The 57,671-nt window shown below is 41.6% G+C and carries 47 protein-coding genes and 1 tRNA gene (2 of these 48 cut by a window edge); 22 read left to right on the top strand and 26 right to left on the bottom strand.

The window, feature by feature from the left end; genetic code table 11:
• The 4 genes from AB669_RS03175 to AB669_RS03190 form a co-directional block, all read right to left on the bottom strand.
• A protein-coding gene (locus tag AB669_RS03175; RefSeq protein WP_047797858.1) for a ribonuclease Z crosses the window boundary here: on the bottom strand, nucleotides 1-865 show its 5' portion. 41 nt of this gene lie to the left of the window's left edge; 865 of the gene's 906 nt are visible here — the first part of the coding sequence; it begins with the start codon at nucleotides 863-865; its stop codon lies off the left edge, out of view.
• A gap of 68 nt (nucleotides 866-933) precedes the next feature.
• Nucleotides 934-1,311 (bottom strand): STAS domain-containing protein, encoded by a 378-nt coding sequence (locus AB669_RS03180; RefSeq protein ID WP_047797859.1) that lies wholly within the window; start codon nucleotides 1,309-1,311, stop codon nucleotides 934-936.
• A 35-nt stretch (nucleotides 1,312-1,346) separates the two neighbouring features.
• Nucleotides 1,347-2,291 (bottom strand): phosphoribosylaminoimidazolesuccinocarboxamide synthase, encoded by a 945-nt coding sequence (locus tag AB669_RS03185; protein ID WP_047797860.1) that lies wholly within the window; start codon nucleotides 2,289-2,291, stop codon nucleotides 1,347-1,349.
• A gap of 30 nt (nucleotides 2,292-2,321) precedes the next feature.
• Nucleotides 2,322-3,281 (bottom strand): PhoH family protein, encoded by a 960-nt coding sequence (locus AB669_RS03190; protein ID WP_047797861.1) that lies wholly within the window; start codon nucleotides 3,279-3,281, stop codon nucleotides 2,322-2,324.
• Nucleotides 3,282-3,384: 103 nt separating this feature from the next.
• Between AB669_RS03190 and AB669_RS03195 the strand changes: the two genes are divergently transcribed.
• Genes AB669_RS03195 through AB669_RS22290 form a run of 3 tightly spaced genes read left to right on the top strand, consistent with a single transcriptional unit; the run spans nucleotide 3,385 to nucleotide 4,848 of the window.
• A complete protein-coding gene (locus AB669_RS03195; protein ID WP_047797862.1) occupies nucleotides 3,385-4,164 on the top strand; it encodes an S-adenosyl-l-methionine hydroxide adenosyltransferase family protein in 780 nt (259 codons plus the stop codon).
• 32 nt (nucleotides 4,165-4,196) lie between these two features.
• Nucleotides 4,197-4,700 (top strand): hypothetical protein, encoded by a 504-nt coding sequence (locus AB669_RS03200; protein WP_047797863.1) that lies wholly within the window; start codon nucleotides 4,197-4,199, stop codon nucleotides 4,698-4,700.
• A 1-nt stretch (nucleotide 4,701) separates the two neighbouring features.
• The gene (locus AB669_RS22290; protein WP_197082321.1) at nucleotides 4,702-4,848 is read left to right on the top strand and encodes a hypothetical protein; all 147 of its coding nucleotides are present in this window, start codon (nucleotides 4,702-4,704) and stop codon (nucleotides 4,846-4,848) included.
• Between the two features lie 78 nt (nucleotides 4,849-4,926).
• Here AB669_RS22290 and AB669_RS03205 read toward each other — a convergent pair whose 3' ends face one another.
• From AB669_RS03205 to rpsO, 6 genes are all read right to left on the bottom strand, one after another.
• On the bottom strand, nucleotides 4,927-5,877 hold the full coding sequence (locus AB669_RS03205) for a D-2-hydroxyacid dehydrogenase (protein ID WP_197082323.1): 951 nt from the start codon (nucleotides 5,875-5,877) through the stop codon (nucleotides 4,927-4,929).
• Between the two features lie 67 nt (nucleotides 5,878-5,944).
• On the bottom strand, nucleotides 5,945-7,018 hold the full coding sequence (gene serC / locus AB669_RS03210) for a 3-phosphoserine/phosphohydroxythreonine transaminase (RefSeq protein ID WP_047797864.1): 1,074 nt from the start codon (nucleotides 7,016-7,018) through the stop codon (nucleotides 5,945-5,947).
• Nucleotides 7,019-7,275: 257 nt separating this feature from the next.
• Nucleotides 7,276-9,696, bottom strand: a complete 2,421-nt coding sequence (locus AB669_RS03215) for a carboxypeptidase-like regulatory domain-containing protein (protein WP_047797865.1) — start codon at nucleotides 9,694-9,696, stop codon at nucleotides 7,276-7,278.
• Nucleotides 9,697-9,779: 83 nt separating this feature from the next.
• Nucleotides 9,780-10,451, bottom strand: a complete 672-nt coding sequence (rpe, locus tag AB669_RS03220) for a ribulose-phosphate 3-epimerase (protein WP_047797866.1) — start codon at nucleotides 10,449-10,451, stop codon at nucleotides 9,780-9,782.
• Between the two features lie 188 nt (nucleotides 10,452-10,639).
• Nucleotides 10,640-12,775: a polyribonucleotide nucleotidyltransferase gene (gene pnp / locus AB669_RS03225; protein ID WP_047797867.1), complete on the bottom strand. Its 2,136-nt coding sequence runs from the start codon at nucleotides 12,773-12,775 to the stop codon at nucleotides 10,640-10,642.
• Nucleotides 12,776-12,950: 175 nt separating this feature from the next.
• Nucleotides 12,951-13,235: a 30S ribosomal protein S15 gene (gene rpsO, locus AB669_RS03230; RefSeq protein ID WP_047797868.1), complete on the bottom strand. Its 285-nt coding sequence runs from the start codon at nucleotides 13,233-13,235 to the stop codon at nucleotides 12,951-12,953.
• A gap of 159 nt (nucleotides 13,236-13,394) precedes the next feature.
• On the opposite strand from rpsO, the gene AB669_RS03235 reads away from it, so the two are divergent.
• Together AB669_RS03235 and AB669_RS03240 are read left to right on the top strand one after the other, a co-directional pair.
• Complete coding sequence (locus AB669_RS03235) at nucleotides 13,395-13,814, top strand: thioesterase family protein (RefSeq protein ID WP_047797869.1); 420 nt, start codon at nucleotides 13,395-13,397, stop codon at nucleotides 13,812-13,814.
• 27 nt (nucleotides 13,815-13,841) lie between these two features.
• Complete coding sequence (locus AB669_RS03240) at nucleotides 13,842-15,266, top strand: MATE family efflux transporter (RefSeq protein WP_047797870.1); 1,425 nt, start codon at nucleotides 13,842-13,844, stop codon at nucleotides 15,264-15,266.
• Between the two features lie 64 nt (nucleotides 15,267-15,330).
• On the opposite strand, the gene AB669_RS03245 is transcribed toward AB669_RS03240, so the two are convergent.
• Nucleotides 15,331-15,969: a DUF6266 family protein gene (locus tag AB669_RS03245; protein WP_047797871.1), complete on the bottom strand. Its 639-nt coding sequence runs from the start codon at nucleotides 15,967-15,969 to the stop codon at nucleotides 15,331-15,333.
• A 324-nt stretch (nucleotides 15,970-16,293) separates the two neighbouring features.
• Between AB669_RS03245 and arr the strand changes: the two genes are divergently transcribed.
• Nucleotides 16,294-16,704 carry an NAD(+)--rifampin ADP-ribosyltransferase gene (gene arr, locus AB669_RS03250; protein WP_369799729.1) on the top strand — a complete coding sequence of 137 codons (411 nt, stop codon included), beginning with the start codon at nucleotides 16,294-16,296 and terminating at the stop codon, nucleotides 16,702-16,704.
• A 106-nt stretch (nucleotides 16,705-16,810) separates the two neighbouring features.
• On the opposite strand, the gene AB669_RS03255 is transcribed toward arr, so the two are convergent.
• The 3 genes from AB669_RS03255 to AB669_RS03265 are packed head-to-tail and all read right to left on the bottom strand — an operon-like array spanning nucleotide 16,811 to nucleotide 22,606.
• Complete coding sequence (locus AB669_RS03255; protein ID WP_047797873.1) at nucleotides 16,811-17,872, bottom strand: LamG domain-containing protein; 1,062 nt, start codon at nucleotides 17,870-17,872, stop codon at nucleotides 16,811-16,813.
• Between the two features lie 5 nt (nucleotides 17,873-17,877).
• Nucleotides 17,878-19,335, bottom strand: coding sequence for a RagB/SusD family nutrient uptake outer membrane protein (locus tag AB669_RS03260; protein ID WP_047797874.1), 1,458 nt, complete (start codon nucleotides 19,333-19,335; stop codon nucleotides 17,878-17,880).
• 4 nt (nucleotides 19,336-19,339) lie between these two features.
• Nucleotides 19,340-22,606: a TonB-dependent receptor gene (locus AB669_RS03265; protein ID WP_053058226.1), complete on the bottom strand. Its 3,267-nt coding sequence runs from the start codon at nucleotides 22,604-22,606 to the stop codon at nucleotides 19,340-19,342.
• Between the two features lie 151 nt (nucleotides 22,607-22,757).
• On the opposite strand from AB669_RS03265, the gene uvrA reads away from it, so the two are divergent.
• The 3 genes from uvrA (at nucleotide 22,758) to AB669_RS03280 (ending at nucleotide 27,039) form a co-directional block, all read left to right on the top strand.
• A complete protein-coding gene (uvrA, locus tag AB669_RS03270) occupies nucleotides 22,758-25,274 on the top strand; it encodes an excinuclease ABC subunit UvrA (RefSeq protein ID WP_156166641.1) in 2,517 nt (838 codons plus the stop codon).
• A gap of 143 nt (nucleotides 25,275-25,417) precedes the next feature.
• A complete protein-coding gene (locus tag AB669_RS03275) occupies nucleotides 25,418-25,756 on the top strand; it encodes a hypothetical protein (protein WP_047797875.1) in 339 nt (112 codons plus the stop codon).
• Nucleotides 25,757-25,803: 47 nt separating this feature from the next.
• Nucleotides 25,804-27,039 carry a PQQ-dependent sugar dehydrogenase gene (locus AB669_RS03280; protein WP_047797876.1) on the top strand — a complete coding sequence of 412 codons (1,236 nt, stop codon included), beginning with the start codon at nucleotides 25,804-25,806 and terminating at the stop codon, nucleotides 27,037-27,039.
• Between the two features lie 75 nt (nucleotides 27,040-27,114).
• On the opposite strand, the gene AB669_RS03285 is transcribed toward AB669_RS03280, so the two are convergent.
• The 5 genes from AB669_RS03285 to AB669_RS03305 form a co-directional block, all read right to left on the bottom strand.
• Nucleotides 27,115-27,188, bottom strand: a tRNA-Arg gene (locus AB669_RS03285).
• 176 nt (nucleotides 27,189-27,364) lie between these two features.
• Entirely contained in the window at nucleotides 27,365-28,534 is a 1,170-nt protein-coding gene (gene uxuA / locus AB669_RS03290) for a mannonate dehydratase (protein WP_047797877.1), read from the bottom strand.
• Between the two features lie 29 nt (nucleotides 28,535-28,563).
• A complete protein-coding gene (locus tag AB669_RS03295) occupies nucleotides 28,564-29,388 on the bottom strand; it encodes an SDR family oxidoreductase (protein ID WP_047797878.1) in 825 nt (274 codons plus the stop codon).
• Nucleotides 29,389-29,407: 19 nt separating this feature from the next.
• Nucleotides 29,408-30,889: a glycoside hydrolase family 30 beta sandwich domain-containing protein gene (locus tag AB669_RS03300; RefSeq protein ID WP_369799728.1), complete on the bottom strand. Its 1,482-nt coding sequence runs from the start codon at nucleotides 30,887-30,889 to the stop codon at nucleotides 29,408-29,410.
• Between the two features lie 186 nt (nucleotides 30,890-31,075).
• A complete protein-coding gene (locus AB669_RS03305; RefSeq protein WP_047797880.1) occupies nucleotides 31,076-32,905 on the bottom strand; it encodes a glycoside hydrolase family 2 protein in 1,830 nt (609 codons plus the stop codon).
• A gap of 210 nt (nucleotides 32,906-33,115) precedes the next feature.
• Between AB669_RS03305 and AB669_RS03310 the strand changes: the two genes are divergently transcribed.
• Complete coding sequence (locus AB669_RS03310) at nucleotides 33,116-34,171, top strand: LacI family DNA-binding transcriptional regulator (RefSeq protein ID WP_156166642.1); 1,056 nt, start codon at nucleotides 33,116-33,118, stop codon at nucleotides 34,169-34,171.
• A gap of 24 nt (nucleotides 34,172-34,195) precedes the next feature.
• On the opposite strand, the gene AB669_RS03315 is transcribed toward AB669_RS03310, so the two are convergent.
• Nucleotides 34,196-35,416, bottom strand: a complete 1,221-nt coding sequence (locus tag AB669_RS03315) for an MFS transporter (protein ID WP_047797882.1) — start codon at nucleotides 35,414-35,416, stop codon at nucleotides 34,196-34,198.
• A gap of 170 nt (nucleotides 35,417-35,586) precedes the next feature.
• Between AB669_RS03315 and AB669_RS03320 the strand changes: the two genes are divergently transcribed.
• From AB669_RS03320 to aqpZ, 3 genes are all read left to right on the top strand, one after another.
• Entirely contained in the window at nucleotides 35,587-36,030 is a 444-nt protein-coding gene (locus AB669_RS03320; RefSeq protein WP_047797883.1) for a MarR family winged helix-turn-helix transcriptional regulator, read from the top strand.
• A 45-nt stretch (nucleotides 36,031-36,075) separates the two neighbouring features.
• The gene (locus AB669_RS03325) at nucleotides 36,076-36,912 is read left to right on the top strand and encodes an MBL fold metallo-hydrolase (RefSeq protein WP_047797884.1); all 837 of its coding nucleotides are present in this window, start codon (nucleotides 36,076-36,078) and stop codon (nucleotides 36,910-36,912) included.
• A 186-nt stretch (nucleotides 36,913-37,098) separates the two neighbouring features.
• The gene (aqpZ, locus tag AB669_RS03330) at nucleotides 37,099-37,809 is read left to right on the top strand and encodes an aquaporin Z (RefSeq protein ID WP_047797885.1); all 711 of its coding nucleotides are present in this window, start codon (nucleotides 37,099-37,101) and stop codon (nucleotides 37,807-37,809) included.
• 72 nt (nucleotides 37,810-37,881) lie between these two features.
• Here aqpZ and AB669_RS03335 read toward each other — a convergent pair whose 3' ends face one another.
• Nucleotides 37,882-38,397, bottom strand: coding sequence for a glutathione peroxidase (locus AB669_RS03335; RefSeq protein ID WP_047797886.1), 516 nt, complete (start codon nucleotides 38,395-38,397; stop codon nucleotides 37,882-37,884).
• A 140-nt stretch (nucleotides 38,398-38,537) separates the two neighbouring features.
• Here AB669_RS03335 and topA point away from each other — a divergent pair, with 140 nt between their 5' ends.
• Together topA and AB669_RS03345 are read left to right on the top strand one after the other, a co-directional pair.
• Complete coding sequence (gene topA / locus AB669_RS03340) at nucleotides 38,538-41,111, top strand: type I DNA topoisomerase (protein WP_047797887.1); 2,574 nt, start codon at nucleotides 38,538-38,540, stop codon at nucleotides 41,109-41,111.
• A 42-nt stretch (nucleotides 41,112-41,153) separates the two neighbouring features.
• On the top strand, nucleotides 41,154-41,558 hold the full coding sequence (locus AB669_RS03345) for a hypothetical protein (RefSeq protein ID WP_047797888.1): 405 nt from the start codon (nucleotides 41,154-41,156) through the stop codon (nucleotides 41,556-41,558).
• 9 nt (nucleotides 41,559-41,567) lie between these two features.
• Here AB669_RS03345 and AB669_RS03350 read toward each other — a convergent pair whose 3' ends face one another.
• The gene (locus AB669_RS03350; protein ID WP_047797889.1) at nucleotides 41,568-41,990 is read right to left on the bottom strand and encodes a nuclear transport factor 2 family protein; all 423 of its coding nucleotides are present in this window, start codon (nucleotides 41,988-41,990) and stop codon (nucleotides 41,568-41,570) included.
• A gap of 220 nt (nucleotides 41,991-42,210) precedes the next feature.
• On the opposite strand from AB669_RS03350, the gene AB669_RS03355 reads away from it, so the two are divergent.
• On the top strand, nucleotides 42,211-47,805 hold the full coding sequence (locus AB669_RS03355) for an alpha-2-macroglobulin (protein ID WP_047797890.1): 5,595 nt from the start codon (nucleotides 42,211-42,213) through the stop codon (nucleotides 47,803-47,805).
• A gap of 108 nt (nucleotides 47,806-47,913) precedes the next feature.
• Nucleotides 47,914-50,286 carry a penicillin-binding protein 1C gene (pbpC, locus tag AB669_RS03360; protein WP_047797891.1) on the top strand — a complete coding sequence of 791 codons (2,373 nt, stop codon included), beginning with the start codon at nucleotides 47,914-47,916 and terminating at the stop codon, nucleotides 50,284-50,286.
• Nucleotides 50,287-50,299: 13 nt separating this feature from the next.
• On the opposite strand, the gene AB669_RS03365 is transcribed toward pbpC, so the two are convergent.
• Nucleotides 50,300-50,992, bottom strand: coding sequence for a lysoplasmalogenase (locus AB669_RS03365; RefSeq protein ID WP_047797892.1), 693 nt, complete (start codon nucleotides 50,990-50,992; stop codon nucleotides 50,300-50,302).
• Between the two features lie 124 nt (nucleotides 50,993-51,116).
• On the opposite strand from AB669_RS03365, the gene AB669_RS03370 reads away from it, so the two are divergent.
• A complete protein-coding gene (locus tag AB669_RS03370) occupies nucleotides 51,117-51,467 on the top strand; it encodes a hypothetical protein (protein ID WP_047797893.1) in 351 nt (116 codons plus the stop codon).
• A gap of 326 nt (nucleotides 51,468-51,793) precedes the next feature.
• A complete protein-coding gene (locus AB669_RS03375) occupies nucleotides 51,794-52,429 on the top strand; it encodes a phosphatase PAP2 family protein (protein ID WP_047797894.1) in 636 nt (211 codons plus the stop codon).
• A 2-nt stretch (nucleotides 52,430-52,431) separates the two neighbouring features.
• On the opposite strand, the gene AB669_RS03380 is transcribed toward AB669_RS03375, so the two are convergent.
• On the bottom strand, nucleotides 52,432-53,040 hold the full coding sequence (locus AB669_RS03380) for a Crp/Fnr family transcriptional regulator (protein WP_047797895.1): 609 nt from the start codon (nucleotides 53,038-53,040) through the stop codon (nucleotides 52,432-52,434).
• Between the two features lie 175 nt (nucleotides 53,041-53,215).
• Between AB669_RS03380 and AB669_RS03385 the strand changes: the two genes are divergently transcribed.
• On the top strand, nucleotides 53,216-53,881 hold the full coding sequence (locus AB669_RS03385; RefSeq protein ID WP_053058258.1) for an HAD family phosphatase: 666 nt from the start codon (nucleotides 53,216-53,218) through the stop codon (nucleotides 53,879-53,881).
• Nucleotides 53,882-53,933: 52 nt separating this feature from the next.
• Here the strand turns inward: AB669_RS03385 and AB669_RS03390 are convergent, their stop codons facing one another.
• Entirely contained in the window at nucleotides 53,934-55,106 is a 1,173-nt protein-coding gene (locus tag AB669_RS03390) for an aldose epimerase family protein (protein ID WP_047797897.1), read from the bottom strand.
• A gap of 219 nt (nucleotides 55,107-55,325) precedes the next feature.
• Between AB669_RS03390 and mgrA the strand changes: the two genes are divergently transcribed.
• Together mgrA and AB669_RS03400 are read left to right on the top strand one after the other, a co-directional pair.
• Nucleotides 55,326-56,315, top strand: coding sequence for an L-glyceraldehyde 3-phosphate reductase (gene mgrA / locus AB669_RS03395; protein ID WP_047797898.1), 990 nt, complete (start codon nucleotides 55,326-55,328; stop codon nucleotides 56,313-56,315).
• A gap of 154 nt (nucleotides 56,316-56,469) precedes the next feature.
• Nucleotides 56,470-57,411: a cation diffusion facilitator family transporter gene (locus AB669_RS03400; protein WP_047797899.1), complete on the top strand. Its 942-nt coding sequence runs from the start codon at nucleotides 56,470-56,472 to the stop codon at nucleotides 57,409-57,411.
• 10 nt (nucleotides 57,412-57,421) lie between these two features.
• Here AB669_RS03400 and AB669_RS03405 read toward each other — a convergent pair whose 3' ends face one another.
• Nucleotides 57,422-57,671, bottom strand: the 3' portion of a protein-coding gene (locus AB669_RS03405) for a DUF3095 domain-containing protein (protein WP_047797900.1). 914 nt of this gene lie beyond the right edge of the window; only the last 250 of its 1,164 coding nucleotides appear in the window; its start codon lies off the right edge, out of view; its stop codon occupies nucleotides 57,422-57,424.

The following is a 57,671-nucleotide window of genomic DNA, read 5'->3' on the forward strand; positions in this document are numbered from 1 at the left end:
TTTCAAATACAGATTCAGTTTCTTCCAGCAGCATTTGTAATGTTTTGTACCGTGATGAAAAATGACCGATGAGTAGTTTCTTTACACCATTAATTTTAGCCACCTCTCCAGCTTGTAAGGCAGTTGTGTGATGGGTTTCTGTTGCCCTGTCTAACAGGTCATGCATAAACGTAGCTTCGTGATAAAGCGTATCGCATCCTTTTATCGTTTCAAAATAACGCACATCGTAAATCGTATCAGAGCAATAAGCATAGCTTCGTGGTGCTTCTGGAGGCGTAGTGTATTCCTCGCTTTTTAATATTTCACCATCAGGCAATTCCACATCGATTCCCTTTTTCAAAGCCGTGTAGTACGCCATCGGTATTTCATCAGTTTTTTCCTTAATCAACTTTCTCTGTCTCTGCTTCTGCTGAAAAAGAAAACCTGTTGTGGGAATACGGTGATTTAATATAATAGTCTTAACAACCAGATCCTGGTTTTCAAAAATTTGCCTTGGTTCATCAGCGTCAATAGGTACGAATTCTATGGGATACCTTAAAACAGTATCAGAATACCTGAACTGAATTTCCAAAATTTCTAACAAAGGTTTGGGTCCAAATATCTGCATTGGCTTCACCCTTCCGTTAAGGTGCAAACTTGAAAGCAAACCAATTAAACCGAAGTAATGGTCGCCATGTAAGTGACTGATGAAAATATAATCAATGCGAGCAGCTTTTAGGTTATATCTGGTAAGCTGTTGCTGTGTGCCCTCACCGCAATCAATCAAATAGTATTTTTCGTTACAATTTAAAAGCTGTGCAGAGGGGTTCCGGTTATAAACCGGTGTCGCCGAACTACTCCCAAGAATCGTAACTTCAAATTTCATATAGGTATGATGTAAAAAGCCTCGTAAATTCTAACATTACGAGGCCTTAATTTTATTTAACTCAATAACTATTTATCGCCTCTGAACTCTTTTTCCAATTCATCCATAAAGATGAAATCGGTTGCTTCTTCCAGTGTATTAACAAACGTTACAGAATGGAATATGTTTGACAATTCAATAATCGGTGCAATTTCATCGTTGATACCAGTTACAATAAAAAGTCCGTTAACAGATTTGCACAGCCTGTCTCCTACCAATAGGCAACTTAGATCCTGTGCATCATTGCATTCCTTTACATGACTTAAATCAACAATGATATTCTTGTATCCCTCTGCATTGAGTAAGTACAATTCAGATTTTAATCCCGGCGCATTGTCATTCGTAAACCTTGGTTCTTTGAGCTTCAAGGTAACATATTTATCATGTTTATCTACTGAAAATTTCATCTCTTCTAATCTTTATTGCACTAAAGTATAAAAATTTAAAGCGTTTCCAAAGCTTTTAAAACATTGCCTTCAATCCTGTTTGAAATGGCATCAGCATCAGCTTTTTCGAACTTCTCACCTACTATCTGTTCATAAAGTTCAATGTACCGTTCAGAAATCGAGGTCACAATTTCAGGAGTCATTTCTGGGATCAGTTGCCCTTCTTTACCCTGAAAACCATTTTCTATTAACCACTTTCTTACAAACTCTTTTGATAGCTGTTTTTGGGGCTCATCAGCAGCCTGGCGGGCTTCATAGCCTTCAGCATAAAAGTATCTTGATGAATCTGGCGTGTGGATTTCGTCGATCAGATAAATTACCCCATCCGCTTTTCCAAACTCGTATTTGGTGTCTACCAGTATCAATCCGCTTTTCGCTGCAATCTCAGTTCCACGTTGGTATAGTGCGTGAGTATATTGCTCTAATTTTTCATAATCTGTAAGTGAAACAATCCCCTTGGCTAAAATATCTTCTCTTGAGATATCTTCATCATGCCCGACAGCAGCTTTTGTAGTTGGCGTGATAATGGGCTGAGGCAGTTGATCATTTTCCTTCAATCCATCTGGTAAGCTGACACCGCAAACAGAACGTTTTCCAGCGCTGTATTCACGCCATGCATGTCCTGCCAGATATCCCCTGATAACCATCTCAACCTTAAAAGGCTCACATATACGTCCGATTGTTACCATCGGATCCGGTACAGATAAAACCCAGTTAGGAACAATGTCTTGTGTAGCAGCTAAAAATTTTGCAGCTATCTGGTTTAATACTTGCCCTTTAAAAGGAATGGCTTCAGGTAATACCACATCGAATGCAGAGATACGATCGGATACAACCATCACCATAAACTGGTCGGCGATAGTGTATACATCACGTACCTTACCTTTATAAAAACTGCTTTGATTCGGGAAATTGAAATTGGTTTCTTTTTGTGCTTTCATGAGGCAGTAAAAATAGGAAAAAAACCTTACTTACTGAATATCTCCATAAGCTTTCAGGATGTCTTTAACCAGTTTATGGCGTACCACATCTTCACCGCTCAGATAGATAATATCTATTCCTTTAATATCTTCCAGGATCCTTAAACCATTAAAAAGACCCGACATTTGTTTTTTAGGCAAATCTACCTGCGTAACATCGCCGGTTACAATAAATTTAGCTGTTGGACCCATACGGGTTAAAAACATTTTAAGCTGCATATCAGTAGCGTTCTGGGCTTCATCAAGGATCACAAAACAATTGTCTAATGTCCTTCCCCGCATAAACGCCAGGGGTGCAATCTCAATCGTTCTGTTCTCGATATAGAATTTCAGCTTTTCAGCCGGAATCATATCATCCAGCGCATCATACAGCGGGCGTAAATAAGGATCTATCTTTTCCTTTAAATCACCAGGTAAGAAACCCAGATTTTCCCCTGCTTCAACTGCCGGACGGGTTAAAATGATGCGTTTGATTTCTTTGTTTTTCAGAGCCCTTACCGCAAGTGCTACCGCCGTGTAGGTTTTGCCGGTGCCGGCAGGGCCAATTGCAAAAAGAATATCGTTTTTGGCAATGCTACTCACCATTCTGCGCTGGTTTGCAGTTCTCGCCTTTACCAGCAAGCCATTTGTGCCAAATACGATTACCTCTCCGCCCCCGCCAGTCGGCTGTTCCACATCTTTTTTTGCTACTCCATTTGCCTTCGCCCCTAAAATAGTTTCCACATCGTTATTGCTGAGCGAACTGTACTTTTCCAGGTGCGCCACCAGCTGATTAAACTTTTCTTCAAAGGACTTAAGTTCCTGCTCGTCACCAAGAACCTTAACATCACTTCCTCTCGCCACCAGTTTTAACTTGGCAAAAGCACCTTTAATCATTTCGTAATTCTCGTTATTAGCCCCCCAAAAATGAGCAGGATTTACGGTATCCAGAGTTAATTTTAATTCGTTCAAACTATAGTATTTTAAAAAGTTATCGGGCTATATTAATTAAAATTTGAATATTTGCACTCGCTTATGCCTCTACACAAGAATAAGCAATTATAATGAATTTTTAATGGGGATAATTACTTTAACAACAGATTTAGGATCAAAAGATTTTTATCAGAGTGCACTAAAAGGCAGTCTGCTGAGTCTTATGCCTAATGTTAATTTAGTTGACATTACACATGAAGTTCCCTCTTTCAATATTTCCTACGCCGCATTCGTTTTGAAGAATGCTTATCCCTACTTCCCGAAGCAGACGGTGCATTTAATAGGGATAGATTCAGTATATAGTGAAAATACAAAATACATTGCCATTAAACATCGCGATCACTTTTTTGTAGGGGCAGATAATGGCATATTCTCACTGCTTTTTGATGATGTACCTGAAGATGTTGTAGAGCTGAACATCATGCAAGACCTAAAATACCTTCACTTTCCCCTGGTTGATATTTTTGTGAAAGCAGCCACTCACCTGGCAAAGGGCGGAAAATTAAAAGACATTGGAATACCTGTAGCAGAGATTGAGCAGAAAATGCTTTTACATCCTGTAATTGAGAAAGATATCATCCGTGGAAGTGTCATCTACATTGATACATTTTGCAATGTGATTACGAATATCACTAAAGATCTGTTTACCAGAATACAAAAGAACCGCGACTTTACACTTTACTTCAGGAAAAGTGAAACCATCACGCAATTGAGCTGGCACTATAATGAGGTACAGGAAGGCGAAAAGCTTTGCTTATTTGGCATTAGTAACCATCTGGAAATTGCCATCAACAAAGGCAAGGCAAGTGGCTTGCTCGGGCTGCATCTTGGAGATATCGTGCGGGTGGAGTTTCACTCCTAAAACAACTTCTGCCCTTTTCGCGTTTACACTTCATGAATAAATACGTTTATTTTTTTCTTGGTTTATTGTTCACTTTTCAGGCGGCGGCTCAACAGGATACTTCAGCTTTTTCTGCACAGCGTAAAAAGGTGAATACAATGCTCGCCGAACGCAGCGCCAAATTTGGTCAATACGATGAAAGTTTAAATCAGCGCAGCGGAATATTTGGCTGGCAAACTAAAAAAGATATTAAAAATTCCAATGAAATATTGCGTCAGGTGGTTTTAACTGATAATAATATCTTCAAGGAACTAAAAGTCCTGATGGAATACAAAGATTTGCAGAACCAGCAAAAGGTTGAAGTGGCCGATCATTCACAGGAAAGGATCGAAAGTTACATGCGCAATATCAAAAAGCTGCAAGATGAGAATGAAGCACTCAGAACCAAGGCTAAAAGTGCTGGAACTAGTCCTGCAAATTATATCATCGTATTTCTGCTACTGGTCATGGCTGGTGGTTTTTATTTCTTCAACAGAAAGCTTAAAGCAACAAAGTAAAATGAAAAAGGAATTATTTAAAGCTTTGGCTAAGGTTAACAAATGGATATTGCCAAGTTTGTATAAAAAAGACCCGGCAAAATTAACCACATTCCAGAAAGCAATATTGGGCTATCGTTACTGGGTAACTACGAATGCCCTCGATTGAAAAAAGGCCAACTTCTCAGTTGGCCTTAAAATTAAATAATTGGAATTCAAGATCTTTCCCACCAAATGGCGCGGTAGGTTATTTCTTAAAGTGCTCAATAATTAAAGTTGCGAGTTCTGTACCAATGCGCTCCTGAGCTTCGTTAGTGGAAGCACCGATATGTGGTGTTAAAGAAATCTTCGGATGTGTTAAAATGGCAGCAAGCGGCGTTGGTTCATTGTCAAATACATCTAAACCGGCAAAGGAAACTTTACCAGAGTTTAAAGCTTCGATTAAGGCGGGTTCATCTATTGTTCCGCCACGTGAGCAGTTTACAATTCCAACTCCGTTTTTCATTTTACTAAACTCTTCAGCGCCTAAAATTGGCTTATCGGCAAAAGGAGTATGTAAACTGAAGAAATCACTACCTGTAATTACTTCTTCCAATGAAACCGTTTTTACCGGAATACTTACCGATTTTCCTCCCTGGAATTCCAAAGTAATTTCCGATTCAGAAGGATATAAATCGTAAGCTAAAACATTCATTCCCAAACCTAAAGCTACTTTGGCTGTTGCACGGCCAATACGACCGAAACCAATAATACCAATGGTTTTACCACTTAACTCAGTTCCTTTGGCATAAGATTTTTTCAGGTTATTGAATTGGGTTGCACCTTCAACAGGCATTTTTCTGTTAGCGTCCTGTAAAAATCTGATCCCTGTAAATAAATGCGAAAATACCAGCTCGGCAACTGACAAAGATGATGCTGCCGGTGTATTCACCACTGCAACCCCTTGACTACGTGCATACTCTACGTCGATATTATCCATACCAACACCACCACGGCCAATCAATTTAATGTTCGGAACGGCATCTATAAGCTCTTTTCTAACTTTCGTAGCACTACGAACCGTAATGGCATCATAGTTTTTCAATGCTTCGCTCAGTTGATCCTGAGGAATAGTTTCTGTATCCACCTGAAAACCCGCTTTTTCCAGTAATTCTTTACCGATGGGATCTATTCCATCGTTTGCTAATATCTTAATCATATTGATGATTCACTGACTAAATTGACTAAACCGGAAATTACCGGATCAATTATCTGTTAAACTTTTATTAATTCGCTTTTGCTTGTTTTTCTTCAAATGCCTGCATGGCGTCAATTAGGGCATGAACACTGGTAATTGGCAATGCATTATACATCGATGCACGAAAACCACCTACACTTCTGTGACCTTTGATTCCTATGATGCCCTGATCTTCAGCATATTTTAAAAATGGTTTTTCCAATTCAGGGTTTTCCATTACAAAGCAAATATTCATTCTTGAACGGTCTTCCACAGCACAAGTGCCTTTAAATAACGGATTGCGGTCAATCTCTCTGTATAATGCTTCTGCTTTAGCCTTATTTTCTTTTTCAATTTCGGCAACGCCGCCTTTTGATTTTAACCAGCGTAAATTTAAAAGTGCTGTATAAATTGAAAAAACGGGTGGGGTATTATACATCGAATCATTGTCAATATGAGACTGATAGTTCAACATTGAAGGAATTTTACGGTCAGTTTTTCCTAAAATCTCGTCTTTAATAATGACAATCGTCAATCCAGCAGGGCCAACGTTTTTTTGTGCACCGGCATAGATTAAATCAAATTTTGATACATCGATTACGCGGCTCATAATATCCGATGACATGTCGCTTACTACAGGAACATTGGTTACCGGAACTTCAAAAAGCTCAGTACCATAAATCGTATTGTTCGAAGTGTAATGGAAGTAGGCACTGTCTGCAGGGATTTCAAAATCTTTAGGGATGAAGGTATAGTTCGACTCTTTAGACGAAGCTACAACATTTACGTTACCAATAAATTTGGCTTCTTTTAAGGCCTTAGTTGCCCAAACACCAGAATCTAAATAACTGGCTGTTTGCCCATCACCCAGTAGGTTCATTGGAACCATTGCAAACTGTAAACTTGCACCGCCTTGTAAAAATAAAACGGAATAACCCGATGGCACATTTAGTAACTCCTTTACCAATTTATCCGCTTCAGCAACAACTGCCTCAAACTCTGTTGTTCTGTGCGAAATTTCTAAAATTGATAATCCATCGTTAAAATCTAAAACTGCCTGTGCAGCTTGTTTAAACACTTCTTGAGGTAAAATACAAGGGCCTGCGCCAAAATTATGCTTCATCTTATTATATAATGTTTTATGGCCGTAAATGTAAAATTTTTAAAGGAGTTCTGACTATAAAATCGTATCATAAAAAATTAAATTTTGTTAAAAAACAGTAAGATATTGATGTATTTATTACAGTTTTTGCAAATAAAACGTTTAACCTTTAACATGCTTTTTGGGGCTACAAAAAGAATAAAAACCTACGTTTTTTCTTTTTTTCAAAGATATGTGCAGCATCATCATCCGCTTTAATACAAATTATACAGGCTGGTCTACGGCTTTAGTTTGACAATAAGTTTTAGGTTAAATTGTCTGGCTGTAAGATAATTTGGTATCGCATATTGTACATTGTCAACATCTTTAAGCCATAAGTATGAAACTGTATTGTTGATATTCAGCATATTGAAAATCTCGAAAAACAATATAACTGAATTAAAATTTTTATCAAGGAATTTAGGTTTATGCATGGCAGCATCATCCAGAAAATCCTTTGAAAAACCAATATCTACCCTTTTATAAGAAGGAATATAAAATCTGTCCAGGTATCGTGCCGTTTGTGGTGGCCCGATGGGTAAGCGTGAACCGTACAGTGCATTCAGGTGTACTTTATAAGTTGGACTGTTTAAAAGCCTGTCCTGGAAAAATATGGAAAAATTGATCCGTTGATCCGTCGGCCGCTTTAAATAGCCTGGGTAAATCATTTTTCCATTGTCAACGTAGCTATCACCGATTATATCCTCGTTCGCATGCATCACCGACATTCTGAAGTATGACACCAGATCTTTGACAAACTCTCCGCCAATACTGAAATCGGCGCCGTAAGCAAATCCTTTCGAAACTTCATTGGCCAGATATTTGATTCGCAGGTTATCAATTTTGTATGGAATCAGCCGGTCAGAATATTTGAAATAAGCTTCTGAAGTAAATTTTAAACGGGTACCAAAGGCATCAAAAGCATAGTCATAACCTACTGATGTATTGTATGAACTTTGCGCTTTCTGGGTAATGTTCAACACGCCGGTAAAATCCCGAATGGTTCTGTAGGATGGTGGCTGCTTGTAAACACCAGCTGTAAAACGCAGGATCTTATTATTAGAATTAGGCCTGTATGCAATTAATAACCTGGGGCTGATTAACAGCTGCCTGCTTAATGAGCTATACGTTGCCCTCGCCCCTAGTTGAAGTTCTGCGTAATTTGAAAGGGAGTAACTATCCTGAATATAAGCACTGTAATTTTTGATGTCAATGTTATTTTCTACATTGATGACATTTTGCAAAACTATATTTTTTAATTGGTTCGGCAATATAAACCCCGCCGAATCGGTGTAGTTATATTCCTGTAACCTGTCATTGTATTTTGACTGGTCAAATTTTAAACCCCATGAAAATACATGATTATCGAAATTCTGATCAACTTTCACCTCAGATGCAAAGGTTTGCGTATTCAAACTATTCCTGCCGTAATTATAATAACTGCCAATTCCTTTATTTTTAGTCACAAGACCAAAGTTTTCGCCCCTGAAATCCTGATCTATCTCGTCAAAAATATAACTACCATCAATATCAAATCGTTCCCTTTCGACCGTATTGAAGTAGCTATTAATAAATTTCATTACCAGATTAGGCTTGGGAGAATAGGTTGCGGTCACAGCTGAACCCAATGTTTGGTAATCATCAATTTCCTGTCCAGTGTAATCAACATTTAACCTCAATGTATTGGCTAATGTTCCGAATTGTGTTTCCCGGCTTGTTGGAACAAGTTTAAATTGCCCCATGTTGATGTTGCCTAGAAAACTGACGTTAAATTTTGGTGAAAACTCATATTGATACATCAGCTGAACATCACCGAAATTCGGGTTGTAACTCCCCTTTTCATCTTGCTTGATTAGTACATTGGAGTTATTCTTATACCTGATGCCGGCAAGTAAAAAACTCTTTTTTGACACCCGTTTAGCAGTCAGTGATGTATTGAGGAGACTAGTGCTTAAAATCAGTTGATTGCTATCAGGTCGGTCGTATTTAATATCAAGCACTGACGACAGTTTATCCCCGTATCTGGCTTCGAAGCCTCCGGCAGAAAACTTTGCTTTACTTACCAGTTCAGCGTTGATGAAGCTCAATCCCTCCTGTTGACCGTTTCTAATTAGCACAGGTCTGTTGATCTCTACATCATTGATATATATTAAGTTTTCATCGAAATTACCTCCGCGCACACTATACTGTGCGCTGAGTTCATTATTAGTCGATACACCGGGTAAGGTTTTCAGCATCGTTTCGAAATTGCCAGATACCAGTGGCATCGCGGCAACATCAGAAATATTGATTGTGGTGGTATTGCTTAGCTGATTTTGCTTATCTGTAATGTTGACTTGTTCAAGCTCGTTGATATTGGCTGTTAAGATCACCTGGCGGGTAATTCTCGCTCCAGAATGCTCAGTAAATTTCAGGGTTTGCTGCTGATAACCGAGTAAAGAATATTTGATACTGAATGTTTTTGAATTGGAATAAATGGTGTAAACGCCAAATTCATCAGTTATTGTAGATTGGGCCTGACCTAAAACAATTACGGTAACTTGTGACAGGGGTAGTTTCTCCTCATTATAAACAATGCCAGATACCCGTACCAGAGGCTGGGCAAACAAAATGCTGCAACAGGCAATCAAAAGAAAAAGGGTTAGCCGGAGTCTGAGCATTTTTTAGTTCAATATCGGGAGGATGGTACCGCAAATCAAGGCTGCCGGGAGTTAGTGACCCAAACAGTTAATCAATATCGAGGTTAGACACTTAACCGGTTCAGCGCCTGTCTTTTCATCTTAGAAATGGTTTCCGCGGGATCTTCTGTTGCAAAAATGGCATTTCCTGCAACGAAGGCATTAGCACCCGCCGATACCAGTGCAGCGATATTTTGCAATCCTACACCACCGTCAACCTGAATAACCAGCTCATCATTTATTCCCCCCGAAAGCTGCTTCAGATCCTGCAATTTCTTATATGTGTTTTGTATAAATACCTGTCCGCCAAAGCCTGGGTTTACCGACATGATCAGGACTAAATCAAGGTCGCCAATAATGTCGCCTAGCAATGCAACCGGTGTATGCGGATTTAAGGCTACTCCGGTTTTACAGCCAGCGGCCTTAATCAATTGTATTGTTCTATGTAAATGGGTGCAGGCTTCATAATGAACCGTAATCCTGTCTGCACCTGCTTTTGCAAAATCCTGGATGTATTTTTCGGGCTCAATGATCATCAAATGAACATCAAGCGGTTTTAGCGCATGTTTTTTCACCGCTGCCATCACCGGAAATCCAAAAGATATATTTGGCACAAACACACCATCCATTACGTCGACATGAAACCAGTCGGCCTCACTTTCGTTGATCATTTCAATATCTCGCTGCAAATTGCCGAAATCAGCAGATAGTATGGATGGGGCAATAATCTTTTTCATTCAACTCGGTGGTTTTCGTCATTGCTTGGTGCCGCGCAACAACAAGTTAATTGTATATTTAGTAATATGGCAAGTTACAAAATCCTGATTAAACAAAATAACCATAAACAAAAAAAGCCCTTTCAGCTATATTCTGAAAGGGCTAATTTTTTTCTCCCGACTGCGGAATCCCGCCGCCTGAATTTTATTTATGCTTGCGGAGCAGCGGGTTTTTCTGGTCTTGGCAATAAAACTTTACGGGAAAGTTTCATTTTACCTTGCTTATCGATATCTAATAATTTAACTTCGATTTTATCACCTTCTTTCAATACACCATCCATCGTTTCTAAACGTTGCCATGAAATTTCAGAAATGTGTAACAAACCATCTTTACCTGGCATAATCTCAACAAATGCACCAAATGGCATAATTGATTTTACTTTACCCTGGTAAACTTCACCAATTTCTGGTTTCGCAACAATGGCACGAATTCTCGAAACTGCCGAATCAATTGCCGCTTTATTATCAGCGAAGATCTCAACATTTCCTTTACCATCAACCTCTTCAATAGAGATAGAAGCGCCGGTTTCACGTTGCATTTCCTGAATGATTTTACCGCCTGGGCCGATTACTGCACCAATAAATTCTTTATCAATAACTAAAGAAACAATACGTGGAGCATGTGGTTTGTAATCCTCATTTGGTTGGCTGATCGTTTTCTTCATCTCGTTTAAGATGTGTAAACGACCCTCTTTAGCTTGTAGTAATGCCTTGGTTAAAACTTCATACGATAAACCGTTGATTTTTAGATCCATTTGACAGGCAACGATACCATTTTCAGTACCTGTTACTTTAAAGTCCATGTCGCCTAAGTGATCTTCATCACCAAGGATATCAGAAAGGATTGCATATTTACCGGTTTTCTCATCAGTGATTAAACCCATTGCAATACCCGAAACCGGAGATTTGATTTTAATACCTGCATCCATTAGTGCTAATGTACCAGCACAAACAGTTGCCATAGATGATGATCCATTAGATTCTAAAATATCAGATACTACACGGATGGTATATGGATTTTCAGCACCCTGAGGCAATACTTTTTTCAATGAACGTTGTGCCAATGCACCGTGGCCAATTTCGCGGCGACCAGCACCTCTGTTTGGTCTAACCTCACCTGTTGAGAAACCCGGGAAGTTATAGTGCAATAAGAATTTTTGATAACCGTTGAAGAAAGCGCCATCAATCATTTGTTCATCATCTTTGCTACCCAAAGTAACTGATGTTAATGATTGCGTTTCACCACGTGTAAACACTGCTGAACCATGTGCCGCAGGCAAATAACCTACCTCACTCCAGATTGGGCGAATTTCAGTCGTTTTACGTCCATCCAAACGAATACCTTCGTCTAATAATAGATTTCTGATGGCATCATACTGTACATCATGATAATAATGTTTAGCCATTGCTTTAGTTAAATCAGCAGTGTCTTCAGGCATTGCCTCAAAAAACTCATTGATGATGGCCGTAAAACCAACTTTGCGTTCATCTTTATTTGAGCCCGACTTTGCTACAGCATATACTTTATCGTAAGTATCAGCGTAAACTTTAGCTTTTAAATCAGCATCGTGATCTTCGTGGCTATATTCGCGTTTTACAGTTTTGCCTGTAGCTTCTGTTAATTCAACCTGAATGGCGCATTGAACTTTAATTGCATCATGTGCAAATTTCAATGCCTCAACCATTTCATCTTCCTGAATTTCATCACACTCGCCTTCAACCATGCCGATATCGTTTGCTGAACCAGCAACCATAAATTCTAAAGTTGCACGCTCTAAATCGCTGGCGTATGGGTTGATTACCAACTTACCATCGATTTTAGCAACACGAACTTCAGAAATCGGACCGTTGAAAGGAATATCTGAAACAGATAATGCAGCTGATGCAGCTAAACCAGCTAAACAATCAGGCATGATATTTTTATCAGCAGAAATTAATGAAATCATCACCTGGGTATCAGAGTGATAATCGCTTGGAAACATCGGACGTAGAGCCCTGTCTACCAAACGTGAGATTAAAACCTCATAGTCCGATAATCTTGCTTCACGACGTAAAAAGCCTCCTGGAATACGGCCTGTAGCCGCATATTTTTCCTGATAATCAACTGATAAAGGTAAAAAGTCGGTACCTGGTTTTGCACCTACAGTAGATACAACTGTAGCCAATAACATGGTGTCACCCATTTTAACTACTACCGAACCATCGGCTTGTTTCGCCAGTTTACCAGTTTCAATTTCTACAATTCTGCCATCGCCCAAATCGAACGATTTTTTTATTACATTCATTTAAATAGAATTATGATGTGTTTTCCTCTTTCTACACACCGTTGTTTATATATGTTTTTGTTTTTGCTAACGAAGATAAGATTAAAAATTCCTATCTATAAAATTCCGGCAAAAATATTTTAAGGTAAATTAAAAAGCCATTCCCTAAAGAATGGCTCTTGCTGATAAAATTCGCTTATTTTTGTTTAATGATATCTCTCAACTGTAAAGTTTTGATGATAGCACGATAGCGCTCAATATCTTTTTTGTATAGGTAAGCCAAAATACCGCGGCGTTTACCTACTAATTTTTGAAGTGACAACTGTGTAGAGAAATCTTTACGATTTTTCTTTAAGTGTTCTGTTAAGTGCGCAATACGGTATGTAAATAACGCTACCTGACCTTCAGCAGAACCAGTGTTGGTTTCTACTTCGCCGTGTTGTTTAAAGATTTCGGCTTTCTTTTCTGGACTTAAATACATTTCTTGAATAATATTAAAGCAATAAAAAATTAATTAATTGTGGCGCAAAGATAAAGTATTTTTCTGTATTAACAAAGTAGAGTGAATTGTTTAATGGATGAGTTGTTTTAAGCGATTACAAATAGAACGAATACCTTACTTTTGCGCAAAACATTTACCTTGGAAAAGAATCAATTTAGCATTTTCGAAAGCGAGCTGCGCGTGCGGCCTGATGATATAGACATGTTTAACCATGTTCACAACAGTAAATATTTAGATTATGTACTGGCTGCCCGTTACGAACAAATGGAAAAGTTTTATGGCATGCCATGGGAACACTTCACCAACCAGGGTTTGGGCTGGGTGGTAAGCCGCGTAGATATTAGTTTCAAGCGTCCTCTGCTAATGAACGATTTAATGTTGATTAGAACAGGAATATTAACCATGCATGAAAAAGGTTGTTCAGTACAGTTTGAAATTATCAATAAAAAAACCGGAAAAGTGTCTTCTGATGGTATCTTTGATTATGTGCTCATCGATTTGAACACCGGTCGTGGAACCAGAGTCTCTGCAGAAATGATTCAGGCCTACAGTATCTAGTTATTATTATACTTTAATGCTAACAATATGTCACAGTCAATAAAGACACCGGGCAAATTATCTTCTTTTTTTAGTTTACTCTTACAGTCAGTAAAGGGTAATGAAGTCGATCTGACATCCATTAGCATCAAGCGTGCGATCATTTTACTCGCTATTCCAATGATGCTCGAAATGGCAATGGAATCTGTTTTCGCGCTCGTTGATTTATATTTTGTCGGGCACCTGGAAAACAGTAGTTATGCCATACAAACGGTTGGACTAACGGAATCAGTACTCACCATTATTTATTCCCTCGCCATTGGTTTAAGCATGGCAGCTACTGCTGTTGTAGCCAGGAGAATTGGGGAGAAAAATCCTGATGCAGCTGCAAAGGCAGGTATGCAAACCATTGTTATTGCCGTGGTGATCAATATCATCATCAGCATATTAGGTTTAATTTACGCTGGTGATATTTTGCGCCTGATGGGTGCCTCCAGCGAAACCGCTCAGCATGGCGCCCCTTTCGTACGCATTATGATGGGCGGAAGCATCATCATTGTATTATTGTTTCTGATCAACGGAATATTTCGCGGTGCAGGCAATGCGGCCATCGCCATGAGAAGTTTGTGGATCGCTAATATCGCCAACATCATCCTCTGCCCTGTTTTAATTAATGGTTTAGGGCCCATTCCGGCCTTTGGATTAACAGGCGCCGCAATTGCCACTACTATTGGACGTGGGCTTGGAGTCATATACCAGGCATGTCAGCTATTCAATGGAAAAAATACCCTTAAAATACATGTCAGCCATTTTATTCCTGATTTTAGCCAGATCAGAGCCATTGTTAAAATTGCCGCACCTGCTATCTTTCAGTTTGTCATAGCGAGTTGCAGTTGGGTCTTTCTGGCAGAACTAGTAGCCACGACAGGTGGCGATGAAGGTTCGGCAGGATACCAGACAGCCCTGCGTTTAATGATGTTTTTTATGCTGCCCGCCTGGGGGCTGAGTAATGCAGCTGCTACGCTGGTGGGCCAGAATCTGGGTGCAGGCCATATAGAGCGTGCTGAACAATCGGTTTATCAGACACTAAAATATATTATCGTTTTCATGGCGACCGTAAGTGTGGTATTTTTGACCTGCGGGCATCTATTTGCTTCGTTTTTTACATCCGATTTGGCCGTAATTGCGATTGCAGGAAAGGCGCTAAAGATTTTGAGTATCGGTTTTGTAATCTATGGTGCAGCTATGGTATTTAGCAGTGCGTTCAATGGCGCAGGTGATACCTGGACGCCAACCAAGATTAATATATTTGCTTTCTGGTTGTTTCAGATTCCACTGGCTTATTTCTTAGCGAAGTATCTCGAACTTGGACCCACTGGTGTTTTTATTGCAATTCCCACAGCTGAGGCAGGTATAGCCCTTGCAGCCTTTATCTTGTTCAAAAAAGGCAAATGGAAGAAAACCATGGTATAAACAGCTTACCGCAAAGGCACTCCTGACAGCTAAGTCTTTCGGGTGCCTCTGCGGTTTGGAATAACTAATATAGAATTTCTCCCATATATTTGCTGGTCGAAACTGATTCACGGTTATCGGCAATAAATGCCACCCAGATGTGGAATTTTTTTCCTTTTAGTGCAGTCGCAATTTCCAGTTGTTCTGATCCCGCTTTGCGCTTTGTGCCACTGTACAATACAGCAGCTTTACGTTTTTCTAAGCAATATGCCAGGACCATCACCTGATCACGGTTCCGGATTAGTGAATTTTCCAGTTGATTTATCCACCGGACCTCAATTCCCTGTTCATTAGCTGTTACAGAAATTTCCTCAGGCATTTCGAGCTTCCCGTAAGTGAGGACAATCTTGCTGTAGTCGAGCTGGTCATCGGCATTGAATGCATGCTGCATATTGTATGACTTTGCTGCGTTATGCGCAGATAGATTTCTACTCCGCGCCTCAAGATTAAAACCAGTTCGGATAAAATCCTGTACAGGAGACATAAATTCCTGCAAATCCCTGAACTTCTTTCTACATTTGTTCTGCTTAACAGAACCCTTTTTGTTTTTTGTGCTGGGCGTTGGTAATGCCCTGATCACCCATTTCCCGTTTTGGGGGTACCCAACTACGTTTCCAACCTTTCCGCGGAAACCTCCATTAATGCCGTCATTCAAAACTGCCATAATACATAAATTTAAAAAATTAATAATAATATCATGGGATGATCATACTAATATAAGTAACGGTTTTCAATTAGTTAACATTTAATTCGAAATTATTTCGCTGCCTGGTCGGAGTTCAGTCGGGTACAATTGTCACAAGCCCGACCAATGTCCGACCAAAGCCCGACTAAACCGTGACGCAGGTATTAGCAGTGGCAGGAAAATATACCCTAAAATGAGCTCACAAAACATGATTTTTTTGATACTTTAGCCCTCAGTGAATACGGGAATTTACGCTAATCCGTTATTCTGATGGAAGAAAACATAAAACCTAAAACCAGTACCATGGCTCACAGTCCTTTTAAACAAACCTATTTTCACGGAACAAAAGCAGTTTTAAAAATCGGTGAATACATTACAACAGGCATCAGTTCTAATTACGGACAAAATAAAAATGCAAAGTTTATTTACCTGAGTGCAACACTTGATGCGGCCGTTTGGGGGGCGGAACTTGCTTTGGGGGATGGAAGAGAGCGGATTTATCTCGTGGAGCCCACCGGGCCCATCGAAGATGATCCTAATCTTACAGATAAAAAGTTCCCGGGTAACCCAAGTCTCTCCTATCGTTCCAAAGATCCTTTTAAAGTTGTGGGTGAAATTACAATCTGGGCAGGCCATCCGGAAGATCAGGTAAATACCATGAAGATGCACTTGGCAAAACTAAAGGATGATGGTATCGAAGCCATTGAAGATTGATGACACAATATTTTAATCCTGGTGCATTAGCCTGTTGCATTTCTGATATAATAAAAAAGCTGCCCCCGCATGGAGACAGCTTTTCAATGAAGGAACCAGATTTAAATTAGTCCGGTTTTTCGTTGTTATAGATCCGAAGTACCTCATCCGCACTGAGCGCTTTGTTGTAATACCTGATGTCGTCCATTGAACCCCGGAAATAAGCAGCACTGGAATAATAGAACGGACTCGATGTATCTGTGAAGTTGAGTATGCTTTTCGGAAGGATCTGGCCAATTGCCATATTTACCGGGCTCGTTAGTCGAAATGCTGTACCTGAAGCACTTTCTGTTCTGGTTTGAACACCATCTACATAGAAAGTAATTGCGCCATTTCCAGCTGTAACCACTGCATGGTGCCAGGCGCCAACGGTCATCTTCCCGGGGTTACTATCCCGGTCGTAAGTTGCCGAGGTGGTTTTCAATGTCATAAACAGAAAATTATCCGATTGCAGCTGAAATTTAAATCCGTTCCATTTATTTAATGAAACCATGTAATTATCTGCATTGGCTTCTTTTACATTGACCCATAAACTTATGGTGAGCTGGTCGGGGTTTAACGAAGCGGTATAGGGTATTTCAATATATGCGCCATTATCAAACGCATAGGCATTCGCCTCACGTCCAAAACGATCGGCGGTAGCAACAGGAAGTCGCCCCCCGTCACTATGATTCGCCGCGTTTCCTATAATTCCTGTCATCAGCGTTCCATGATGACCATTTGGAGTAGCATCCTGAGCATTACCACTAAAAAGCCATTTGGCAATAAGGTTCGATGCTGCCACTTCCTCAATTCTCCTTGCGCTGAAAGCGGTGGCCACTCTTCTTAAATTTGCTAATGCGTTATTTACTTCCTGTTGAGTAAAGGCTCCTGCGTTTACATTAACAGCCAGATCGAGTGCAGATTTCAGCTCGGCACGGGCCTGCTTTGGGTATTGACCGATATCGTGTCCTTCAACACTACTATTGTACACCCGTGACAGCGAGTCAGCCAGTTGAGTGAGCCCTGATTTATTAGAAGCATAATCAGGTACTTCCACATCGTCTTTACAAGATGAAATGAGAAAGAGCAGCGAACATAAGGTCAAACAATACCTGGTATATCTGTGAATATTAGCGTTCATTTTCATTGTGATTAAAGTTTTCCGTTAGCATTTAGTTCTGTTTGGGGGATAGGAAAGAACCTGTTCGTGCTATAGTTGAAATTTGGTGCACCAGGTTTGAGTGCAGATTCAGCAAAGGCCTGTCCATAACGCATCACATCAAAGAATCTGTGAAATTCCAGCGCCAGCTCCGAACGTCGTTCCCTGCGGATGATATCTCTTAACTGTAATTGGTTTACAACCGTGACCGGTGCGAGTAAACCAGCGGGTGCTGTTCCGGAAAAGTTTTTACGTGCCCGTTCCCGGATACGGTTCAATGGTATTAATGCTGCCGTAGACTGGCCCGACTCATTTAAGGCTTCGGCTTTGATGAGTAATATATCTGCAAACCGGATAGCCTCGTAATTCAGGTTACCATCATTTTTCGTGGTCACCGGTACTTCACTTATCGGCTGGATATGTTTTTTTGAAAGGTAACCTGTGGTAGACCACGATGCATCAAAAGTATTATCGTAATAAGGTTTGCCCGCCCTGGCCAGTGTTAAATCGAGCCTGGGATCATTGGGTTCAAAATTATCTACCAGACTTTGCGTTGGGAAAAAGGTTCCTGCACCGTTAAGTGTCCTCGGTGCAAACCAGTAATTTAATGAGTTACCTTGTGATGGTTGTGCGCCACGACTATGCCATACCGAGAAAATCGCTTCATTATTCGTTTTTGCACCTGAATTAAAGTTATCTGCAAAATTGTCTGTAAGCGAATAGCCCAGTGCTTCTACCTGTTCGCTGAATTGAATAGCCTGGGGATATTTATTCTGAAAAAGGGATACCTTGGCCAGCAGTGCCAGGGCGGCTCCTTTAGTTGCCCTACCCTGATCAGTAGCCGATTCCCATTTTGAAGGCAGCCCGGCAGCAGCCTCAGTGAGGTCCTTTTCAATCTGGGTGTATACCTGCGCCTGTGGTGTAGCGGCGAGTGCTGCATCTTCAAGTGTTGCTACTTTCAACCGCAAGGGAATATTGCCGTAAAAATTCGTCAGCACGAAGTAGTAATAGCCACGCAGAAACTTTGCCTGCGCCACAATTTGTGTTTTAACCGCTTCCGATACGTTAGTGTTATCGGCAGTGAGCCCACCGGTAACGACATTACAGCGGTTAATGCCATCGTAATATCGTGCCCAAAGAGATTGTACAGCGGCATTTCCCGGCAGAATATTATAAAGATCAATGGCAGTATAGTCGGCCTGTTCTCCTGCATTTCCACCAATAATGGCATCATCAGTTGCCACGTCGCCCAAAACCCACACCGGATTAGAAGCGGCGTCGGTAAAAGTTAGCGGAATATAGGCGGCATTAACTGCAGTTCTTGCGGTTGCATCATTGCTAAAAAGATCCGAGTCCAAGTAGTAACCCAGTGCTGGCTGATCCAGAAATTTCTTGCATCCCAGGGTTGAACACGTTAATGCGATAAGGGATATTATATATAGTTTTTTCATCAGATTAGAAATTAAGATTAAGACCAAGCGTATAAATTCTTGCCGAAGGGTAAGTTCCCCAGTCAATCCCTACTGCGCGTACACCATCTCCCTGGCCATTACTGCTGGTATAAATTTCAGGATCCAGACCCGTGTATTTCGTAAATGTCAATAGGTTTTGACCGCTGGCATAAACCCGCATGGAAGCGATTTTTAAGGCCGACAATACCTTGGGGCTTAAGGTATAACCTATCTGTAAATTTTTGAGTCTCAGGTAAGAGCCATCTTCCAGAAATCTGGTTGAAGGTCTTTTGTTGTTTGTGGAAGAAGCCGAGCTCCAGGTAAGGCGTGGAAACTCATTGGTACTGCCCGCACCGTTCCAGCTTCCCGTAGCAATGCGCTCAGTGATGTTGAAGGCGCGGTAAAAGCCTTCAATATCGGTAGCCACCTGATTATACAGTTTATTGCCGTAAGCGCCTTGAAAAAATACACTCAGATCAAATTGTTTGAATTTCAGATTGCCTGTAAAACCATAGGTTAATTTCGGAATCGGACTGCCTGCAAATTCTCTGTCTTTCTCATCGATAAGCCCGTCGCCATTCGAATCTTTATATTTTACATCTCCAGGTTGAATTCCGGCGCCCTGATAGGCATGGGTGAAAATATCCAGATCATTCTGGAAAATACCTTCCATAGGAAGCAGGTAAAAAGCGCCTATGGGCTGTCCAACAGTAGTCAATGTAGCATAATACTCATTGTCAATCCTGCCTCCTACAATTGGCGAACCAGCTAACGAAAGTACCTTATTATTTAAAGTAGCAACATTTCCTGATACATCAAAACTCCAGTTCTCTGCAATTTTTCCACGGTAGGAAACCTGTAGTTCAATGCCCTGATTACGGACTTTTCCGGCATTGACATATGGGCTGCCACCTCCGCCAGCACTTGGTGGCAGTGGATTGGCAAAAAGAATATCAGAATTATCCCGGATGAAATAGTCGGCATTCAGCTGAAGTGCATTGTCGAAAAATGCCACATCCAAACCAAAATTGCTTTGTGTGCTGGTTTCCCAGGTAATGTTGCTGTTTCCTCTCGATGTGAGAGAATTTCCGATTACAGGTGTGCCACCAAACGGATAGAAGCCTACAAAAGAATTTAATGAGGTATAGGCATAATTACTGATTTCCTGGTTTCCGGTCTGCCCGATGCTTGCCCGCAGTTTCAGCATCGATAGTGGTTTAAAATTCTTTAAAAAAGATTCCTGATCTAACCTCCAGCCAATTGAGCCGGCATAGAAGTTACCATACCGGTTTGCAGGATTCAGGCGCGAAGACCCATCGCGGCGAACAGTGAAGCTAGCAAGATACTTTTCAGCGTATTGATAATCGGCTCGTCCAAACAAAGAGAATAATGCCCATCGGGATTCGTTCTCACCATTCTGCTGTATGCCAATTCCATTATCCAGGTATTGGAAGTCTGCAGATTGATTTGGAAAAATTGACCTTGAAGCAGAGAGGCCGTTGGTGCGGCTTTTGATACTTTCCGATCCGGCCAGGAAGTTAAATGTATGGTTGTCGCCCAGTTTAAGGTTATAAGTCAGGGTATTGGTCCAGTTATAATCCAGTTGATTAGCATTTGAGCGGGCTAAACTACCAGGTGAGTTCTGTGCGCGATCTCCCCAGATTTTAAAAAACTGCTTAAAGTCGGTGATGACCAGCGTACCACCGAGGGTAGTACGGAACTTCAAACCTTCAAGAATTTTGGCTTCCAGAAAAACGTTACCAAGCATGCTATAAGCATTATTGTTTCTGTCAAAGTTATCTGCATATCCTACAGGATTTAATCCATCACCAAAAAAAGCCGGGTTGTCAGGAAGATCCACATAATCTCCGTTCGGTTTAAACACCGGAGTAGCCGGCGTGCGGAAAAGAGCATAACGCATGACGCTGGCGCCCTGGTTTCCGCTTCCGAAACCATCGCCTGAGGCTCCTACCTGCCGGGTGCGTGCATAAGAAAGGTTAAGGTTTAGGCCTGTAGAAAATATTTTCGATAGTGTACTGTTTACGGCAGTCCTCAGGTTAAACCGATCATAAGCACTGTTATTGATCAAACCATCCTGTTTGTAATAGTTAGCGGCCACCAGATAGTTACCTGTTTCATTTCCGCCATCTACAGAGAGGTTAGTATTGTTGATCAATGCGGGTTTAAGAACCTCCTTTTGCCAGTTTACGTCCGGAAGACCGGCAATCAAAGTAGCCGGTATCTGCGTTCTGCCGTCTGCCATAGCAGCGGTGTTAAATGCTGCAACGTACTGTTCGGTATTGGCCATTTTAATCAAATCGCCATGTACCTGTACACCTGTATATTGCGACAGGTTGAAATGTGATTTTCCTGATTTTCCCTTTTTAGTAGTGACCACTACTACGCCATTAGATGCCCGGGCACCGTAGATTGAGGCCGAAGAAGCATCCTTTAGGATACTGATACTTTCAATATCCGTTGGTGAAATCTGGTTAATGCCTGATGTGCTTGGCACGCCATCGATCACGTACAGCGGATTGTTATTGTTGATTGTTCCGATACCTCTGATACGCACAGCAATACCTTCACCAGGTGCGCCTGTGCCTTGTGTCACCGAAACCCCGGCCGCTTTTCCCTGAAGTACCTGATCAACACCTCCAACCGGCATATTGTCGATATCCGACGATCTGATTTGCGATACGGCTCCCGTAAGGTCTTTCTTTTGCTGGGTAGAATAACCCGTAATCACTACATCGTCTAACTTCTGGCTGGATGGAACAAGGGTTATTGAAAGCTCACGCTGGCTTCCGGGTGTAACTGTTTTAGTGATATATCCGATAAACAATACCTGAATGCTGCTGTTTTTAGCTGGCAGATTGATGGTAAACTTTCCATTTTCATCAGTAGTTGTTTTAACAGGTTTTCCTACAACCTGTACAACAGCGCCTGGAACAGGAAGATTTTTTTCATCGCGTACAGTACCTTTCACTACGATAGCCGTCGTATCTGATGATTTGGATGAGGAAGTGTTGGTTAGGTTGTTACCTGTACTGGCCGGAGCGGCTGATCTTACAGAGAGAGGATTGGGAGGCGTTTTTACTGGAGTTTTTGGTATGGATTGCGTCTTCGGGACCGTATCTGGTGGATTTACTGGTCGGGAAGTACTGTCCGTTCGGCGCCGGACTGTATCTGTTTTGATTTGAGCCTGCGCACCTGCGGCTAGAGAAAACAAGGCCAGAAAGAAAATTTGCCTTTGTATAGGTAGCTTCATAGAATAAATAAAGTGTTAATGATTCTTGATAGTAGCTACTATACAAACAAAGCTCATATAATGTTTGACCATAATTATATTTTCAAAGAAGAAATTATCTCTGCTGTTTTTAAAACAATATAACGGTTTGGATCTTTGTAATATTGAATACATGATGGCAGATAAAAATAATAACAATATGATCAGGATCCGCGGCGCACGGGAGCACAACCTGAAAGATGTTTCGCTTGATATACCACGCGACAAACTGGTAGTATTTACCGGTGTATCCGGATCAGGTAAGTCATCACTGGCCTTTGGGACCTTGTATGCAGAAGCACAACGACGGTATCTGGAATCAGTCTCTCCTTATGCACGCCGCCTCTTCAATCAAATGAATGTACCCGAGGTGGATTCGATAGATGGACTCCCGCCCGCAGTGGCCCTCCAGCAACAGCGCGGAGGCGCCAGCACCAGGTCTTCTGTTGGCAGTGTTACCACCCTTTCAAACCTGCTCCGCATGTTATACTCCAGGGCAGGAGATTATCCTGAAGATCAGGAAATCATTTATGCAGAGGGTTTTTCGCCCAACACACCAGAGGGCGCATGTCCCGAATGCCATGGACTTGGAAGCGTATTTGAAGTGACAGAGAAAACAATGGTACCTGATGCTTGCCTTAGTATCAGGGCACATGCAATTGCCTCTTGGCCAAAAGCCTGGCAGGGACAGAACCAACGCGACATATTGGTTTCAATGGGCTACAATGTAGATATTCCGTGGAAAGATTTGCCACAAAAAGACCGCGACTGGATCCTCTTTACAGAAGAAACGCCAACGGTACCGGTATATCCGGGTTATACGCCGGAGGAGACAGCAAAGGCAATCAGGCAGAAAAGGACACCAGATTATATGGGTACTTTTATAGGTGCAAAACCGTACGTGCTCAAAACCTTTTCGTCAAGTCAGTCTGAACTGATGAAAAAAAGGGTCAGTGAATTCATGATCAGCACACCCTGTCCGGTATGCGAAGGCAAACGCCTGCAGCGCGCCGCGCTATCGGTTAAGTTTGATAAAAAAGATATCGCAGAAATGTCACGTCTCTCCCTTTCGTCACTATCTGCTATTGTTGGAAAACATGCCCGCAATAATGGAAAAAGGGAAAAACAAGTGGTTAAGCAAAGAATTTGCGCCGACATCCTTTCGCGCATCAGCGTGATGCTGGAGCTGGGACTTGGCTATCTCACATTAGAAAGGACCACTCCTACCCTTTCACCTGGAGAACTTCAACGGCTCCGCCTGGCCACACAGGTTCATTCAAATCTTTTTGGTGTCGTTTATGTACTTGACGAACCTTCCGCAGGATTACATCCGGCAGATACCCGGGCGCTGCTTAACATCCTGGACAAACTAAAGGCAGCAGGGAACAGCATTTTTGTCGTAGAACATGAAATTGAAGTCATCCGCCATGCAGACTGGATTGTTGATGTGGGGCCTTCTGCAGGTGCACACGGAGGCCAGATTTTATATAATGGTTTGCCGGGCGGCCTAAAGAATATCGCAGACTCACTCACCTCCAGATATCTCTTCAGTGCAGCTGGAAAGAATCGTTCAGCTAACCGCCAGACAACAGGAAAGCTGAGCATTGGTGGAGCCACCAGGCATAACCTCAAAAATATCAGCGTTGAGTTTCCACTCGGCTTATTGACTTGCGTAACCGGTATTTCAGGATCGGGCAAAAGCAGTCTGGTGAGCCATATTCTGGTAGAACTCGTCGCCAAAGGACTGGGACAAGATTTTCAAGTGTTACCTGTAAACCCGGCCGATGATTATCACGCAGAAGTTAGTGCACCGGTTCAAGGCAAAATCATATCGGGATTGAATAACATTTCCCGTTTGGTTGTTGTAGACCAAAAGCCTATAGGGCGTACCCCCCGTTCAAACCTGGCCACATACACCGGTCTTTTTGACCATGTGCGAAAACGCTTCGCGGAAACACCGCTGGCCAGAAAGCGAAAATACGATGCAGGTCGTTTTTCTTTCAATGTAGCTAAAGGCCGTTGCCCCAGATGTCAGGGAGAAGGCTTCGTAATGGTTGAATTGCTATTTTTGCCAAGTGTTTATACACCTTGTCCGGTATGTGACGGAACACGTTATAACAACGCTACGCTCGAGGTGACTTTTAAAGACAAAACCATCGCCCAGATTCTGGAACTAACTGTAGACCAGGCACGAAACCTTTTTGATGAAGATCCACAGATTTACCGTTCACTCGATATTCTTCGGGAAGTTGGATTGGGATACCTGCGCCTGGGACAATCTGCCACTGAACTTTCTGGTGGAGAAGCACAGCGAATCAAGCTCGCTACTGAATTGCAAAAAATTCAGAAAGGGTCTTCGCTATACGTACTTGATGAGCCAACAACCGGCCTCCACCCTGCTGATGTTGAAAGATTGATGATACAACTCAATAAATTAGCAGATGCCGGAAATACAGTAATTATTGTAGAGCATGATATGCAGGTAATTGCCCAGAGTGATTGGGTAATTGATATCGGGCCTGGCGCCGGAGATGAAGGAGGTAAAATTGTATATGCAGGAACAACCGAAGGACTTAGACGTTGTACAGAAAGTAAAACAGCTCCTTTTCTGGCGCATTACATTGCAGAGGTTACAGCAGATCGAAGTTAGACTTGGTAGCAAGTTTCATTATTATCTGCTTATTGTTTTTCCATGATGGATTATTTTGTAAACCACTAAACACGGCGATCAGTGCCATTGAAAGAAGAATTCTTTTATTGGAAACTATTTTGATGGCTGCCGGTTAATTAAATATGGAAAATGAAATACTAGCAATTCAGTACTTAGAAAATAAAGAAAAAGCACTTGCAGAACGTGCAGAGATAGACCTGGAACTGAAGCCAGCGTTAGCAGAGGCAGATCAGGATAAAAGTGCAGCGGGTAAACAAGCAACTGAAGCGCTGAAAACCACGATTGATCTTAAAGAGTCAGCTTTTCAGCAAACCGTTGAAGGAATGACACTAATTTTTAGTGAATTCTTTCCTGTTTTACAAACCCTTGGTGCAACAAAAGATAACCCCTACCATATTTTCTATCACGAAAAAGATTACGGTTTTTATATCGATGATAACAAGAATATTCATTACACGTAGCAGCTTTAATTGAACTAAGATTAATCAGAAACCTAAAAATCACTACCATGAAAAACAAGCTTAACCTGATTACCATCGCCAGTTTCTTTCTGCTGGCAGCAGCATGCTCCAAAGGAAGCATTGAGGAAACAGACCCTGAAATTGACCCGGTTATTGGTCTTGGCGTTGAAACCAATGCACCCAATACCAGCTACGCTCCCGCATTTGCTGGACAAACGAGAATGACAGCGGTACGTACCAGTACAGCCATACAAGGCACCGCAATATCAACAGCGCTTAGCGCTCCCTGGGGCATCACAACCCTTCCTGACGGGAGATTCTTAATTACTCAAAAAGCTGGCACCATGCGCATCGCCACCACAACCGGAACGTTGAGTGCACCGATAACCGGTCTTCCCGCTGTAAATGCAAACGGACAGGGCGGACTGCTCGGCCTCTGTATCGATCCGCAGTTTTCAAGCAATCGAATGGTTTATTGGGTATTTTCAGAAAATGTGGCGGGTGGTACACAAACTTCAGTAGCGAAGGGTCGGTTGGCACAAAATGAACTGATCATTGAGAATGCTACAATAATTTACCGTGCAGGACCGGCATATAACGGCACATTGCATTATGGTGGCAGAATTCTTTTCGACAAAACCGGCAATCTCATCGTGAGTGCGGGTGAACGATCAGACCTGGCCACAAGACCACTGGCACAATCAGTAACTGCAGGCCTGGGCAAGGTGATACGAATCAATACCAACGGTCAGGCTGCCGCTGGGAACCCAACTTTCACCACTTCAGGTGCACTACCAGAACTCTATAGTATGGGACACCGGAATCCTCAGGGATTAGCGCTGCATCCCGTTACCGGAGATATCTGGCAAAGCGAACATGGGCCACGTGGTGGCGATGAACTCAACAGACTACAGGGCGGCAAAAACTACGGCTGGCCAACTATTACGTACGGTATCGAATATAGCGGCGCGGCAATAGGATCTGCTATCCAGCAGCAGAATGGACTGGAACAACCTGTTTATTACTGGGATCCGGTAATTTCCCCAAGTGGTATGACTTTTTATAGTGGCAACCGTATACCTGAATGGCAAAACAATCTGTTTATGTGTTCGCTGAGCGCAACGCATATTGCCCGGCTGGTGATCACTAATAATAAGGTAGTGGGTGAAGAAAGGCTCCTGGCCAGTGAAGGACAGCGATTCCGCGACATTACGCAAGGTATAGATAATGCACTTTATGCCGTCACTGATGGAGGAAGGTTATATCGTATTGATAAACAGTAAACCTGCTTACAACCCTACAGAAAACATAATCTCAAAAAAAAATCCTCTTTAAAATTAATTAAAGAGGATTTTTTGTACCCCGGAAGGGATTCGAACCCCTGACCCACGGTTTAGAAAACCGTTGCTCTATCCAACTGAGCTACCGAGGCTCATTTTTTAATGAGCTGCAAATATAGAAGTTCTATTTAATAAGAGAAAATATATTTCAAAAATATCGCCCATTCTGCGCTACAGCGGAATAAGTAATTCAATACTAATGAATTAATTTTTCACTATTATTATCTAAATGATGAAATCATACTTCTGCAAATCAAAAACAATGATTTTAGTAATTTCCGGTTACCCCTATTTCCAAGCCTCTTAGCTCTGCCAGGCCTCTTAAACGGCCAATTGCCGAATAACCCGGATTGGTTTGTTTGGCCAGGTCATCCAACATCTGATGCCCGTGATCTGGTCGGAATGGAATAGGCTGTGCACGTAGCGCATTCTCTTCCGAAACGGCTTTCATAATTTCATACATGTTAACGTCGCCACCGAGGTGATCGGCTTCATAAAAACTGCCATCTTCATCCTTGGTCACATTACGCAGGTGAAGAAAATACACCCGCTCCTTTACCGCCTGAAAAATTTCAAGGGCATCGTTTTTCATACCTGCACCTAGTGAACCTGTGCAGAAACATACACCGTTAAAAGGCTGGTCTACACCAGATATAATGTCTTTGAAATCCTGAAGGGTACTGGCAATCCGGGGTAAGCCTAAAATAGGATAAGGTGGATCATCAGGGTGGATAGTCATCCTGATCCCTTCTTCGGTACATACATCGGCTATGGAAGAAAGGAAAAAATTTAAGTTTTCTTTCAATCCGGCGGTACCTATTGCAGCGTATTCATTAATGCTGGCCCTTAAAGTCTCCAGTTCAATCTCTTTCTCATTCGGAATGCCCATCAGTACGTTTACCCGCAAATCATTTAGTGCGTTTTCATCCAGTGTAGCATATTTATCTTGTGCGCGTTGCAAAATAGAAGGCGAATAATCTGAAGCTGCATGGTCGCGTTTTAAAATGTAAAGGTCAAAAATCGCCAGGTCGATCCAATTGAAATATAAAGCTTTAGAGCCATCGGTCATCTCCAGATCGAGTTGCGTACGTGTCCAGTCCAGCACAGGCATAAAATTGTAGCAAACGGTTTTAATCCCGCATGCAGACAAGTTTCTTAACGAAGTCCTGTAGTTTTCGAGGTAGTGCTCCGCATCGGCCCTGCGTGTTTTAATGGCTTCATGAACCGGAACACTCTCAACTACCGACCAGTTGAGGCCTGCGGCTTCAATAATAGCTTTCCGTTCCTGAATATCTTCCAGAGGCCAGATTTCGCCATGGGGAATATGGTGTAGTGCAGATACGATCCCGGTTGCACCGGCCTGCTTAACATCCTGTAAACTAACCGGATCATTCGGACCATACCAACGCCAGGTTTGCTCTAGTTTTTTATATTTCATAAAAATTTGTGATATATTTAAATTTGGTTTTATACACCTGAAAACGCACAAAATCCACCGTCTACTGTAATGCTCTCGCCACTTACAAATTTCGAAGCATCACTTAAAAGGTACACCAAAGCCCCTATTAATTCATCGGGAGAACCGAATCGTTTAAAGGGCGTTTTGGTAATAATGGCCTGTCCCCTGCTTGTGAGTGATTCATCAGTGTTGGTAAGCAACGCCCTGTTTTGATTAGTGATAAAAAAACCAGGAACAATGGCATTCATCCTGACCTTATCGCCATACCTGTTGGCCAGCTCCACCGCCATCCATTTGGTATAACTGTCAATTGCTGTTTTAGCAAGCGAATAACCCAGTACACGGGTTACCGCTTGTGAAGCTGAAACCGATGAGATGTTTACAATACTACCGCCATGTTTGGCAATTTCCTTCCCGAAAATCTGTGTAGGCACTATCGTTCCAAACAAATTCAAGTCGAAAGCCTGTTTCAAAGCATTAATATTTAAATTGAAAACATCGCTGCCAGGTTGAACAACTGCTTCAGGAATATTTCCACCTGCACCATTCACCAGCGCATCGATGCGGCCATAGGTTTTCATGATTTCAGTATGCGCATCGTTCAGGTTCTCCTCATTGAGTACATCTGCAATGATATAAATGGCTTTTCCCCCTGCTTCAGTAACGTCTTTTACACGCTGCCTGGCCGCATCTTCGTTTCTGCCAATGACTACAATTGTGGCTTGAGCTGCACACAACCCATTAATAAAAGCCTCCCCCAAAACACCGGTTGCGCCAGTAACCACTACAACCTTGTTTTTTAATGAAAAAAGACTTTCGACTTGATTTACCATTTTTTTAGTTTTTATTCGGTTAGTTTACCACTAATGTGGCAATGGAATGAGGTAAGCTTGTTGCTTCGGCCGCCTCACCTTTAATCCATAAATTGTATTTTAATTTTTCGTCTGATTGGTTCATCACCACAACTACAAGTTTACCATCGGTATTTAAGAAAGCTGTGGAAATCAGTTTATCACGACTTGATGCTGTACCTACTCTTTTAGCTCCCGGACGGATAAACTTTGAGAAGTGTCCGATATAATAGTAGGCATTTGTATAAATGATTTTATCTTTTTTGGTATCGGCATGTACTGGTGCAAAACAAAAGTTCCCTACATGATTCGGACCGCCTTTTTCGTCCAGAAGGATATTCCAGTCGGTCCATGCGCCTGTACCGGCGTTAAAATCGTTGATCATAGAATAGCCATAACGCTCGCCCAAAGTCCAGTCATCCAGTTTTTTTACATCATACTGTTCTTTACATCCTTCAGTAAAAATCAGGGCTTTATCCGGATAAGCCTCATGTGTTTGTTTTACATTTCCAAACTGCATGCCACTACCTGTCCAGGTTTCGTACCAGTGATACCCAATCCCCCAAACATATTTAGCTGCTTCCTTGTCATTTAAGATGATACTTGCCCGCTGGAAAATCTGATCCCGGTTATGGTCCCACGCAATAAGTTTCTTGCCAGCAAGTCCGGATTTCTGTAAAGTTGGGCCCAGGAAGTTTTTAATAAAGTCCCGTTCTTCTTCGGCCGTGTACACGCACGATTCCCAGATTTGTTTGGCCATAGGCTCGTTTTGAACAGATAAACCCCAAACCGGAATGCCCATAGCCTCATAGGTTTTAATGAATTTAACATAATGGTTGGCCCATGCCTGACGGTATGCAGGCAATAAGTGACCCCCTCCGATTACGCTATTATTGTCTTTCATCCATGCAGGTGGCGACCATGGACTTACATATAAAGTTAATTTACCGCCGGCGGCAGCTGTAGCCTGTTTAATCAATGGAATTTTAAACTGTTCATCATGTGCCACACTGAAAGTTTTCAGTTCCTTGTCGTTATCCTGAATATAGGCATAAGTCCCGCTGGAAAAGTCGCAGCTTGCGATATTAGTTCTGGCCAGGCTGTAACCAATCCCTTTATCAGTACTATAGTAGGCCGTTAGTAATTCCTGCTGATTTGCTTTGGACAGTTTAGCAAAGGTTTCAGCAGAAGCATCGGTGAGTGCGCCACCAATACCTACGAAGGTTTGATATTTGATCGTTGGATCAACAAAGATACAAGGCTCGGTTTCAAATGGTTGTTTATGCTCCGTAAAGTCTAACGTTTCTGTTTTACTCATCCGGTAATCAGACTTGTCTGCAGTTACATAAACGGTTACTTTTTTGTTTACTGTTGAATAGCTTCCGGTGCTTTTCACAGCTGGTTTTGTTGCTTTCCTGGTTTGGGCACCAGCCGTAAAGGCGGTGGCCAGCATTAACAGGATGCTCAGTTTCTCTTTCATCATGATCGTATACTTATGTTAAATGCCAGTGAAGACATCGATATATTTGTAACGCCGAATTTCCGAATAAAAACGTCATTACTTACATCATTTAACATCATTCTAAGGTATATTTTTTCTGTAGCACCCTGATTTGGGTTTAACCGTTTATTTATTAGGCAAATAACACCATCTGTTGATTTAATTTCCCTATTTATATTTCGTCTGCATTTGCCCGTAAAAATCTTTTAGTATGTAATAGGCCTTCTTTTTCTTACCGGTTTCACTAATTAGTCCTTTGCGGTTCCAGAAATTCTGGTAAATGGGATGCTGCCGTCTTGGAGACCTGAAATCGGTTAAAATCCAGGGCGTCATGCCGCGTAATGCACCTATTTTAGATAAGAGTGTAATCTGGTTCCTGTACAATGCTTCCTGATATTCTTCGCTCCAACGGGTATTTTCATCCGCGTGAAAGCCGCCAAGGGCATCGCCACCGAACTCTGTAACCACCACTGGTTTGTTATATTTGATATTGAACGTGTATTTGGTAATTTCTGATGGATTACCCCCCCAATACCAGCCCGCATATTCATTAAAACTAACCAGGTCGATTTTTTCGCCCAGCGGATCGTTCAGTAACATTGCATTTCCATCGCGGTGTACTTCCAAAGCAGCTGCAACCAAGCGGGTATCGTCAAGCGTGCGGGCAGTTTCTACCAGATTCGTCATGAAGCTTAACCGAGCATCACTCAGTGGTGTTTCGTTACCTACCGACCACACTATAACACTGGCTCGGTTTTTATCACGCACGATTAAATCAGTAAGCTGCTGTTTGGCGTTGGCATAAGTTGCGGGGTTAGTCCAGCTGATGGTCCAGTACACCGGTACTTCTGCCCAAACGAGCAGGCCCATTTCATCAGCTAAACGAATCATTTCCTCATTATGCGGGTAATGCGCCAGGCGGACATAGTTACAGTTCATGTCTTTTGCCCATTGCAACATCATGCGCATATCACCTTCCCCACGCAAACGACCGGCTACAAGTGGGTTTTCATCATGAATAGAAATGCCACGAAGAAAAACTGATTTGCCGTTCAGAAGAATGCTGTCGCCATCTACTTGTATGGTTCTAAAGCCAATCTTATCATCAATGTTTTCTTTATCAGTTTTGATATTTACCGCATAAAGCTTTGGTGTTTCGGGCGACCATAAACTTAAATTGTTCCAGGTGAAATCATCGGCTATCTTACCTTCAGCATCCGTTTTGTATTTTTTTTCGAGCTTTAATTCCGGGATAGATAGTGTAATTTCCTGATTTGGGGTGGCATCATTCAGTTTTAGTGTAAAACTCAATAAGTTATTATTTCCTTTAACGAGTTGTAATTTATAATCACTAATAAAGTGCTCCGGAAATTCCGCAAGGAAAACGTCGCGGGTGATGCCGCCATAATTCCACCAGTCGGTATTTACGGTCGGAATTTCATCGGCCTTCCGGGTATTGTCAACTTTAACAACAATAGAGTTCTCGCCCACTTTCAATGTGCTGGTTACGTCGAACTGGAATGGAGTAAAACCGCCCTTATGTATTCCTACCTTCTTCCCATTTACGTATACATGCGCTTCGTAGTTCACTGCTGCGAAATAGATAAAGTATTTTTTGCCTTTTTCAGGCCTGGCGTCAAATTTCCTTCTGAACCAGATATTACCTTCATAAAGTTCCAGTTTTTCCAGTTGTGAGTTCCAGTCTCCCGGGACGTTCATTTGAGGTGAACGATCGAAATCGTATTCAATGAGTTCTGATTTATCTTTTTGAACACGGTCATCGAAGAAGCCGCCTGTGCCACTTTTGGATTTATCAAATGGTTCATGTCTGTAGTCATAATAGCCATTTTCGTAAGGATCGATGATATAGTTCCATTTTCCGTTCAGACTTTGGACCTTCCGGGCCTGAATATTTTGTATAGATGTAACCTGAGCGTAACTAACTGAAGAAAAAAGCGATAAGCAGATTAAAAGTAGTCTATAGGTTAATTTTAGCATAACTTATTTTTAATTTGTTAATTAATTGATTGTTCCAAAACTAACAATTAAATAACTGACGATGTTTCCATCAGGGGCAAAATTTGGTTTTAGATGAGTTTTTCCGCCAAAGGCATAGCGAATTTATAAAAGGGAAACCGATAACAACGGTATAAAATGCACCCCGGCATGCACAGCAGATAGAAACAACGTTTCAAACGTTTGAAATAATTGCGTTTTTTTCTTAACTATGCATGGAGATTGGAAATGATGATGCAAAATACGCCTGTTACGCTTAAATTTCTTGCCGGGAAGTTAAAGATGTCGGTATCTACAGTTTCGAAGGCGCTTAACAACTACCCTACAATTAACGAGTACACCAAGAAGCGTGTACAGGAAATGGCCAGGGAACTGAACTTTACTCCAAATAAATCAGCCATCAATTTGAAGGAAAAACGTTCCAGGATTATCGGGATCATTCTGCCAAATTTATCGGATCATTTTTTTACCCGGAGTATTGATGGCGTGGAGCAATTTGCCACAGCGAACGGATATAATGTGATTATCAGTCAGTCTCACGATGATTTGCAAAAGGAAATTCTATCGGCAGATATGCTCTTAAGAAGCCGGGTAGATGGATTGATAGTGGCTATATCCAAACATACACAGGAATTTGATCATCTTGATCAGTTTGAAAAAATGGGTGTGCCGGTAGTATACTATACCCGTAATCCAAGCTTCAATTTAAATTGCCATAAAGTACTCGGAAATACTTTTCAAGGGTGCTATCAGGCTACGCAGTTCCTGATTGAACGGGGGCACCGAAAAATAGCCTACCTCGGCGGGCCAAAGATGATTAATTTTACGCACGACCGTTTTAATGGCTATATCAATGCACTAAAGGATAATCAGATTCCCTTTTCCGCTGACCTGGTTGCTTATACTGATTTTGATCAGAAGAATACCATTACTGCGATAAAACACCTCTTTTCTGGCGAAGATAATATACCGACAGCTTTGGTTGCTTTCAAAGAGCCAATCCTGTTCGATGCAATCAAATACCTGAAATCAATAGACTACCCCGGATTTGCTAAAATAGAATGTGTTGGGTTTGGAAACAATGCATTTATTACCTATCTGGATAATCCGCCGGTGGCCTCCATAGAAGAAAATCCTGAATCGGTGGGTGAAAATGCTATAAAACTGCTCTTACAACTCATCAATAAGGAAATCGACTTGCAGGATTACAGGAAAATAATGGTTGACTGCAGGCTCGTATTGCATTAATGCGTATGGGGTTCGGCCTTACATCTAAAATGCCATAGCATTGGTTTTCGCAATGTGTTTTTCATGATATATAAAGGCAGATACAATCAGTAAGCCCGCAAAACCTTCAAAGGCGACAACAGTTTGCGTACCAAACTGGTGTGCAAAATAGCCCATTAGTAAACTTCCAATCGGCAAAACCCCCTGGTATGCCATGATATAGTAACTCAGGGTACGCCCCCTCATCAAATCATCAGCATGTGTTTGCAAATAGGTATTGATGGAAGAAGTTTGGGCCATTAAACCCAGCGCTGCCAATCCCGTACAAACCAGTGCCAATATTAACGAAGGGGAAACAGCAAGTGCGATCACGGCTACCGCCAGCACAGTACCCGATAATATGACGATTTTTTGCAGGTTCTGACCTGGTTTTAATGTAGCCATGTAAATGGCTCCAAAGAACGCACCAAATCCAGCTGCACTTTCAAACCACCCAAATGTAGTGGCATTACCATTAAAAATATCTTTGGCAAACACGGGAAGTAAAGTCGTAAATGGAATAACGAGTAAGCTCGATGCAGCCATCATCAAAATCATTGAAGCCAGGTCAGGTGACGCTTTTAAATAATCATATCCCTTTTTCAGATCAATCCAAATATTTTCTTTTGATTTGGCTTGTTCGGCGAGATTTAGTTTCATCATTACCATACAACCCAGCACAGCAATAAAACTAAGAAAATTGATTAAAAAACAAATGTCTTCACCGAGTGTACTTAATATCACACCCGCAAGAGCGGGTCCGATGAGCCTGGCGGCATTGAACATAGAGGAGTTAAGTGCAATCGCATTCGGCAAATCCTGTTTGTCATCAATTAAATTTACCATTAGTGATTGACGTGCCGTAACATCAAATGCATTTACCAAACCCTGGACAAGTGAGAGGGCTGCGATCCAGAACATATCATAAACCTTAAACCAGATCATGGCGGCAAGTGCACCAGCCTGTAGCATCAGGATAACCTGTGTAATGACCAGGATTTTGTATTTGTTATGCCTGTCTACATAACTACCGGCGTAAGGTGCCAGTATTAAGGATGGGATTAAACTAAGGAAGGTTATGAGGCCCAGTAAAAAAGCGGAGCCTGTTAGCCTGTATACCAGCCAGCTGATGGCTACACGTTGCATCCATGTACCTACGAGTGAGATGGCTTGCCCTGTAAAAAATAATCTATAATTGTAATGCCTTAGTGAACGAAAAATACTCATGATTAATATAGTAAAGTAACTTTACAAAAGTACCAATTATTCCCGTAATTCTATAAACTGAATACGCGATTTTTATCATATTAAGATCATTTAAGTAATGTTCTGATCCTTTCTGCTATTCAGTATTTAATAAATAAGCATTATATTTGTAAAGTTTATTTACCATTATTATGCCAACTCAAACACAAGAAATTGCTGCAAAATTAAGGAGCACCGTTACCCGGCTTACGCGCCAGTTAAGAAAACAGAATGTAAGTTCCGAGTTTAGTAATGCGGAATTGCTCACGATGTCGCTATTAGAGCAACATGGAAAAATGCTGTCTACGGAGCTGGCGGATCTGGAACGTGTTTCAAAGCAGGCAATATCTCAGATTATTAATCGCTTGTACGAAGCTAAATGTGTTGAACGTTTCCCCAGTGAGGAAGATAAGCGAAAGGTTTTTATTGCCCTGACAAAACTTGGAGAAAAGCATATTATTGCCAGTAGAAAGATTAAAGAGGAATGGCTGGTGCAAACCATGGAAAAAATATTCTCTTCAGAGGAGATTAATCTGATACAGGCATTCCTTCCATTACTTTCCCGTTTGGTAGAGCATAATGGGACAAGGGTGTAGTTTTACTTTCTCTTTACGTGAATTAGACGTAACTTGCGGCACGGCATGGGACTATATTTTACTTCAATAAATTCGGGTAGTAATGGCAATTGCTATTATGTGGGCAATCAGGATGAAGCGGTGCTGATTGATGTGGGTTTGACTTGCAAGGAAGTGGAAAAAAGGATGATGAGGCTGGGTTTGTCAATCCATAAAGTGAAAGCAGTTTTCATTTCACATGAGCATAGCGATCACATCAAAGGCCTGAGTGTTTTTGCCAAAAAGTACAATCTTCCGGTATACATCAGTACCCCAACCTTAAAAAGCAGCAAACTATTATTGAACGAGGGTGTCACCTACCCTATTGGCCATACCCAAAGTTTTAATATTGGAAACCTCAAAGTACTGGCGTTTTCCAAATTTCATGATGCCGCAGATCCGTATAGTTTCACTGTTGAGTATAATGGTATTCGTGTAGGGGTATTTACCGACATCGGTGCCGTTTGCGACAGGCTCATTAATCAGTTCAGAACTTGTCATGCCGCATTTCTGGAGTCCAATTATTGCACTCAGATGCTTGCCAACGGCAATTATCCCTATTTTCTAAAAAGGAGAATCACCAGTGGTCATGGCCACCTGAGCAACACGCAGGCACTAGAGCTTTTTCAAAATCATAAGCCTGAGTTTATGAGCCATCTTTTGTTAAGTCATTTATCAAAAGATAATAATGACCCGTTATTGGTAGAAGAACTTTTCAAAAAGGTAGCAGGCAATACGCTGATAAAAGTTGCTTCGCGTTACGAAGAGACAGAACTATATTATGTAGGTCAGGAAACTTCAGGCTTTAAAACTTACGAGTTTAACCCTTACAGTCACCAGGCAAATCAGTTAAACCTGTTTTAAAAATAGCCCTAAATCACTATTGTGATTGATATGGAAATTTCTCATTTTTGAATTGTTAAGCAAAATCAACGGGAACGATTTAGATTAACAATTTGAAAGGGATTAATTTTTATTAATCTCTTTTTTTATTTACATTCGATTCAAATCTCCCCCTATTGTTTTTTTAATCTAAAAAAATAATAAACAATGGAGACAAACAAATTCTCAAAGTTTAGTGCTGAGTTTCTTGGCACGCTGGTCCTGGTTTTAATGGGTTGCGGCAGCGCAGTTATTGCAGGCGCTAACGGTACTACCGGCGTAGGGCTATTAGGTATTTCATTTGCTTTTGGTTTATCTGTAGTTGCAATGGCTTATGCCATCGGGCACATTTCGGGCTGCCACATTAATCCGGCAATTTCCATAGGTATGGTGGTAGCAGGGAGAATGAAACCCACGGAAGCTGCTTATTATATTCTAGCGCAGGTTTTGGGCGGCATAGCCGGAGCCGCTTTGCTCTATCTGATCGCCGCAAACCAAAATGGTTTCGAGATGAAAGAATGGGCATTGGGTTCTAATGGCTGGGGAACAGGATATCTCGGTGGCTACAATACAACGGCCGCATTTATTGGGGAAGCTACCTTTACTTTTATTTTCCTGCTGGTTATTTTCGGTGCTACCTCAACCAAAAACATCAATGGCGGATTTGCAGGTTTAGCAATCGGCCTGAGTCTCGTATTGATCCATATTGTTGGAATTAAGATTACCGGCGTTTCGGTAAATCCAGCCCGGAGCATTGGTCCTGCGCTACTGTCAGGTGGATTAGCACTTAAACAAGTGTGGCTATTTGCGGTAGCGCCTGTTATCGGGGCAATATTAAGCGCTGTGGTTTGGAAAACAGTATTGGAGAAGCATAATTAGGACATTCGGCACGGGACTTAAGACGGAAGATGTGAGACGGTTGTACACCTCACATCTTCTGTCTCATAGCTATTACAGGTTTTTAATAATCGCCTCGTCTGTCGGTTTTGTTTTCGAACGGAAACGGTGAACCAATTCCCCTTTTTCGTTGATCAGGAATTTTTCAAAGTTCCATTTGATATCACCTTGTTCCTCGGTATTGGTTTGAGTTGTCAGGTATTTGAATAACGGACTGATGTCGTCACCTTTAACACTGCTTTTTTCTGCCAGCATGAAAGAAACGTTGTATTTTCCCGTACAAAATTCTTTAATCTCTGCATTGGTTGAAAATTCTTGTCCACCAAAGTTCCCGGCAGGAAATCCGATTAAAACTACTTTCTTGCCGTATTGTTTCTGTAGTTTCTCCAGGTCTTCATATTGAGGGGTAAATCCACATTTAGAAGCGGTGTTGACAATCAGAATTTTTTTACCTTTAAATTTCGATAATTTAATTTCTTTGCCATCAATAGTCTTGAAGCTGAAATCGTAAACATTTTTCGGCGGGTTTGGTACCAAAAAGTTTAATAGGATAAGGATAGTGTTGATCATTTCTTTGTTTTATTTTATATACGAAGATAAGCAGAAATAGGATTTAGAAAGGTAATGTAGCTATAAATAATTGAACAAAATCGTGTTTAGGTTTGGATTTATCGCTTTATTATAGCTTTATTTGCACAAAAACGTATTTCATGGCCAAAAACTTATTAATCGTAGAGTCACCCGCAAAAGCTAAAACTATAGAAGGCTACTTAGGCAAAGATTTCCTGGTGAAGTCGAGCTATGGCCACATTCGGGATTTAGCCAAAGGCGATATGGCAATCGATATTGAGAATGATTTTGCGCAGAAATACGAGGTTCCTGCTGATAAGAAAGCACTGGTAGCCGAATTAAAGAAACTTGCAAAGGATGCCGAAATGGTATGGCTCGCATCCGATGAGGACCGTGAGGGCGAGGCTATTTCATGGCACCTGTTTGAAACTTTAGGCCTTAAAGTGGAGAAAACCAAACGGATCGTTTTTCATGAGATTACCAAACCTGCAATATTAAAAGCCATTGACAGTCCCAGAACAATCGACTACAACCTGGTTAATGCCCAACAGGCACGCCGGGTTCTCGATCGCCTGGTAGGCTTTGAACTTTCTCCTGTTTTATGGAAGAAGGTAAAGCCATCCCTTTCAGCCGGTCGTGTACAATCGGTAGCGGTTCGATTGATTGTGGACAGAGAGAGAGAGGTTCAACAATTCAATGCGGCTGCAGCTTTCAAAATTACTGCGCAGTTTGCTACCGGTAAAGGAAAGGAAATTGTAAAGGCAGAACTTCCCCAGCGTTTTGAAAACGAAGCGGAGGCAGAGCAGTTTCTTCAGGATTGCGCATCAGCGAAGTTTGATATTACCAGTTTAGAAACTAAACCAGCAAAGCGCAATCCGGCAGCGCCCTTTACCACATCAACATTGCAACAGGAGGCTTCCAGAAAGTTGGGCTTCTCAGTAGCGAGAACCATGCAGGTTGCGCAAAGGTTATACGAAGCCGGTAAAATAACCTATATGAGAACGGATTCGGTGAACTTATCCGAGACCGCCATCAATGCGGCAGCTGCCGAAATTAAATCAGCTTACGGAGAGAAATACCATCAGCACAGGGTTTACAAAACCAAATCAGCAGGTGCCCAGGAGGCTCACGAAGCTATTCGTCCAACCTATTTTGACCGGCACTCAGTGGATGGCGATATTTCCGAAAAGCGTTTGTATGATTTAATATGGAAACGTTCCATTGCATCGCAAATGAGCGAAGCCCTGTTTGAAAAAACAACGGCACATATTACGGCTTCTACCAGAAAGGAACACCTTGTAGCCGAAGGTGAAGTGTTAAAATTTGATGGCTTTTTAAAAGTTTATCTCGAGTCTACTGATGAAGAAGAGGGTGAAGAAAAAGAAGGGGGTTCTATCCTCCCTCCTTTGGCTAAAGGACAAGAATTATTTTTAAAGGAAATGCAGGCAACGGAACGTTTTTCACGTCCGCCTGCAAGATATACAGAAGCCAGTTTGGTTAAGAAATTAGAAGAACTGGGTATAGGCAGACCATCAACATATGCACCAACCATTTCCACTGTTCAAAACCGCGGTTATGTGGTGAAGGAGGATCGGGATGGTAAGCAGAGAAAATTTTCTTCGATTATACTGGCAGACGGACAGTTAAAAAAAGAAACCAGGTCCGAAATTACCGGCGCGGAAAAGTCCAAACTCTTCCCTACCGATATCGGTGAGGTGGTTAATGATTTTCTTGTTGAACACTTTAAAGGAATCGTTGATTTCAACTTTACCGCAAAAGTAGAGAAGGAATTTGACGAAATAGCACAAGGTTTACAGGAATGGACCAAAATGCTGCATTCTTTTTACAACCCTTTTCATTCTGAAGTGGAAACCACTCTGGAAAATGCTGAGCGCGCTACAGGCGAACGGTTGCTTGGTTTAGACCCTGCAAGCGGCAAAAATGTATACACCAAGGTAGGTAAATTTGGTCCGTTGGTTCAAATTGGCGAGCTAGATGAAGAAGAAAAGCCACGTTATGCAAGCTTAATGCGTAGCCAGTCGGTCGCTACCATAACGCTTGAAGATGCCTTAGAGCTGTTTAAACTTCCATTTTCGCTACCTGATTTCGAAGGAAAAGAAGTATTGGTGGGTGTTGGCCGCTTTGGCCCATATGTGAAATGGGGTGAAGCATTTATCTCCCTTCCAAAAAACGAAGAACCACTTTCAGTTAACTACGAAAGAGCGGTACAGATCATTCAGCAGAAAATGGATGCAGATGCGCCCATTGCCTATTATGAAGGCTTAGAGGTTACAAAAGGTAAAGGTCGCTTTGGTCCTTTTATTAAGTGGAATGATTTGTTCATCAACATACCTGCGAAAGGATACGACTTTGACAACTTAACACAGGCAGACATTGACACCTTAATTGGCAAGAAAGTCGAAAAAGAAGCAAACCGTTATATTAAAACATGGGACGCTGAAAAGATCTCAATTGAAAACGGCCGTTGGGGACCATTTATCCGTTTTGGCAAACTCATGCTGAAATTAAGAAACAATGAGGCTACAAAACAAAAATACACAGCTGAGGAACTGGTTGATATCGACCTGGAAGTAGTTAAAAGGATGATTGTAGAGCAGGTACCAAACGCTTTCGAAACGAAAAAGAAAGCGGCAGCTAAAAAAGCTCCGGCTAAAAAGGCTCCAGCCAAAAAAGCAGTTACGAAGAAAAAATAGTCAGTCAGTAAATTAGTCATCCATTCACTCAATAATTATCAGTTGAAAGCAGATTTACCACAAAATACAGTTGAAGATATTGCAATGGCTGTGGTGCTCATGGGCGAAACGCCGGAAGTGAAAAGCTGGACTGTTTATCTCGTTAACCTGAAAAACGAGCCGATTACAAATGTGTTAATCAGCTCAAAAGGGTATGGTGAGAAAGACGGAAAGCAAGTGAAGACTTCTGTCCTTCGTCATTTCATAGGCGACATGGCAGCAAATGACTTTAAAGGTGTTGAAGCCATTGACCCTGAAGTTTTTGGACTTACCAACGAATACTGGCTGAGTTACTATATCGGTTCAACAATCTATGACAAGAAATTCATCTTTCTTCCTGAAAGTATTATTGATGCCAACATGATCAAAATCCCCCTGGTAAACCGGCCTGGAGTAATGATTAAATAAATGAATGGACTAAAGCACCTTAACCGCCTGTCTGCCCAATAACTTCCACCCTGCTTTCTCTTTACTCCAGATCAGTAAAATATATAGCTTTACATTTCCAGGTACGTTTTTATCATTTGTCTTGGCCGTAAGCGTATGTCTTACCAGTGCGGTATTGTTTTGAACGACAACCCTTTGATCAGTCAGGCTGATATCTAAAAAGTCTGATTCTCCTGATAGCAGCGAATGTAAAAACTCTTCTTTGGTCTGTACTTTGCCGCTGGAATGTCCATAGCTTAAATTCTTCAATACGAGTTTATCTAATGCTGAACTATCGGGACTGATCATCAGTTTTGTAAGTAAGTTAACGGCATTTTCCACGCTTTCTTTTTGGGCAAAGGCCGCATTGGCGCCGAAGATTAAACCACAAAACAGCACGAGTTTCTTTATCATATCTGGTCAAAATTAGGTTGATGAAGTAAACATATTCAATTACGCTCAAAGCGCAAAGTTTCAATGCTTAATTTTCAACATCATTTTTATTCACATTTATTTTAGTTATTTTTCGCTACCTATAAAAATCGTTATGTTGGTTTCGGGAACGCTCCTGTACTGTTTCATGTACAGTAAACTCGTAAACAGCATTTTACGTTACATCTAAATTAATTTAAGAATGGAACAACCATCTACCTACCAATCCTCGCGAAAGAAAAAAATCATTTTTATCGGTCTGCTGGGGCTATCTATTGCAGCATTATTGTTTTTCTTTTTTAACAGGAAAAAGAAATCAAACGAAGACAACCAGGCCTATGCGAAATACATTGAAGCCTACACATCCGGAACAATCTCAAAAAAGAGCTTTATCCGCGTTCACCTCGCCAATGCAGCCAGTGGCATGCAAGACCTGGGTAAAGCTGATTCAAGGGATCTATTTGACTTTTCACCATCCATTTCCGGGAAAGCCTATTGGATTGACCCGCAAACCATCGAGTTTCGGCCGGAGGAAAATCTAAAGCCCGGAAAAGAATATGAAGCGACATTTAAGCTTTCTGAAGTTTCTGCCACCGAAAAAGGCCTGGAAGATTTCGACTTTGAATTTAAAGTCATTACGCCTGGAGTAATGCTTAGCCAGAACGGGCTGGTTTCACAAAATAACACTTCCCTTGATTACATGAAATTTACAGGTGAAGTGGCTACCGCTGATGCTGAAGAAACAACCAAGATTGAGAAAATTATTGAACTGGATTTCGACCAGAAATTAAAAGTGAAATGGCAACACGATCCGGCGAAAAACATCTCCAGGTTTACTATAGACAGTATTAAAAAGAAAGCTGAAGACCAAACACTTGAACTCACCTGGGACGGTGATGCCATTGATGCTGAACAAAAGGGAAAAGAAGAAATCCGAATCCCGGCATTAAATAAATTCGAGGTGCTGGATATCAAAGCTATCCAGGGCGAAGAAGATTATGGTTTGGTTCAGTTTTCTGAACCAATTGGCGTTGGACAAGATCTCACCGGAATGATTTCCCTGGGAAACCTCAGTGATTTGCGGTATACCATAGATGCCAGTCAGATTAAAGTTTATGCAGCCGAAGAATTAAAAGGCGACTATACCCTCAATGTAAATAACGGTATCCAAAATATAAACGGAAAGGTTTTGGAAGGTAGTAAAACGGCAAACCTTGTTTTCGAAGATAAGTTGCCATCCGTTACAGTTTCCGGAGCAGGTACAATTCTACCTAATTCAGGTAAGCTGGTTCTTCCTTTCGAAGCGACCAATTTAAAGGCAGTTGATGTGACGGTGATTAAAATTTATGAAAACAACATTCCACAGTTCTTTCAAACCAACAGCTACAAAGATGGCAATGAACTGCGCCGCGTTGCTAAACCCATATTGCAGAAAACTGTTCGATTGGATGAAGATAAATCCCTGAACCTGCATAAGAAAAACAGGTTTACGCTCGACCTTGATAAAATGCTGCGCACAGAGCCCGGAGCAATGTATCGCGTAACGATTGCTTTCCGAAGGGAGTATAATGCCTTCAGCTGTAAGGCTGGTGAAGAAAAGGCCGAGAGCGATGACGAGGGATATGATGGAGAGGAAGAATATGAAGGTTATGGCGAAAAAATTGACGAAGACGATGACTTCTGGCAACGCTATAATGCCTATTACCCGAATAACTATCGCTGGGCAGATAAGGATAACCCCTGCACCCCCTCTTTTTATACCAATGAACGCTGGGCAAGCAGAAACCTAATTGCATCAAACATTGGTTTAATCGCCAAGCGCGGCAACGACAACAGTATGCTGATTGTGGCCACCGACTTGCTTACAGCAAAACCGTTAAGTGGGGTAAGTCTGGAACTGATGGATTATCAAAAGCAGATTATTTTCACCACTAAAACAGACGGAGATGGCTTCGCGAGTTTTGACTTGAAACGTCAGCCATTCCTGTTAATCGCGAAAAACGGATCAGAACGGGGGTACTTAAAACTGGATGATGGAAGCTCACTTCCCCTGAGCAGGTTTGATGTAGGTGGTGATGTTGTTCAGCGTGGCCTTAAAGGTTTTATATATGGTGAGCGGGGCGTATGGCGCCCGGGCGACAGCTTATATGTGTCTTTTATTTTAGAGGATAAACTGAAGAAGTTACCGGCCAATTATCCCGTAACCATGGAGTTCTATAATCCCAAGGGGCAGCTATATAAGCGTTTAATAAACGGCCGGCCTTTAAATGGATTTTATTCATTTAAAACCGCAACCGAAAGCACGGTACCCACAGGTAACTGGCTTGCAAAAGTCAAAGCCGGGGGTGCAACCTTTACGAAAACCCTTAAAATTGAAACGGTGATGCCAAACAGGCTGAAGATCGACTTCAATGTAGGCAACAGGACCTACCTGAGTTCAGGAACATCCGCAGCTACCCTTACGGCTAAATGGCTTTTTGGTGCTGTAGCGCAGAACTTAAAAGCAAAGGTAGATGTAAATCTGAATACAACAGAAACAAAGTTTAAGGGTTTTGAAGGTTTCAGTTTTGATAACCCTACCGTTAGCTTTGAATCACAGGTAAAGACCATTTTCGAAGGCACCCTTAATGCTTTAGGTACGGCGCAGATCAATACAAATTTGAATGAAAATAATACTGCGCCCGGCGTTTTAAGGGCCAACTTTACCACTAAAGTATTCGAACCGGGAGGTAACTTCAGTATCGATAATTTCAGTATTCCATATCACGTTTACAAAAGCTATCTGGGGATCCGTCCGCCCAAAGGCGACCGCTTGAGCGGTATGCTGGTTACTGGAAAGGACCATAAGATAGAGATTGTAAATGTAAATACAGATGGCAGATTGCTTACCGGAACGAAAGCTGTTCAGGTAGAGCTTTATAAAACACAGTGGCGCTGGTGGTGGGAACAGGATAACCAGTATACTTATGCCAACTTCACCCAGAATCAGTACAACAAACTGGTAGAAAGCAAACAGGTTACCCTGGTTAACGGTAAAGGAAACTATAATTTAAGAATAGACGAGCCGGAATGGGGACGTTATCTGGTGTTGGTACGCGATTTAAATGGCGGGCATGTTACAGGCAAATCAGTATATGTAGACTGGCCGGGATGGGCGCAACGTGAGCAGGGCTCCAACCCTACCGAAGCATCCATGCTATCATTTACAGCCAATAAAGAAAAGTTTACTGTGGGCGAAGACATCACGTTAACGATTCCAACGGCTAAAAACGGAAGGGCTTTAATCTCCATTGAGAATGGAAGCCATGTAATCAAAACATTCTGGATTGATACTGATGCAGGACAAACCCAGTTCAAATTTAAAGCAGAAAAGGAAATGGCACCAAATGTTTTCGCCAATATTACCTTACTGCAACCACACGCACAAACAATAAATGATTTGCCAATCAGGATGTATGGGGCGATTCCGCTGGCTGTTGAAGATCCGCAGACGATCCTGAAGCCAACTATAAAAATGCTGGACAAAATTAAGCCGGAAACCGAAAATACCATTACCGTTGGAGAACAAAATGGAAAGGCGATGACCTACACCATTGCGTTGGTTGATGAAGGGCTGCTGGATCTAACCCGCTTCAAAACGCCTGATCTGCATGGTGCCTTTTATGCACGTGAAGGACTTGGTGTAAAAACATGGGACTTATTCGATTACGTGTTAGGTGCATGGGGTGGAAATTTAGACAGGATTCTGAGTATAGGTGGTGATGGCAGCATCAACAAAAATCTAAATCCTGCTAAAGCCAATCGTTTCCAGGCGGTTGTAAAATACCTCGGTCCATTTAGTCTGGGTAAAGGCGAAAGCAAAACCCATAAATTTAAGCTGCCGCAGTACATTGGTGCAGTAAGGGCTATGGTAGTTGCCGGACAGGATGCGGCCTATGGCTTCGCAGAGAAATCAGTACAGGTTAAAAAACCTCTCATGGTGCTGGCTACCCTGCCAAGGGTGATCGGCCCGGGTGAAAGTTTCACCCTTCCCGTTACGGTGTTTGCTACTGAGACAAATCTTAAAAATGTATCTGTCCAGCTTCAAGCCAGCAACCTGATCGTTCAGGGAACCAATAAACAGCAGCTATACTATAAAAAAACCGGTGAACAGATGGCTTATTTCGAAGTCAAGGCACCAAATAATGTAGGTATAGCAAAAGTAAAAGTAGTTGCACAAAGCGGTGCTGAAAAGACAGTTTACGATGTTGAAATGGATATCAGAAATCCCAATCCTTACATCACTAATGTCGTTTCAGCAACTGTTCAGCCACATACAAAATGGACAGTTAATTATCAGCCGATTGGTATGGTGGGCACAAATGCAGGTACGCTGGAAGTATCCTCTATTCCTGCGATCAATCTAGGTAAGCGGTTAAGTTATCTGATTCAATATCCACATGGATGCATCGAACAAACCACATCGGGCATATTTCCGCAACTTTACCTTGAACGTCTGAGTCCGCTTAATGAGCAACAGAAAGCCAAAACTGAGGCGAATATAAAAGCTGGTATTAACAGACTTAAAGGATTTCAGAGTACAGATGGGGGCTTATCTTACTGGCCGGGTGAAGGCAGCTCTGATGAATGGGGAACCAATTATGCAGGTCATTTTCTTGTTGAAGCCCAAAACGCAGGCTACACCCTTCCTGTAGGTTTACTTGAAGATCTGCTACGTTATCAGAAAGGAAAAGCTGCAAACTGGGCGCCTAACAGTAATAATTTCTACGGTGGCGATTTATCGCAGGCCTACCGTTTATATATGCTTGCCCTCGCCAAAAAACCGGAAATGGCAGCAATGAACCGCCTGAAGGCATTTGAATACCTGTCGGTTGCTGCGAAATGGCGTTTGGCAGCTGCATACAAACTGGCTGGTCAGAATAGTGTGGCACAAAGCATCATAAGCGGTCTGGATATTTCTGTTCAACCTTATAAACAGCTTGGCGGAACCTATGGATCGGATGTTCGTGATCAGGCCATGATTCTGGAGACACTTACCCTGATGGGACAAAAAGCAAAAGCAGCTGAACTGCTGCTTCCCTTAGCTTCAAAACTTGGAGAAAACACCTGGTACAGTACCCAAACCACCGCTTACAGTTTACTGGCTATTGCTAAGTTCTGCGGTTCAAATCAATCGTCGAATAAATTGCAATATCAGTACGCGCTTGACGGGAAATCAGCAACAATTAATTCAGCGCAGTACCTTAACAGCACAGCCGTTACTTTTAAAGGCAGCACGGCTGCAGTCACTAATACCGGAAATAATGTTCTATTTGTGCGTCTGGTATTGGAAGGGCAACCTGTTGCAGGTCAAAACAACTTCTTACCAAACCGGGCAGACGTATTGGATATGAATGTGGTATACAAACGCTTAAACGGAACAGTTATCGATCCGGTAGCCATTAAGCAGGGTACAGACTTTTATGCAGAGGTGACGGTTAAAAATCCCGGTCGCATGGGTTATTACGAACAGATGGCCTTAACACAGATCTTCCCCTCAGGCTGGGAAATTATCAATACACGCGTAAATGACAACCAGAGTATTTTAGCGTCTTCTCCGTATACCTATCAGGATATTCGCGATGACCGTGTATTTACTTATTTCAATATTCGTGAAAACGAAAGCCTGGTGTATAAGGTACTGCTTAATGCATCTTACGTGGGCAAATATTACCTGTCTGCTGTACAATGTGAAGCCATGTATAATAATGATATTTCTGCTACACAGGCTGGTAAGTGGGTACAGGTAATGAAATAGATTATATCACACCATACCTGATAAATTTAATTGTTTTTGCCTCGCAATAACGGATACCATAGCCGTCAATGCGAGGCAAAAGCTTTTTCGATGAGTTGATATGCTAATATGAACAAAAAATCAAGTGCTCTTTTAATTTCAGACATCAGTTGCCTTTTTCTGCTACTCATTTTCCTTTTAATATTACCTCCAAAACTGTTCAAGTCTCCTACTTCCTACGTTGTTGAGGCCAGTAACGGAGCACTGCTGAGCGCGTCTATTGCGAAGGATGGACAATGGCGTTTTCCCGTAGCCGATTCCGTGCCTGCGAAGTTTAAAGCCTGCATCATTGCTTTTGAAGACAAAAGATTTTACAGTCATTTTGGAGTCGACTTAATGGCCATGTCAAGGGCTATCAGACAGAACATCAGGGCAAAAAGCATTATAAGCGGCGGTAGTACACTAACCATGCAAGTAATTCGCTTGTCCAGTAGGGAAGACCGTACCATCTTGCAAAAGCTTTTTGAGATTATACTGGCGTTCCGTTTAGAGGTTAAGGATTCGAAAGATGAGATCATGGGGTTATATGCTGCAAACGCACCATTTGGTAGCAACGTAGTAGGTTTGGAAGCAGCAAGCTGGCGTTATTTTGGAAGGGACGCGGCCACCCTTTCATGGGGTGAGATGGCAACACTGGCTGTGCTGCCCAATAGTCCGTCTTTGGTGCACCCCGGTAAAAATGCAGGGAAATTAATCAAAAAGCGAAACGACCTGCTCGATAAACTTGCAAGGCTGAAGTACATTGATCAATCAACAGCAAATTTAGCAAAGCTCGAGCCTGTTCCGGGTAAACCACTTCCTTTACCACAAAATGCACCCCACTTGCTTAACCGCTTCAAAGCAGAACGGAGTGCGCTTAATATCACTTCTACAAGGATTAAATCTACCCTTGCGGAAGATCTTCAGCTTAAAATTAACAGCATCTTAAAGCGGTATAATAACCGATACCGTGCCAACGACATTAACAATATCTCGGCTTTGGTGCTGGATGCCCGGACAGGCAGAGTAGTCAGTTATGTGGGCAATATCTATCAGCCTGAGAATGCAGATCTGCAAAGCCATGTTGATATGATCAAAGCGCCCAGAAGTCCGGGCAGTACCTTAAAGCCATTATTATACGCGAGTATGCTTAACGACGGATTCATCCTGCCCCATAGCCTGGTGCCGGATATACCAACACAGATTGCAGGCTATTCGCCACAGAATTATGATCTGGGTTACGATGGTGCCATCGCAGCAGATAAGGCGCTTAGTCGCTCCCTGAATATCCCGGCTGTAAAAATGCTGCAACAATATAAGTATGAGCGTTTCTACGATAAATTAAAAAAGCTGGGCATGAGCACCTTAAATCAGCCAGCTGATCATTATGGCCTTTCTCTCATACTTGGTGGCAGTGAAGTGACGATGTGGGACCTGGCAAATACATATATGGGCATGGTGAGGACCTTAAATCATTTTAATACCTATAAAGGTTTTTATAATCCGGCAGATTACAATCAGGCCAGTTATGTTTTGAAGGAAGATGAAGGTTTAAAAGACGATCAGCGTAATTCCTATTTAGACCACGGCTCGATTTGGGCAACATTCAATGCCATGGAAGAAGTGATGCGGCCCGGTGATGAAGGATTGTGGGAACAGTTTTCCTCTTCACAGCGTGTGGCGTGGAAAACCGGAACAAGTTTTGGCTTCAGGGATGCGTGGGCGGTAGGACTTACACCAGATCACGTAGTATGTGTTTGGGTTGGCAATGCCGATGGAGAAGGCAGGCCTGGATTAGTGGGGATAGAAGCAGCAGCTCCTGTACTATTTGATATTTTCAGGTTGCTACCCAAGGGGAAATGGTTTGATGCGCCCGTAACTAAGCTCAAAAAGATTAAAGTATGTAAACAAAGCGGTTTTAAAGCAGGCGACTACTGCCCGGATCAGGTGGATGAACTGATACCCCCTGCCGGCGAAAAAACTGTTGTTTGTCCCTACCACAAGTTAATACACCTGGACAGAACGGCAACTTACCGTGTGACCGATTACTGTGAAAATGTGACCGATATGCAGCACAAAAGCTGGTTTATTTTACCTCCGGCTATGGAATACTATTATCGGATTAAGAATAGCGACTACAAAACTTTACCATCCTACAAGCCCGGTTGTGATTTGAGTGGGGCGAACAACGTGATGGAGCTGATTTACCCGAAGAATGGAGCGGTAATTTATATCCCCCTTGAACTAAATGGCCAGCGCGGAAAGTTGGTGCTAAATGCAGCTCATAGGAACCAGCATGTTAAGATTTACTGGCATATAGACAATGAATATGTCGCTACCACCACTAACTACCATCAACTTGCGGTAAGCCCCGCACCAGGAAAACATACTTTGACATTAGTCGATGAAAACGGCGAACGCTTAGAGCAGGTATTTACAGTACTGGATAAAGAGAAAAAGTAAAATGAGTAGTAATCTATATGGCAGTACGTTTAACCACCAGTTCCCTCACCACTGTACCATAAACAATCAGGTATTGCGCAATCATATAACTTCCCATGATCAGAATACCGCTTTGTGGTATCGGTTGCGCGTATCTGTTTACAGCCAGAACAGTGTCTGATAGCAGGAAGAAAAAGGCACCATATAAAACAAGTTTATAACTGAATATATTCACTTTACCATAACGGTTTAACGCCATAATGGCCATCACCGTAATAACGATGGCATATACCAGTACGGCAAACTGCATAGCGCCCAAAAAGGGTTGCAGGTAAAAGAATAAACCAATACAAAATATAATCAGTGCGCCTGCCGACCATAAAAAGAAAGGTATTTTTACTGATGGATTAGATTTGTGGTCAAGCGTAAAAGCCCTGATATAGGAGATGTGACATATTAAGAAGGCAATTAATCCATAAGTGAAATAGCCCGGATGATTTGCCTGAAGCATCAGAAAAATGTCGCCGGTAAGGGCAAATAGTAATCCTATGAAAATCCGCTTGTGGAATCTGCCCTTCAGCTTTGTAGCACTATACAACCACACCAGTAAGGTAATCGCAATCAGCGGCTTGGTGAAATTGCGGATAAACAAATCTCCGGTAGTTTCAGCATAAACCTGTAATACATAAACTATGGCAAAAGCAAGGGCAAATAACTTAGTCTTCATTTAAATGGTGGCTGGCATTAATAATCGAATGCCAAATTACGGATAATACGGCGACGCCTGCAAATTTTAGCGGATCATAAAAATCTCCGTTTAAATTTCCTAACTTTGAGCACATCCCAACGCCATGAGAAAGTTATTCCTGTTTTTATTGTTTTTATCTGCTGGTTATATCGCTAAAAGCCAGACGATGGTTTTAGCAAAAGATGCTGCCCAGTATGTTGGCAAAACCGTAACTATTTGCGATTCAGTTTACAGTACAAAAGCCCTGGATAAACTGACTTTGATCAATCTTGGCGGTGCTTTTCCTAAAGAATTGATCACAGTGGTCATTAATAAAGAAGACTTGGGAAAGTTTACATCAGAGCCCAGCAGCATGTATATTGGCAATAATATTTGTGTAACGGGCCTGGTTTCTGAATTTAAAGGGAAACCTCAGATCGTAATTACAGATCCAAAGCAGATTGTAGTAAAATAAGACAGGTTAAAATCAACCGAAGCCCCTCCTGGTTTTTTCAAGGAGGATGACTTGGGTTGGAGCGTTAATCGTGGGTATATTTTTAGAGAGATTTATCCTGGTGAGTTGCCTTTCAGTCGGCAGATTAGCATCCGCCGACTTTCCAAGCACAGATATCCTTATTATCTGAAGCAAATATGAAGAATGCCCATCAAATAAACCAAATGTTTATACAGAAAGTACTTTATCCTTGATGAACAGGTCCAGTTCCGTGATGAAGTTTTAATCCTGATTATTTTTACCGTTTTTATAATCCTGATTCAGCATATTTATATAGTTTTGGGTTTATGTCTGCATTCTCAAAAAGAAACTGGTTTATTATCGTATTTATTGCCCTTGTAGTGGCATTCGTATCGCTAAGTGTTTTTGTCGCTCACCATATCATTTGGGATTTCGACGTTAAAGTATCTTTGTTTATTCAGGAGTTCCAGTCTGCCTGGTTAGATAAACTAATGCTTGCCATAAGTTTTTTTGGTGAACTACCCTATTCACTTCTTTCGGTAGTACTTGTAGCATTGATATTTTATTGGCAGAAATACAAAAGAGAGGCTTTGTTTATTGCAACAGTTTTATTGTCAGGCCTAATTATTTTAGGCGTCAAAAATGTGATCAACCGGCCTCGTCCAACCTCATTCTATGTAAGGCTGGTTGAAGTGAACCGTTTTCAAAGCTATCCCAGTGGCCATACGCTGTCTTATGTCCTGTTTTTTGGCTTCCTGATTATCTTAATGAGTCATTTGAAAGATATTCCTAAAACCACCAGGATGATTGTATCGCTAATTTCAGCATTTTTAATGCTCACGGTTGCGCCTTCCAGGATATATCTCGGTGCACATTGGTTTACCGATACCCTCGGTGGATTTCTTTTAGGGCTGATCTGTTTATTTCCGCTGTGTTATTTATATTTTAAACGGAAAGGGTAAGATTATTCTGCACGCTGTATTTTATTTTTCTTTCTGATTCTGCTTAGCGTTTCCACCCTCATGCCGAGGTAAGATGCAAGGTATTTCAATGGAACCCGTAAAGAAAACGAAGGATGATTTCCAACAAACTGTTTGTACCTTGATTCTGCCGATGGAATCCGCGATATAACCGACCTTTCCTGACTGATATGAAAATGGATGGCTAAAAGCTTTCTGGCAAGTACATTGGTTTCGGGGAATGCATGGTATAGTTCATCAATAAACCGATAAGGTATAATTAAGATTTCTGAATCTTCTATGGTTTGAAATTGCTCAGGATATGCAGTTACCGACGCTGCTGGATTTCGGATATTACCAAACATATTGTTTTCTTCCACAAAGCAAACGGTAATGTCCTTTTGATTATCATTAATGAAGCCCCTTACCAGCCCCTTGATCATAAAAAACACACAATCTTCCTGCTGATCCTGCAAATCATTTATGATGGTATTTTTACCTACAGCAACCCTGAAAGTCTCTCGTCGGGCCAACTGAATAATTTCTGTTGTCAAAGGAACTAATCCGTTCAGAAACGTGATCATTGCCTTATCTTGTTGATCTGTGCCTGGCATAGCGGATGTTTGGTTTCGGGAATATATCCCGCAATGTATTACTCGCTTTTCGTATTTGCAAATGTTTAACCTTTATGATGACTAGATTGACAATGGCGAACTTTCGTAACAAATTAGATCTAACAATGACAATTACCCTATGTTTAGATCAAAAAAATCTGATAATTTTACCGTTATGACAACGACAAAAGCTAAAGCATTTCTTTTCGACCTCAATGGTACAATGGTAAACGATATGGTTTTTCATAACCACGCCTGGCACGAAATTCTGACTAAAGATCTAGGTGCCAACATTAGTTTTGAAGAGGTTAAAAAGCAAATGTATGGTAAGAATCAGGATTTACTGGAGCGGGTATTCGGCGTTGGTCATTTTACCCAGGATCAGATCGATCAGATTTCTATTGAAAAAGAAAGAAGGTACCAGGCCGCATATCTCAAACATCTGGAACTTATTGCCGGCTTGGGAGACTTTCTTGACAAAGCAAAGAACAATGGTATTTTAATGGCTATAGGTTCAGCAGCCATTCCGTTCAATATAAATTTTGTGCTCGATAATCTTGATATCAGGGCTTACTTTAAAACCATTGTAAGCGCCGAAGATGTAGTAAATAGTAAACCGGCACCTGAAACCTTTACGAAGGGTGCACATTTATTGGGTATTGACCCGGTAGATTGCATTGTATTTGAAGACGCGCCAAAAGGTGTTGAAGCTGCTCAAAATGCCGGAATGAAGTGTGTGGCACTGACAACGATGCATACCGAAGAGGAATTTGCTGCTTATGATAATATTATTGCATTCATTGCCGATTATCATGATCCGGTTTTAAATGAATTGTTTTAAAAATAAAGGCTTCTGATTTTCCCAGAAGCCTTTTCCATTTTACCAGCCTGTACTATTTTGAAAATTTATATATAGAGCTCGTTTTATATACCTGACCTGGTTTTAATACTGTAGTAGGAAAACCGGGTTGATTTGGCGAATCAGGGAAATGCTGCGTTTCAACGGCAATAGCAGTCCTGAAATCATCTTTCGCTCCTGTTTTAAATGTATTTTTACTTTGCATAAAATTACCGCTGTAAAATTGTAAGCCAGGCTCCTGTGTATAAATATCCATTACAATACCGGATACATCACCTTTGATTTTAGCTGCATGAAACATGCCCATTCCTTTCGTTTTATTTAATACATAATTATGATCATAGCCCTTGCCAAATTTTAGCTGCTCATTTTGATCTTCAATGCGCGCACCAATAGTGAGGGGCTTAGTAAAATCAAATGGCGTTCCGGTCACTTTTTCAATTTTTCCAGTAGGGATTAATGTAGAATCAACCGGTGTGTATTCATCAGCAAAAATCTGAGCTTCATGATTTAAAATGGTGCCGCTTCCATCTCCGTTTAGATTAAAAAAAGCATGATTGGTTAAATTCACCACTGTAGTTTTGTCGGTTTTGGCTTCGTAGTCCATTTTTAATTCGTTATCATCGGTCAACGTGTAGGTCACCTTTACATCCAGGTTCCCAGGAAAGTTTTCGTCGCCATCTTTTGAAAGATAATGCAACACCAATGTATTTGTATTCGGCTGACTCGCATCCCAAACAACGTACTGATAACCTTTTTTACCTCCGTGTAAGGTATTCTGGCCGTTATTGGTAAATAAAGAGTAGGTTTTTCCTTCCAAAGTAAACTTACCTTTGGCAATCCTGTTTCCAAACCTGCCAATGGTTGCACCAAAATAAGGTTCTGTTGCTTTTTCATAATCACCAACACTTTTAAAGCCGACAACCACGTCTACAGGTTTACCATCTTTTCCTGGTACAATCAAACTTACCAAACGGCCACCGTAGTTTGTAAATGTGGCTTCAGCATCATGCTTATTCTTCAAAGTATAAAGTGCAACTTGCTTACCATCAATTTCTTTTTTAAAGGAATCGGCAATTAATTTCACCACTGCTGTTTTCTTCGTATTGGAACTGTCTGTTGTAGTGCTTTTTTTGGTTTCAGACTGGCAGGATGTAAATCCGATCGCTGCAATAGCGCCTAAACTGGCTAGAGATTTAAATTTCATATGTACTGATATTTGGTGTAGGGTATTATTTAATTTTTAAATATAGGAATAAGTGTCAAGTTTACAAATAAAACGTTTTACCAAGCTGACTGGCACAGGTCGCAACATATCATTTCAAGATGATTTCTGTAGTATATAAGCGATCTGCAAAATGGTTAGTTATTTTATATTGCAGTTTTAACATAAACTTTCTAATTTGCCTTCGAATCAACATCAATAATGAACAAGAATATCTCAGATAACCGCTACGAAAAGATGATTTATCGTCGTTGTGGAAACAGCGGATTAAAGCTTCCAGCAGTGTCCTTAGGCTTATGGCACAACTTCGGACATGTAAATGTATACGAAAACAGCAAAAACTTAATTTATACTGCATTTAATAACGGCATTACGCATTTCGATCTTGCTAACAATTATGGGCCTCCCCCAGGCTCGGCAGAAGAAGTATTCGGGAGGATCCTGAAGGATGATTTTAATGGTTACAGAGATGAAATGATCATTTCAAGCAAAGCCGGATACACCATGTGGGATGGCCCTTATGGAGACTGGGGATCTAAAAAATACCTTGTGTCGAGTCTCGACCAAAGTTTAAAACGGATGAAACTGGATTATGTAGACATCTTTTATCATCATCGTCCCGATCCTGAAACACCTCTTGAAGAAACGATGGGTGCATTAAGTCTACTTGTACAACAGGGCAAGGCACTTTATGTAGGCATTTCTAATTACAGAGCCCCCGAAGCCGAAAAAGCAATAAAAATATTAGAAGCAAACGGAACACCCTGCCTAATCCATCAGCCGAAGTATTCGATGTTTGAAAGATGGGTGGAAGATGGGTTGCTCGACGTGTTAAGAGAGAATGGCGTTGGCTGTATTCCTTTCTCTCCTCTTGCGCAGGGACTTCTTACAGATAAATATCTTCATGGCATTCCATCTGATTCGCGCGTGGCTACAAGTGGAGTTTTCTTAAAAGAGAGTAATATCACCCCCGAAAAAATTGCGACGATTGCGAAGTTAAATGACGTGGCACAGTCACGGGGACAAAAACTGGCTCACATGGCCCTTTCATGGATCTTAAAAGACGACCGGATCACCACCGTACTTATTGGCGCCAGTAAGCCAGATCAAATCACCGATTCTATAAAGGCATTAGATAATATCATTTTTAGCGATGAAGAGATCAGATTAATCAATGAAATATTGAAATAAATCTTTTTGAATTCTTCCCGTACTACTGAATTCACTTTTCATTTGAATTCAGTAGTACACCTCATTTGCTGCCACAAATTGTTCATTTGGTTTCATACATCCAAAACCAAATCAGTACAATTTCGTTTAAGAAGTAAAATCTTTCATTCTTAATATGGCAAGAGCCAACAAGTCCATCTATAGCGCTTTAGCGGCAAACCTCCTGATCGCAGTTACTAAATTCATTGCGGGAGCTTTTACCAATAGTTCATCCATGATTGCGGAAGGTATTCACTCCACGGTTGACACCAGCAACCAGATTTTGCTGTTGTATGGTTTAAAACGAAGTGTTAAACCGCCCGATAAATACCGCCCATTTGGCTATGGTAAGGAATTGTATTTCTGGTCATTTATCGTTTCCATTATGATTTTCGGTTTAGGCGGGGTAGTTTCTATCTCACAGGGGATCACGCATATGCGCCACCCGGAAAATCTGGTTAATCCAATATGGAATTATCTGGTGCTTGCCCTTTCATTTGTTTTCGAAGGCGTGTCGCTAATCATCGCCATCAGGGAATTTGATAAAACCCGAAAAGGCCTGCCCTGGTGGAAAGCCATTATTAAAAGTAAAGATCCTTCAGGTTTTCTGGTGTTATTTGAAGATGGGGCTGCTGTTTTAGGCCTCGTCATTGTATTTGTTTTCATGGTATTAAGCCACAACCTCAATATGCCGGTTTTGGATGGGTTGGCTTCGGTTTTGGTCGGTACACTTTTAATTTTCGTATCTTTCATCCTGGCAAGAGAGAGCAGAAGCCTTTTAATGGGAGAAGGTTTAACACCCGAAACCCAGCAGAAACTGAAAGAGCTTGTACAGGCTGATCAGGATGTGATTGAACTCAAAAGCTTGCTCTCTACCTATCAGTCCCCGCGTGAGGTGCTTCTGGTACTCATACTTACATTCCGAGCCGACCTCCGCACTGAAGAAATCACCACAGCGATCGACAGGTTAAGGGGTAAAATCAAACTCGAATATGACATTATCAAGTTCGTTATCATTCAGCCACAGTCGGTAAATGTTCCTGAAAAGGCAGAGTCGGGCGACATTTACCTGAAATAGTACCTTTAACTCAGATTACCCTACCTTCCCTTATTTTTTGCTTCAGTAAGGCCGCTGCACGTGTGTAGCCGCCATCACTACCATCAACAAAATGAATATGATCATCCTCAAGGTCCCTTACATAACATGACATTACTGATTCTTTGCTTACGTACAAACCGTATAAAATTTCGTTCTTTTGCTCCAGAATATTTAAGGCAGTCTGAAGCCTTAAACGTTGTTCCTCTGAACCTGTGATTACCGTATTGATTCGTCCATCC

This window comes from Pedobacter sp. BMA (assembly GCF_001027745.1).
Taxonomy (GTDB): Bacteria; Bacteroidota; Bacteroidia; order Sphingobacteriales; family Sphingobacteriaceae; genus Pedobacter.

Coding starts and splice junctions, on each gene's coding strand:
- AB669_RS03180 (WP_047797859.1), bottom strand. CDS start 1,311: ATGAAATTTTCAGTAGATAAACATGATAAATATGTTACCTTGAAGCTC.
- AB669_RS03185 (WP_047797860.1), bottom strand. CDS start 2,291: ATGAAAGCACAAAAAGAAACCAATTTCAATTTCCCGAATCAAAGCAGT.
- AB669_RS03195 (WP_047797862.1), top strand. CDS start 3,385: ATGGGGATAATTACTTTAACAACAGATTTAGGATCAAAAGATTTTTAT.
- AB669_RS03200 (WP_047797863.1), top strand. CDS start 4,197: ATGAATAAATACGTTTATTTTTTTCTTGGTTTATTGTTCACTTTTCAG.
- AB669_RS22290 (WP_197082321.1), top strand. CDS start 4,702: ATGAAAAAGGAATTATTTAAAGCTTTGGCTAAGGTTAACAAATGGATA.
- AB669_RS03205 (WP_197082323.1), bottom strand. CDS start 5,877: ATGATTAAGATATTAGCAAACGATGGAATAGATCCCATCGGTAAAGAA.
- serC (WP_047797864.1), bottom strand. CDS start 7,018: ATGAAGCATAATTTTGGCGCAGGCCCTTGTATTTTACCTCAAGAAGTG.
- AB669_RS03215 (WP_047797865.1), bottom strand. CDS start 9,696: ATGCTCAGACTCCGGCTAACCCTTTTTCTTTTGATTGCCTGTTGCAGC.
- rpe (WP_047797866.1), bottom strand. CDS start 10,451: ATGAAAAAGATTATTGCCCCATCCATACTATCTGCTGATTTCGGCAAT.
- pnp (WP_047797867.1), bottom strand. CDS start 12,775: ATGAATGTAATAAAAAAATCGTTCGATTTGGGCGATGGCAGAATTGTA.
- rpsO (WP_047797868.1), bottom strand. CDS start 13,235: ATGTATTTAAGTCCAGAAAAGAAAGCCGAAATCTTTAAACAACACGGC.
- AB669_RS03240 (WP_047797870.1), top strand. CDS start 13,842: ATGTCACAGTCAATAAAGACACCGGGCAAATTATCTTCTTTTTTTAGT.
- AB669_RS03245 (WP_047797871.1), bottom strand. CDS start 15,969: ATGGCAGTTTTGAATGACGGCATTAATGGAGGTTTCCGCGGAAAGGTT.
- arr (WP_369799729.1), top strand. CDS start 16,294: ATGGCTCACAGTCCTTTTAAACAAACCTATTTTCACGGAACAAAAGCA.
- AB669_RS03255 (WP_047797873.1), bottom strand. CDS start 17,872: ATGAAAATGAACGCTAATATTCACAGATATACCAGGTATTGTTTGACC.
- AB669_RS03260 (WP_047797874.1), bottom strand. CDS start 19,335: ATGAAAAAACTATATATAATATCCCTTATCGCATTAACGTGTTCAACC.
- AB669_RS03265 (WP_053058226.1), bottom strand. CDS start 22,606: ATGAAGCTACCTATACAAAGGCAAATTTTCTTTCTGGCCTTGTTTTCT.
- uvrA (WP_156166641.1), top strand. CDS start 22,758: ATGATGGCAGATAAAAATAATAACAATATGATCAGGATCCGCGGCGCA.
- AB669_RS03275 (WP_047797875.1), top strand. CDS start 25,418: ATGGAAAATGAAATACTAGCAATTCAGTACTTAGAAAATAAAGAAAAA.
- AB669_RS03280 (WP_047797876.1), top strand. CDS start 25,804: ATGAAAAACAAGCTTAACCTGATTACCATCGCCAGTTTCTTTCTGCTG.
- uxuA (WP_047797877.1), bottom strand. CDS start 28,534: ATGAAATATAAAAAACTAGAGCAAACCTGGCGTTGGTATGGTCCGAAT.
- AB669_RS03295 (WP_047797878.1), bottom strand. CDS start 29,388: ATGGTAAATCAAGTCGAAAGTCTTTTTTCATTAAAAAACAAGGTTGTA.
- AB669_RS03300 (WP_369799728.1), bottom strand. CDS start 30,889: ATGATGAAAGAGAAACTGAGCATCCTGTTAATGCTGGCCACCGCCTTT.
- AB669_RS03305 (WP_047797880.1), bottom strand. CDS start 32,905: ATGCTAAAATTAACCTATAGACTACTTTTAATCTGCTTATCGCTTTTT.
- AB669_RS03315 (WP_047797882.1), bottom strand. CDS start 35,416: ATGAGTATTTTTCGTTCACTAAGGCATTACAATTATAGATTATTTTTT.
- AB669_RS03320 (WP_047797883.1), top strand. CDS start 35,587: ATGCCAACTCAAACACAAGAAATTGCTGCAAAATTAAGGAGCACCGTT.
- AB669_RS03325 (WP_047797884.1), top strand. CDS start 36,076: ATGGGACTATATTTTACTTCAATAAATTCGGGTAGTAATGGCAATTGC.
- aqpZ (WP_047797885.1), top strand. CDS start 37,099: ATGGAGACAAACAAATTCTCAAAGTTTAGTGCTGAGTTTCTTGGCACG.
- AB669_RS03335 (WP_047797886.1), bottom strand. CDS start 38,397: ATGATCAACACTATCCTTATCCTATTAAACTTTTTGGTACCAAACCCG.
- topA (WP_047797887.1), top strand. CDS start 38,538: ATGGCCAAAAACTTATTAATCGTAGAGTCACCCGCAAAAGCTAAAACT.
- AB669_RS03350 (WP_047797889.1), bottom strand. CDS start 41,990: ATGATAAAGAAACTCGTGCTGTTTTGTGGTTTAATCTTCGGCGCCAAT.
- AB669_RS03355 (WP_047797890.1), top strand. CDS start 42,211: ATGGAACAACCATCTACCTACCAATCCTCGCGAAAGAAAAAAATCATT.
- pbpC (WP_047797891.1), top strand. CDS start 47,914: ATGAACAAAAAATCAAGTGCTCTTTTAATTTCAGACATCAGTTGCCTT.
- AB669_RS03365 (WP_047797892.1), bottom strand. CDS start 50,992: ATGAAGACTAAGTTATTTGCCCTTGCTTTTGCCATAGTTTATGTATTA.
- AB669_RS03370 (WP_047797893.1), top strand. CDS start 51,117: ATGAGAAAGTTATTCCTGTTTTTATTGTTTTTATCTGCTGGTTATATC.
- AB669_RS03375 (WP_047797894.1), top strand. CDS start 51,794: ATGTCTGCATTCTCAAAAAGAAACTGGTTTATTATCGTATTTATTGCC.
- AB669_RS03380 (WP_047797895.1), bottom strand. CDS start 53,040: ATGCCAGGCACAGATCAACAAGATAAGGCAATGATCACGTTTCTGAAC.
- AB669_RS03385 (WP_053058258.1), top strand. CDS start 53,216: ATGACAACGACAAAAGCTAAAGCATTTCTTTTCGACCTCAATGGTACA.
- AB669_RS03390 (WP_047797897.1), bottom strand. CDS start 55,106: ATGAAATTTAAATCTCTAGCCAGTTTAGGCGCTATTGCAGCGATCGGA.
- mgrA (WP_047797898.1), top strand. CDS start 55,326: ATGAACAAGAATATCTCAGATAACCGCTACGAAAAGATGATTTATCGT.
- AB669_RS03400 (WP_047797899.1), top strand. CDS start 56,470: ATGGCAAGAGCCAACAAGTCCATCTATAGCGCTTTAGCGGCAAACCTC.